We start from the raw sequence: 57,671 nt of genomic DNA, 5'->3' as shown, positions 1-57,671 counted from the left end.
TGTTCTTCCATAGCTACGTTACGCATTTGCTGCATCATTTGATCGTTTGATTTGTAGTATGCAACTACTTCACTTGGATCTTCGTACGCAGATGCAACTGATGCAATTAGCTCTTCAACTTTAGCGTCATCAACTTGGATGTCGTTTGACTTGATCACTTCACCAAGAAGTAAACCTGTCTTAACGCGAGTTACTGCTTGCTCGTGGAAAAGCTCAGCTGGTAGCTCAGGCATGTTTTGCGCGTCGCCGCCAAAACGTTGTGCCGCTTGTTGACGAAGCGCATCGATTTCTTGGTCGATAAGTGACTTAGGCACTTCAACTTCGTTAGTCTCTAAAAGACCTTTGATAGCTTGATCTTTAACGTTCGCTTTAACTGCTTGAGTAAGCTCACGAGACATGTTCTTTTTAACTTCTTCTTTAAGTGCGTCAACGCCACCTTCAGCAACACCAAACTTAGTTGCGAATTCATCGTTTAGCTCAGGAAGTTCTTGAACTTCTACTTTCTTCACAGTGATAGTGAATTGAGCAGGCTTACCTTTTAGGTTTTCAGCGTGGTACTCTTCAGGGAAAGTTACATCAGCAACAACTTCTTCGCCTGCTTTTTTACCAACGATACCGTCTTCGAAACCAGGGATCATACGACCTTGACCTAGCTCTAGAGGGAAATCTTCAGCTTTACCGCCTTCGAACTCTTCACCGTCAACAGTACCTAGGAAATCAACTGTTACACGGTCGTTTTCGCCAGCAGCTGCATCGCTTTCAGTCCAAGTAGCGTGTTGCTTACGAAGTGTTTCTAGCATGTTAGCTAGGTCTTCGTCAGTTACATCAACAACTGGCTTTTCAACAGCGATTTGCTCAAGGTCTTTTAGTTCAACTTCTGGGTAAACTTCAAAAGTTGCTTCGAATACTAGCTCTTTGCCTTCTTCTAAAGACTTAGGTGCGAACGCAGGTGCACCAGCTGGGTTTAGCTTTTCAGAAACAATTGCTTCGATGTAGTTGCGTTGCATGATATCGCCAGCAACTTCTTGACGTACAGCTGCACCGTAACGCTTAGCGATTACTTTTACTGGTACCTTACCTGGACGGAAACCATCGATACGCTGAGTTCTAGACAGTTGTTGTAAGCGTTTTTTAACTTCAGTCTCAACGTTCTCTGCAGGAACGGTGATAGTCAGACGGCGCTCAAGGCCTTGAGTCGTCTCAACAGAAACTTGCATGATTTACCTCAATCTTCATTTTTGGCGCCAATGCGCCTTCCTTAGAAACAAGTTGCACTAATTAGCTTAGTTAAAAACGCAATACGTGTATTTAACCCTATTAGACAATCTTGTTGCCTGCCCTACTGGGCGCTATGTTAAACAATAGACGCGGCATTATAACCGATTCATTGCTGTAGTCGAGCTATGAAGGTAAATAAATGGTGAATAACAGACTGACTGATTAAAAGATGACTAAAAAGAGAGAAGATAAGATGGTCGGCGATGCAGGATTTGAACCTGCGACCCCTTGGACCCAAACCAAGTGCGCTACCAAACTGCGCTAATCGCCGACAATAAATATATTTTTTGAGAAGTGGTCGGCGATGCAGGATTTGAACCTGCGACCCCTTGGACCCAAACCAAGTGCGCTACCAAACTGCGCTAATCGCCGATAAAAGAGTATGTAGATGGGGCGACTGATGGGGCTCGAACCCACGACAACCGGAATCACAATCCAGGGCTCTACCAACTGAGCTACAGCCGCCACTACATAGGGACTAAAATAAGAATGGCGCACCCTGAAGGATTCGAACCTTCGACCGACGCCTTAGAAGGGCGTTGCTCTATCCAGCTGAGCTAAGGGCGCAAACTCGAAGTAAACATCAAAAATGCTACTTTTCTTATTTTAAAAGTGGTCGGCGATGCAGGATTTGAACCTGCGACCCCTTGGACCCAAACCAAGTGCGCTACCAAACTGCGCTAATCGCCGATACCATTTTGCTATCTCCGAGAGTCCTCGTTGACAACGGGGTGCATAATAGTGATTTGACCGATTGAGGTCAAACATTTTTTTTAGAAAATATTTCAACTGCCTATTTTTACTTCAAAATGATGAATAAATAGCAAGAAATGATGAAAAACAAACAGTTTTCAGTAATTTTTACTTTGTGTATAAAAGTATATATTACTATAAAGATGATTCTTACCTTGGCGAATTAAGGCATTTCTGAGAAAATACGCACTTAGTGTTGCAATCGGTTGATTGTGACTAGATACAAAGTAACCCCATAAATACACTTTGTATGATTCGTTCAAGTTTATAACCCCAATAAGGTCAATCATGACGGCAAACATAATTGATGGAAAGGCAATCGCCAAACAAGTTCGTACTAATGTTGCACAGCGTGTTGCTGAGCGAGTAGAACAAGGTTTACGAGCGCCTGGTCTTGCAGTAGTTTTAGTAGGCCAAGATCCTGCTAGCCAAGTTTACGTAGGTTCAAAACGTAAAGCCTGTGAAGAAGTGGGTTTTGTCTCTAAATCTTACGATTTACCAGGCGACACCACAGAAACAGAACTACTTGAATTAGTAGACACGCTAAATAATGATCCAGAAGTCGATGGCATTCTGGTGCAATTACCTCTGCCAGAAGGATTAGACGCAGAAAAAGTACTTGAACGTATTACACCGCATAAAGATGTAGATGGTTTCCATCCTTACAATGTTGGTCGCCTAGCGCAACGTATGCCAGCACTTCGTCCTTGCACACCAAAAGGTATTATCACTTTGCTTGACTCAACGGGCGTGAGATACAAAGGTATGCATGCAGTTGTGGTGGGCGCTTCAAATATCGTTGGCCGTCCAATGTCACTAGAACTATTACTTGCTGGTTGTACTACGACGGTTTGCCACAAATTCACTCAAGATCTAGAAGCACATGTTCGTCGCGCTGACTTACTTGTTGTTGCAGTCGGTAAGCCTGAATTTATTCCAGGTGACTGGGTTAAAGAAGGTGCTATCGTGATCGATGTAGGTATTAACCGTTTAGAGTCAGGTAAACTAGTCGGTGATGTGCAGTACGGTATCGCTGAAGAAAAAGCGAGCTTTATCACCCCTGTTCCAGGTGGTGTTGGTCCTATGACTGTAGCAAGCTTAATTGAAAATACCCTTGAAGCTTGCGAAAAATACAACAGCTAAACGTTGTTACCCAAAAAAACGCCACTTTTTAGTGGCGTTTTTTGTTTCTGTAAACCTTATACAGGTTTCTGAGCTGGAATAGGCCCATGCTCAAGATTAACATGCGGGTTTTGACCTCGCTGCCTCAATAAATGATCCATTAAAGTAATGGCTAACATGGCTTCCGCAATTGGAATAGCACGAATACCGACACATGGGTCGTGACGGCCCTTGGTGATCATCTCTACTGACTCGTTTTGCGTATTAATACTTTGCCCCGGTATGGTAATACTCGAGGTTGGCTTTAATGCAATCGATGCGACAATATCTTGTCCTGTAGAAATACCGGCTAATACGCCTCCTGCGTGATTGCTGGTAAAACCTTCTGGTGTTAACTCATCACGATGCTCAGAGCCCTTCTGCTCTATCACATCAAAACCATCGCCAATCTCTACGCCTTTAACCGCATTAATACTCATTAATGAATGGGCTATTTCAGCATCGAGTCGGTCGAATACAGGCTCGCCTAACCCAACAGGCACATTTTTCGCGACTACTGTCACTTTCGCACCAATAGAGTCGCCCTGCTTTTTCAAATCGCGCATATATTCGTCTAGCGACTCTAATTTTGTGTCATCTGGAAAAAAGAATGGGTTTGTTTCTACCACTGACCAATCAAACTTTTCAGCTTTGATAGGACCCAATTGTGATAAACAAGCATTAACCTCAATACCATGAAATTGCTTTAGATACTTTTTAGCAATGGCACCTGCAGCAACACGGATTGCAGTTTCACGCGCTGAAGAGCGACCGCCACCACGATAATCACGGTGACCGTATTTGTGCCAATATGTGTAATCACCATGACCAGGACGAAACACTTCAGAAATTTTACTGTAATCTTTCGAACGTTGATCGGTATTTTCAATTAACAGACCAATACTAGTTCCTGTCGTTTTACCTTCAAAAACGCCCGATAAAATTTTAATTTCATCACCTTCACGCCTTTGCGTGGTATAACGGCTTTGACCTGGTTTACGTCTGTCTAGGTCGAACTGCATATCCGCTTCTGTTAACTCTAGTCCTGCGGGTACGCCATCAACAACGCCCCCCAATGCTACCCCATGGCTTTCACCAAAGGTACTGACCTTAAAAAGTTGGCCAATGCTATTACCTGCCATTATTCACCCTCATTCCAAATGACATTTAAAAAACTGATTAACAATTGAATTTAATCAGCAAAATACTCGACGAGTTGTTGTTTTGAGATCATAAACACGCCTAATCCACCATGTTCAAACTCTAACCATGTAAATGGCGCGTTTGGATATAGTGCATCCATATGTACCATAGAGTTACCTACTTCAACAAATAACAAACCGTTATCAGTTAGATGTTCCGCCGCTTCTTGCAAAATAACACGAGTCACATCTAAGCCATCTTCACCCGATGCTAAACCAAGCTCTGGTTCATGGTGGAATTCTTCTGGTAAATCAGACATATCTTCCGCATCAACATACGGCGGGTTCGCCACGATTAGGTCATACTTCTGACCCGGTACACCACTGAATACATCAGATTGGATCGCAAACACCTGCTCTTGCATCATGTGCTCAGTAATATTGATATCTGCCACTTCTAGAGCATCAAAAGAGATATCAACCGCATCTACTTGCGCATGTTCAAACGCTTTTGCCAATGCAATCGCAATACATGCAGAGCCAGTACACATATCGAGAATACGCGTTACTTTTGTAGGCTCTGTGACCCAAGGTGCAAATTGCTTTTTGATCATTTCAGCAAATGGCGAACGTGGAACAAGTACCCTCTCGTCTACATAAAAAGGCAAACCGCCAAACCAAGCCTGATTAGTCAGATATGGAACCGGCGTTCTGTCATTTACACGCGCTAAGATATAACCCATTAAATGTTGTTTTTCGCTACTGGTTAAACGCGCATTTAATAACTCTTTTGGGGTATCTAATGGCAAGTTTAAAACGGGTAAAACAAGGCTTACGGCTTCATCCCAGGCATTGTCGGTACCATGACCGTAAAACAGCCCATTATTCACAAACTGCGTCGTTGTCCAACGTAACCAGTCTTGAATCGTGAATAGTTCAGAACACGCTTCTTGCGCCAACTCATCTGTAATTTGTAACTCTGTCATACGGTACTCAATAATTTGACAATAATTCTGCTGCCATTGTAGCCGTTTTTCAGCTAGGTTTTTATGCTTTTTTTATTTAGAATGCGCCAATGAACAAAGATAAATCACACATAAGCATGCAAGACGACGACATCGACCTATTTCGTCAGTCAATTTCTGGTGCCACAAAGATAAAGCAAGATACTGTACAATTTAAACGTGATAACACCCCGTTTAAAGGCAAAGTTGTTGCTGAACAAACTAAGCAACACAAAGCAGAGTTTTATTTTTCTGACGAATATATCCCAGACATCGACACCCATGGCACAGTAAATTATGTGCGTGAAGGCGCTGATAAGTTTTTAGCCAAGCAATTACGACGTGGCGATATTGCGCCTGAGTTAATTTTAGATTTGCACGGCTTAAGTAAAGACAGCGCAAAAGAAGAGTTGGCTGCTTTGATCCATGCCTGTAAAAAACAACACCATTATTGTGCCTGTGTTGTTCATGGTATTGGTGAACATATCCTCAGACATAAAGTGCCACAGTATTTGGTTCAGCACCCAGATATTTTAGCAATGCATCAAGCTCCTCTTGAATATGGTGGCAAAGGCGCAGTGTTGATTTTAATTGATATTCCCGAATCTGATATTTACAGACGCTAATTTGCCCTTTAAAAAGTCATTTCAAACTAGATAATAGGATGTTAATTAGTTACATTAACGTCCTTATTTTGGTTAATTGAAAGTAGTACTAATCATGAATGAGCTTCTCAGTGCAGATCTCGCTATCCTGCTTGTTGAGCCCTCAGCAACGCAAAGAAAAATTATTGCAAAAGAGCTTGAATCTGAAGGCGTAACGAACATCGACTTTGCAGATACCGTAGACTCTGCAAAAAGCTTTTTAGAAAAACATAAGCCAGACCTAGTCATCTCAAGCCTACACTTAAGTGATGGCAGTGCCCTTGATATTCAACAGTATATTGCTGAAGTCCAACCCGAACAGCCAATCCCTTTTATGTTGGTTTCAAGTGAAACTCGCAAAGCCCAGCTTGAAGCGTTTAAGCAATCTGGTGTGGTGGCGATCTTGCCAAAGCCTTTCACCAAGGTGCACCTTGGCCGCGCACTCAATGCAACCTTAGACTTACTTTCTCCGCAAGAGCTAGAGCTTGAACTATACGATGTGCAAGATTTGCGTATTCTTATTGTTGATGACTCTCGACTGGCGAGAAATCACATTCGTCGTGTGCTAACTAATTTAGGTGCAAGCCGTTTTACTGAAGCTGAAGATGGTGAACAAGCGATCAACTTCTTAAATGAACAGATGTTTGACCTCATTGTCACTGACTTTAATATGCCAAATGTGAATGGCCAAGAGTTAGCTGAGCATATTCGTAACTCAGGTGAGCACTCACACATTCCTATCTTAATGGTGACATCTGAAGCCAATGACACTCACCTTGCAAACGTTGCACAGTCTGGTGTTAACGCATTATGCGACAAACCTTTTGAACCTGAAGTAGTTAAGCAGTTACTGCACTCAATTTTAGAGCAAGATTAACTAAAACTTAGTTTTTTTTACCACTTCATGTTGGTGAAAATAATCAAACATTATTTTCACCAACTTTCTATAAAAAGTTAAACCAAATAAAAACAAAGACTTAAATTATTTTTATCTATTGGCACAACCTTTGTAATAGTTATTGCGACTAACTAATCATACAAAGGAGAACGTCATGAACTCACTAGTTAAAGCAACATTAATCAGCACCGTATTATTCACAGCTTCTTCAGTACAAGCTAATGAAAACCCGATTACAGCTGAAATTAGTAATCTGATTTCAAATGCGATTAGCGCAAGTATCAAAGAAGTTAAGAAAAATACACTTGAGACAGCATCTAAAGTATTGAAGTCAGAATCTGATAAGCATGCTAAGAAAGCAGTTAAAAACGACAAGGAAGAAAACAATGGCTAATGAATTAACGCTAGTGAGTCTTTTGGCAACCCCAGTGATCAGCCTGTTTGCCGTTTATTTAAGTGTTGAACTATTCAAACGCGTTGGTCAGTTAAATTTATGGGGGTAAGTATATGACTTGCACACTTTACTCCCAAAGAACACCATTTCACTATTTTTCGCAGGCACAAAAAAGCCCGCAAAAGCGGGCTTTTAAAAACTAAGGGGCTAAATTATAGCTCGCCTTCGTTCTCAGCTAGGAATTTAGCAACACCTTCTGGGCTTGCGTCCATACCTGATTTACCTTCAGTCCAACCTGCAGGACATACTTCACCGTGCTCTTCGTGGAACGCTAGTGCGTCAACCATACGAAGCATTTCGTCGATGTTACGACCTAGAGGAAGATCGTTAACTACTTGGTGACGTACGTTACCTTCAGCGTCGATTAGGAATGAACCACGGAAAGCAACACCAGCTTCTGGGTGCTCAACGTCGTATGCTTGACAGATTTCGTGCTTAACGTCAGCAACTAAGTCGTATTTAACTGGACCAATACCACCTTCGTTTACTGGTGTGTTACGCCATGCGTTATGTGAGAATTGAGAATCGATTGAAACACCGATAACTTCAACACCACGCTTTTGGAACTCGTCGTAACGCTTGTCGAAAGCGATTAGCTCTGAAGGACAAACGAAAGTGAAGTCTAGTGGGTAAAAGAATACAACCGCTTTTTTACCTTTAATACGCTCGTGAAGGTTGTAACCATCAACGATCTCACCGTTACCTAATACTGCTGCTGCTGTAAAGTCAGGTGCCTTGCGGCCTACTAATACACCCATGGTTTTCTCCAATTAGTTAGGGTTATATCCAATGCAAAATGACAATATCAATTTGCTTTGACACTTATTATTGAGGCTAGTTATAAAAAAACAACCCCAATTAAAAATTTTCACAAGTTTATGGGGACACTGAAAAAATTGAAAATCAAATAAACCGATAGCGCTCATCTATTTTTTTGATGGATAAAACTTCAGGCATAAAAAAAGCCCCTACGGGCTTTTTTCAATCAATACAGTTTAGTCCATGATATCTGACGGCATATCACCACGGATCTGCTGCCAAATTTCACCACTTTGATGGCCGTATTTTCTTAATAAAGAAATTGAACCGTCGAAGTCGCCTTTTTCAGCCAGCGCTATAAGATCTAAATAAAATTGTTTGGCCAGTGCGCGAGTACGTGGATCTGAGAAGTAGTGACCACCAATCTTAGAGTAAAGGCCTTTGAAACCATTAAGCACCAAAACATAAATTCGGTTGTTACCTGCTAACGCTAACTGATGATGAACTTGATAGTCAAAATCTGCAAAAGCTTGAGCGTTATCTTCTAAATCTTTGCTCTTTTCAAGCGTTTCGATAACAGCCTGTGGGTTTACTTTAATTGCCGCACGCGTATAAATTGCGCTGATGTTGGTACGTGCAGATAAAAGCTGATCAGTCAGCTCCGGCATTTTATCTTCATCAAGACGCGCTAGCGTCTCAAGAATATTTAAGCCTGAAGTTTCCCAGAAGTTATTTACGCGGGTCGGTTTACCATGTTGAATCGTCAACCAGCCATCACGCGCTAAGCGCTGTAATACTTCACGTAACGTTGTGCGAGTTACGCCAATCAGCTCAGAGAGTTCTCTTTCAGCTGGTAAAATTGAACCTGGTGGAAATTCACCATTCCAAATTGATTCAACAATATATTCCTCAGCAAATCCCGCTGGGCTTTTAGCTTTAAAAATTCTCATCTAACACCGCTTTTATCTTGGCAACTGCAATTTAGTCCACTGATTGTACCAGATGCTTTGCAACTAACAAGTGGAGAAGTCGCCCTGTTTTACAATTCATTTTTTGTTCTACTGGTTAAGTAAAATTTACCAACTACCGTTAATTCTTGCAGCTTATAACCTCTGTCAGCATAATACCCACAACATAATTCAGTTTCGCAGCATTTAGGTTCACTTAACCTGAAAAATTGAACCTATTTGTAATGCAAGTTATCTGATAGCTAACTTAATATAACAATAAGAGAATCTTATGAACTGGTTGAACACCCTTCCAACTTCTAGAAAAGCGTGGGGCCTGTTGGCACTGACAGCATTTTTACTTGAAGTCACGGCTTTATATTTTCAATACGCTATGGGCTTAGAGCCTTGTATCATGTGTATTTATCAAAGAACGGCTGTGCTAGGTGTGTTTGCAGCAGGTCTTATTGGTTTTATTTCCCCAAGTAACGGTATTTTCCGTGGTATTGGCGCTACAACATGGGGCGTAAGTAGTATTTGGGGTTATATGTTGGCAAAAGAGCATTTAAATATGCAAACCACCACTGATCCATTTGCGTTCACTTGCGATATAGTTCCTAACTTCCCTGAGTTTATGCCATTACATGAGTGGATCCCGGCGTTTTTTGCCGCAACCGGTGATTGTGGCAGCATAGACTGGCAGTTTGTTGGTCTAAGCATGCCTGGTTGGATGGAAGTGATTTTCGCGTTATATGCGATCAGTTTCTTAGTTTTTTTACCTTTTATTCTTTGGTCTTTAGTAAAAAAGTAAACTTATAATGCATTTTAATCTTCGCAATATTGAGCAGTTAAAGCCTTACAAGCTTCGTGATAAGCAACAAATCATCGCCATTGCTTTGAGTCACTTAGAAGCGCCTGAAAAAGTGTTATTAGGCTGCTGTAAGCTCGCCATCTTGATGCCGTTTTTTATTTCTTTGGCTTATTTTGAAGGCTGGTATTTACTACCTCCTTTGTTGTTGGCCGGTATCTTATACCCCCTTCTCACTACGCCGCTGGAAATTGCATTTACCAAAAGCAAACTGAGTGACGCCATTGCGGAGTTTGAAAAACAAAACCAAAACTAAAAAAGGGCGATTGCGCCCTTTTTTAGTTTTTCATCTGAGCATTTAAAGCTTAAAACTTTACCTTCCCTTCTAGCTTCGCGACGATGCTTTTACCAACCCCTTTAACTGCCATTAAGGAGTTAAGGTCGTCAAAAGGTCCATTTTGCTCCCGGAAACTAACAATGGCCCTCGCCTTGCCTTTTCCGATCCCTGGCAATTTTACAAGCTCTTCGAGAGAAGCTTCATTAATATTAATTGTCTGATAAATTTCAGATTGAATTTCTGGTGACGCTTGTTGCTGTGCAGATTCTGCTAATACAGTTGGTGCAATAAACAAACTAGTGGCTAAAAGTAATGCTTTGATCATATTTCCCTCCTGGAAAATCCTTGAAATTTAATAAATGACGGGTAGAACTCCTTACCCAAATTACTCATACGAGCAATGTTAAATAAAGATGACAATGACATGAAAGTCAAACTTAATACCTATTCACATAACTAAAGTATTAATATTGACCGAATAGCTTGCAAAATAGGCCTCAAAAGATTACTGTATAAAAAAACAGTGCAATTGGGAGTGTATCATGGCTGTTGTTGTTAAGTATGTGGTAGAAAGAAATGGAGTCGAGCGCATGACCTTTACCAGCAAAAAAGAGGCTGATGCTTACGACAAAATGCTTGATGTTGCTGAGTCTTTAGAAGAGATGCTAGGTAAAGTGGATGTGCCGCTGAGTGAGCAACAAGTTGAGTCATTGGCATTAGAAATGGCGAAACAAAAAGATGACTTTATTAATGTACTTAAAGGTTCAAAACCAAGTACACCTGCAAAAAAGTCAAAGAAAGATGCTGATGTGAATGATAGCGATGCTGATGAAAATGTCACACCTATCAAACAAGCCTAACAGCACTTATTCAAGATAATAAAAAAGCCGCTCAATGAGCGGCTTTTTTGTCGCTGTCACAATATTGGCTGCGACAAAGAGAATATTTAATTACTCAAATACTTTCTCTACATCCAACACTTCAATGTTTTTCGCAGGAATGTTCAGCTTATAGCTTTCAATTTGCTTATCTTCATTGATAAGTGCCGCAGGCTTATCTGAGTTGTATTTCAGTGGTGAAACCGTTTCTTTTGCAAGACGTTTTTGCATGTCTTTGCCGTCACCTGTGATGAACACGTAATGCACATCGTCAGTTTGTAGGTTTTCACGAATAACGCGGTTCACATCTTCAACTGTCAGTGAAGCAAGTTGTTTACGAACGTATTCTACAAAACTTTCAGTGTTGTAGAACTCGCTATCAAGCGCATAACCTAGCTGGCGGTCTTGGCTTGCCACTAGCTGAGGCACAAAGTTGCTCAAGAAATTACGTGTTGCATTAAAGTCAGCTTCAGTCATGCCATCTTTAATTAGCTTGTCTAATTCAAACAAAGCAACGCGCGTTGCGAAATGCGCATCATTGTTTGAACGAAGCGGACGTAACCACACTTGGAAAATTTGCTCTGAACGGCCTAAGTTTGCATCTGGCTTAGTTTGGAACATACCACGTGGGAAGTACTCAATATACGCATAGTCACCATAGTTCATACCACGTACCTGACGAATGCGCTGATATAAGAAGCTGTTTGAGCTTCTGTGCTCACCAAAGTAAGAGCGAACTAACCAAAGTGCCGTCCAATCTTTAGAGCTACGAATAGTGTCGATTGGGAAACCAAATGATACAGCCGTTGATTTAGCATTTTTCTCAACAATCGTCGCATGACGACCTGCTAGTTTAGGTGCATCAGGAATGCTTAAACGCGCTTCATCCCCTTTCGCTAGGCTAGCTAGGTCATTCAACATTTGCGCTTTTACATCATTGTCTAAATCACCCGTAATGCCCACGTTTAGCTTAGCTTGGGTGAATTGCGATGCATAGAATGCTTTCACGTCATCTAGCGTTAACGCTTCAAGATCTGACAAATCACCTAAGTTATAACTTTCATAAGGGTGACCTTCATATAGCTTATGATAAAGCACTTCTTTACCCAGCTCTTCGTCATTTGAAGACTTCAAGCCCGCTTTAATACCATCAATTAGTTCTTTCTTAAGGCGCTTAAAGTCATCTTCTCTGAAGCCTGGGTTTAACAGTTGATCACTTACTAATGCATACCACTGCTCAGCGTTGTCTTTGTGTACACGGCCACGTAAAGAAATCATTTCTTTATCTAACTGATAGCCAAAGCTACCTGCAATTGGATAAAGTGCTTTTTGAATTTCTTTGTAGCTCTTAGTTTGTGAACCACCACGTGCGATCATAGCTGCTGTTAATGCCGCTACACCCTTTTTGCCTGCCGGATCAGCTGCTGCACCGGTGTAGAATAATAAGTTTACATCAACCAATGGTGAACTATTGGTTTTATCTAATACATTGAAATGACGCTCAACAGGCTGGCTCGCTTGTTTAGCAAGCGCTGATACTGATACTTCTTCGTCGAAACCAGAAACAGTCTCAAGTGAAGACATGGTCACTGTCGTACGGCCATTATCAACAAAGTATTTGTTTGCAATGTCACGAATGTCTTCAGCTGTAATGGCATCTGCAGACGCATATAACTGGTTGATCACTTCTGGGTCACGCTCAAAATGCATATAGCTTGCAAGCGTTGACGCAATGGCTTGTGATGAATCTAGTCCATTGATGAAGCTGTATTTAAGATTTGATTTTAATGCTGCTAACTTATCAGCATCCACCAGCTCAGTGCGTGCTTTAGCATATGTTTTTGCAATTGCATCGCGTACCGCGGCTAAATCTTCTTCTTTTTCAACTTTAACAAATACATGCAATAAACCCGGGTCTTTTGTCTCTGCGTTATAAGTAAACATTTGGCTAGCAAGCTGCTTGTCTACTACGAGTTCTTGATATAACTCTGAATTCGAAGAGAAATAAAGTTGTGAGATCAGATCAAGTGCTGCGCGATCTTTTTTAGTCGGCTGCCAAGCAGTGCCTTTGTAAGATACTAGCAACCAGTGACCCGGCATGCCTTCAAACTGTTCATGCACATATTTAGGTGCTTGTTGTTTTGGCTCTACCGGAATATCCGCTTGGTAGTCACCTTTTTTCCAATTACCCCAGTGCTTCTTAACCATATCCATGGTCTCTTGCGGGTCAACATCACCTACAATCACAAGTGAAACATATTCAGGCTTATAAAAGCGCTCAAAGAACGTCTGGCCATACGCCATTTGATCAGGCATGGCTTCAATATCTTCGAAGAAGCCCATAGTAGTGTGCTTGTAAGTGTGCTTTTCAAATGCCTCTTTACGCACAGCCGCAAGTAGTTTACGGATTGGGCTGGCATTATTTTTTAAATACTCTCCTTTAACCGTCAGTGCTTCAGTACGAAACTGCTCTTCTGAATACTTTAAGTTTTGGAAAATGTCCGCTTTGATTTCAAGTACTTTGTCTAAATGTTCTTTAGAGAAATTTAAGTGGTAGTTTGTATAGTCGTTTGTCGTGTAAGCGCGGTTATCTACCCCAGAGTTTTTCAGAATATCTGCATACACATCTTGTGGGAATTTTTCAGAGCCTTTAAACATCATGTGTTCAAAGAAATGTGCAAAGCCAGTTTTACCTGCTTCGATTTCATTTCGAGAGCCTACAGATACCGGAATTTGTAGCGATACAACATCAGGATAATCAGTTTTAACAACCATCACACGAAGACCATTTTCTAGTTCTTCTAACACATAGTCTTGTGCAAATACTTTGTTCTCAACAGACGCTGATGCAACAGTGGCATTTGTTGTATTGCTTGTCTGTGCATTGTTACTCATACAACCTGACAGCGCTAAAGTCACTGCAAGGCTAGTTGCCAAAAGTTTAAATTTCATGTGATTTCCAAATTCAGTTTTTATTTTGTCATACCATTCCTCTAAATTAAGCAATCTATTTTGAGGTAAGGAAAACTTGTCGATAACAAGGCGGAATTTTGCTATTTAGTTGTTCTAAATGAGAAATTCCCAACGAAGTTAACGTCAGTTTTAGTCTCTCAAAATGATTGAGTATTATTTAGGATTGGTATCACATATGACACCGCTTCAATTATGCAATAAATTACTGTGACTCGCTCATTTCAAAGCAAAATTTATGTAAATAAATATATCTGAGCTACGGAATTATCCCTTACGCCTCAAAAACAACATGAGAGAAATTCATAGTGTTTGAATAAGTTTCATGTGAAAAATCTATCTAGACGTCTAAATGGCTGCTATATTTACCTCATCAGCACAACCAATGGGAATGAGGACCATGGCTTTATCATTACAAGAAAAAATTTTGGACCCTAATCAAGGCGTATATTTAATTGGTACTACTCCGCCAAAGATGGGGACTGATGAAGCGCAAGTCAAAACCATTGCACAAAAGCTACTTGGCCGTTTACACGAGATTGAATATGACGGTGTTGTTATTTACGACATTCAAGATGAAAGCAGCCGAACTCAAGTTCCACGCCCTTTTCCATTCAAGCATACAGTAGATCCATGTGAATACAGCCAACTCGTTAAAGAGCTGTCACAACTTGATGTCATCACCTATAAAAGTGTGGCACAACGTGAGGCGAGCGAGTTTAATCAGTGGCTTAACAATACTAAAACTAAGCACGGCTTAAACAATCTTGTATTAGTAGGTAGCCCGTCTTCAAATGGCGAAGTTAAACTTAGCCTGCCTAAAGCATACGAAACGATTGCAGAGCACCAAGATGACTTTTTCTTAGGCGGTGTGACGATTGCTGAGCGCCATGCGAATAAGCGAAACGAACACGAGCGTTTGTTAGAAAAAACAGCACAAGGGTGTGAGTTCTTTATCTCTCAAGCAGTTTACAATGCACAGGCGACGATTGATTTAATCACCAGCTATGCTCGTAGTTGTCGCCAACAAGGACTTGAGCCTAAACGTATTATTCTTACCTTTACACCATGTGGCGGCGAGAAGACATTGCAGTTTATGGAATGGCTAGGTATTTCAGTACCAGAAGCAACTAAATGGCGCATGCTTGACTCACAAAACCCATTAAGCGAATCAATTCGTATCTGTCGTGAGAATTTAGACCTGATCATTCAAAGCTGTGCTCACTTAAATGTACCGCTTGGTTTGAATATTGAAAGTTTAACCAATCGTAGAGAAGAAATTGATGCATCGATTAATTTATATCGTTTATTAAAAGCAACGATGGAACTTAATCTTGCAGAAAAACAAATAGCCTAGATTAGACTGAAGAACATATAAATAACATCAATTCTCAGTCGCATTATCATTGATAGTGCGACTTGTCTGTGTATAATCTGTCCCTCTTTTAACAATCAAGTTTACATGGAGTGAGTAGTGCTATTCGTTTTTTTAACGTTTATAGCCGCTGGAGTATCTTTCATCTATGCGTCTAATCGACACCAATTGGCTTTAAACACCCCCATATCTAAAAAATTTAAACAGCTCGGTTATTTACTGTTAATTTCCTCAGCCGTGATCAGTCCATTTATTTTCAATGGTGCAGCAAGCGTTTTTATTTGGCTCATGCTAATTATGCTTGTGCTGATCATCATCCCCATCTCTAGTTTTTTGATTAGGAGCATTCGATGAGCCAGGCACATCAAAAAATTCAACCTCAATGGTGGGGCAAAACAGCGATAGGTGTTTTTCTTGGATTAGCGTTGAGTTATGGCATTGTGGCGTTAATTGTATGGTTTGGGCCAGACAGTATTAACACTAAACTAAGCGACCAACGCCTACTCTGGAAAACCCAATTTAATATGTGGATTGTTACGCCAATCTGGATGTTGATTGTCAGCTTTATTTATATGTTCAAAACAACCAAACAAGCATTTATCTACTTGTTGTCAGCAAACTTAATCATCTACACAATATTTTTTGGCTTAAGGAGCTTGCTATGAAAATAAGAGCCGACATTGTTCGAACATACCAAACGCTTCACACATGGACGGGGATAACAACCGGGCTGTTATTATTTATAGGCTTCTTTGCGGGTGCATTGGTTATGTTCACTGACACCATAGATCAATGGAGCACACCTCCTAGTAAGCAGTTTGCTCAAGTGAGCGATGGGCAGCATCAAGTACTGTTAAACCATGTACTTGCGAACGAAGAAAAAGCCATTAATGCCGTTACCCTTCACTATTCTGACAATCACTCTCCCATCACTTGGTATGAAGAAGGTAATGGCCGAGGAGTGAATGTAAATGAACAAGTTTGGCATGCTGGCTTCAATGAGCATGGCGAGATAAATAAAGAACTCAGTCAGGTCAATCACCTGTCGGGCTTACTCGATTACTTACATCAAACGGGCGGTATTTTTGGTGAAATAGGTCACCACTTATTTGGTGGTTATATTCTTGGCATAGCCTCATTTTTGTATTTTATTGCTTTAATTTCAGGGTTAATCTTTTTGTTACCTACTTTGGTAAAAAGCTTCTTTGCACTGAGAAAAGACAAGTCGGCAAGCCGGTTTTGGCTCGATAGTCATAATTTAATAGGCGTGAGCAGCTTACCTTTTCATATTGTGATTGCTTTTACCGTGTTCGTTTTTGCCTTCCATGACTTTTTGTATGGTGGGCTGTTTGGTGTCTATGGAGATAAAAAGCTATTTCCAGAGCCGCAAAAGTCAGAGTATCAATACAATGTTAAAGAGCTTCCAAGCCTAGATGACATCAAAGCCAAGATACAAGTTTATGCCCCCGGCTATCAAATAGAGCGCATTGCATTATCTCGTTTAAATACCACCAGCCCGAGCGCTTCAGTGAATATTACACACCCTAGAGAAATGATGCGTGGTCCTACGACCGATTTCATTTTTATGCATCCTTATACACTCGAAATCAATGCAAGTAGTATAAAAGGTGGCGATCAAGGTATTTGGGTAAGTATTGTCTCTTCCTTGTTTGCTCTGCACTTCGGCAGTTATGGCGGCACACTTGGGCAATGGGCTTATTTTGTCATGGGCTTACTCGGCGCACTGTTGTTTTATACCGGTAATTTACTGTGGATTGAAAAACGCAGAAAACAAAAACAAGCGACGCAATCTAAATCAAGCCTAGTTCTGGCTAAACTAACGGTCGGTATCGCACTAGGTTGTATTTGCGCTATCTCACTGGCATTTGCTGCCACAAAATGGCTAAGCTTGACGTCATTAAATGTGAATATTGCTTATCTGTGGCTGTACTACTCCACTTTCTTTATCGTTGTCATAGCCGCTTTTATCAAGGGCCCTTCTGTTACGGCCATTTATACACTCAAAGCCAGCGCAATAATGTGTCTAATTGTGCCACTTAACTCTTTGCTAGCGGTTTTACTACCAAACCTTGGGCTTTGGCATGCGGATAGCTTTGCTGAAATCATGCTAGAAGTGATGGCCCTCCCCTTTGCTTGGTTCTTTTATGCATGCGCAAATAAAGTTGCCAAAAGAGCATACAAGGGTGATAAAAATAGTGTTTGGTATGTATCAGAAAAAACAGCAAACACAACGAACGAAGAATTAGTCATTCATAGCTAAAAGCTAAGCGTTTAATGATCGTCAGAAAAACAAAAAAGCCATTCAAGATTGAATGGCTTTTTAATGTATTTTGTTATTAAGCGAACATACTCTTCACATCTTCAAGTGTTGATAGGTATTCATCACTGGTGAACATTTCTAAAGAGCGAATGACACTTTTGTCTTCGTACATTTTTAAAGACGCAGCCTTGTCTGACACCTGCAAGATACCTTCAGCAATAGCGCCAACACGAATAAAGTCGACATAACAGACATGCTCAGGCTTATAATTCGGGTTAGACCAGCTTTCAGCGACTTCAACAAACTCATCGGTGAAACCCCATTCACGCATGATAGAGCCTCCAATTTTACCGGCCAGCTTTTGAATGGCATGTGCTAAGAAGCTCGGATTTGCAAATACTTCAGGATGGCGCTCAGCTTCGGTTAATATGGGTAACACACCAATGTTGAACACAAGTGACGCAAGCGTAATCGTATCTTTGTTCAGTGATGTGTGTTTGTTAACACGAAGGTAAAAGTCCATACAGGTAATTGCTTGGCAGGCTACCTTTAATGTTTTCTGCCAGGCTTTGTCCATATAGGTTTTAATTAACTTGTTATTAGAAACAAACAGCTGCTCCATCGCCATAGCAGTTGCTATATTTTTAATTTGTCTAAGCCCTATTCGTGTCACAGCCTGATTTAATGTATTTACTTTTACAGAGCGCCCCATAAACGCACTGTTTGCCACCTTTATCATGCGTGCCGCGAGTGCAGGATCTTGTGAAATCACATCAGCCATTTGCATCAGATTTACTTCTGGGTCATCCGCAGCTTGTCTAACTTTCACTGCAATTTCAGGTAAGGTTGGTAACACCAAAGTGTCGTTATTAATCCTATCTATCAGGATCGTCAATAATGCATTTTCTGTAGACATAAGCTAGAGTCCCTCGAGTAACGTATGATACGCGCAAACGTATTGTCTTTTTATACCCTTATTATTTACTTAGCTGGGTATAAGGTTACAAATCTATATCAATAAATTGTTATGCTTTAAGGAAAATATAGTCACATAAAGGAGCCTTTAGCAACTTTTATCTGTCAGCAACAAAAAATTTCACACATCAAGAAACTGAGAATAATCATCAAACTAGTTAAAGTTAGCTTAAATTTATGTACTCGCCTCAGAGCGGTTGATAATTATATGAAAGTAGTTACTAACTTAGCTTGGATGCAACACACATGTCACTCTTTAACATAGCAAACTAGATAAAACGTCTTGCAGAACGTTACTGGCTGACTGCTACCACGCTTAAATTATCTAACCTTTAAATTTCTGAGTCAGAGATTGCTTTGCTATTTTTGACCCTTGCCCTGCCTTTTCAACTGTCGCCAAACTATCAAAGTCAGTGACATCTACATTTTTTCGGTATTCTCTAAAAAAATCGATTATCTTTTTAGGAAAAAGAAAATAACCACGATAACAACACTTTTTCTCAATCAAGATAACAAAAGTACGGACTGATACATACGCCACCCAAACCAATATTGGCGCAAAGAAAATCGGCAAGAGCTTAATTAGCCAAATTGACAAGCCTAAGTAGACTAAGCACTTCGCTTTTATTTTCCACAAACCTGGGAAACCATAAAACTCAAAATAGTCGAGTCGATTTAAATACCACTTGCCGATTTTAGTCCCGGTTTCATTTTGATACTTATATTCACGACTCATACTTTTACTTCTTATAGCTTTTATTAGAAGTTAGAACACCTTCTTCAGTTCAGCAATTTGCTCGTCGGTATAAGGCTTAGCTGGATGAAGCCCCCAAACTGGTTTTGGCCAAGCAACATCATTGGTAAAGCGAGCGATATGATGAACGTGAAGTTGAGGGACCATATTACCTAGCGCTGCAACATTGAGCTTATCTGGGCTAAATACCGCTCGTAATGTGCGGCTTAGCTGTGCCGACTCTTGCCAAAACTGAGCTTGTAGTGCTTCATCTAACTCAATGATTTCACTACAATCTTCAACACGGGGAACAAGAATAAACCAAGGGTACTGACTGTCGTTCATCAAGAGTACTTTACACAGTGACCAATCAGCCAGTTCAATGCAATCTCGTTGTAATTCAGGCGCTAATTCAAATGCCATAATAAAAATCCTCTTTCAATTATGTAGCTCACTTTATCCTAATACATTGCCAATGCCCATGCTTGCCGTTACCATCGCTCTACTTTTAATAACTAACAAGGTGATTTTGTGCGCATTACATTCAAATCAATGGCGCTAAGCTTACCGTTAATGGCCGCTGCAACCACAGCCGTTGCTCAACCATTAACCCTTGAGCGTATTTTTGATGATCCAGGATTGGCTGGTAAAGCCCCTGTGCAACTTAAGTTTTCTCCTGACGGCAGTCGTGTTACTTACCTACAAGGTAAGGTGGATGACTACAACCGTTATGATTTATGGGAATACAACTTAAAAGACAACACAAATCGCCTATTAGTTGACTCTCAAGCACTTTTCTCTGGTCCTGAAACCTTGTCTGACGAAGAAAAAGCGCGTCGTGAACGTCAGCGTATTTTTGGTCGTGGTATTTTAGAATACAAATGGTCAGCAGATGGTAAAGCATTACTTTTCCCACTTAATGGCGACTTGTACTACTACCAAATCGCATCTGGCAAAAGCCGTAAGCTAACTAATACTGAAGCGTTTGAGACCGATGCACGTTTCTCGCCAAAAGGCAATTTTGTTTCCTTCATTCGTGAGCAAAACCTATATGCCTTAGAGTTGAGTTCAGGTAAAGAAATTCAATTAAGCAAAGACGGTGGCGGCACCATTAAAAATGGTATGGCTGAGTTCGTAGCGCAAGAAGAAATGAGCCGTATGACGGGTTACTGGTGGTCTGGTGATGAGAGCAAGATTGCTTTCACCCGTATCGACGAAAGCCCAGTACAAGAAGCCATTCGTAATGAAATCTACGCTGACGAAGTAAAGCTATTCAACCAACGTTACCCGTTCACGGGCACACCAAACGTAGAAATTGAACTGGGTGTGGTAAAGCTAAACGACCAAAAAGTAGATTGGATTGACCTTGGCGAAGACAAAGATATTTATATTGCCCGCGCTAAGTGGTTAAAAGACAATAAAACACTCTCTTACCAATGGCAGAATCGCTCTCAGCAGAAACTTGAATTACGTTTTTACGACAGCAAACGTAAAACACAAAAAGTGGCACTGACTGAAACCAGCGATACGTGGATTAACTTGCACTTTGACCTTCGCTTCCTAAAAGACAAAAAGCATTTTGTTTGGGCCTCAGAGCGTGATGGCTTTAAGCACCTTTACTTATACCGCACAGATGGCACACTTATTCGCCAAATCACAAAAGGTGATTGGATTGTTGAAAGCATCAAGGCTATCGATGAGAAAAAAGGCATTGTTTACTTCTCTGGTCGTAAAGATACGCCTTTAGAAAGCCACCTTTACAGCGTACCGCTATTCAAAAAAGGTCATATCACCCGCATCACTCAACCTGGTAGCTTCCACCGTGTAGTTGTCGCAAAAGATGCTAAAACCTTTATCGATAAGAGCTCATCAGTAAACAAACCAAGCTCTGTCGCTTTGCGTAAAGTGAACGGTGATTTCATCACTTGGTTAGAAGAAAACAAACTTGATGAAAAGCATCCACTGACACCTTACCTAAGCAACTTAGTTGAGCCAGAGTACGGCACACTAAAAGCAGAAGACGGTCAGCTAATGCACTACCGTATCTTCAAACCTGCGAACATGGAAAAAGGTAAAAAGCACCCTGTTATGGTTAACGTTTACGGTGGTCCACACGCACAACGTGTAACTAATAGCTGGCGTAGCAAAAACTTATATTTCCAATACATGGCGCAACAAGGTTATGTGATCTTCCAATTAGATAACCGTGGTTCGTACAACCGTGGTAAAAAGTTTGAAGATCCTATCTACAAGTATCTAGGCGAAGTTGAAGTACAAGATCAGATCCGTGGCGTTGAGTTCTTACGCACACTAGATTATGTCGATGCAAACCGAATTGGTATCTATGGTCACAGTTACGGTGGTTACATGGCGCTTATGACCATGTTCAAAGCAGGCGACTACTTCCAAGCGGGTGTTTCTGGTGCACCAGTAACTGATTGGGCACTGTATGACACACACTACACTGAGCGTTATTTAGGTCACCCTGCGACCAATGCAAAAGGCTACGAAATGAGTGCGGTATTCCCGTATGCTGATGGCCTAAAAGGTCCACTGATGATCTATCACGGTATGGCCGACGACAACGTATTATTTACACATGCAACTAAGCTATTTAAGCAACTGCAAGACGATGCTAAACCATTTGAAATGATGACTTACCCAGGGTCTAAGCACAGCTTGCGTGGTAAAAAAGTACAAACACACTTACATCAGACGATCACAAACTTCTTTAATCGTCACTTCAACATGTAAAATGAGTGCTAAGCCGTGACCTTTCAGGTTGCGGCTTTTTCATCTTTTTCAGAAAATACCCAAAACTTGCTAAAAGTATAATTCCCAAGCATAGCTATTGCCGTGCCCACCAAAAAAGCCAAATAGAGTGGCGTAATCAAACTAAGGCAATAAAACACACTGATATTCACCATACCAAATAAATGACTCACCGATAGATGCCGAATAAGTTGTTTAAACCAATCTGAATCATAAGCTGCAAAAGTAAAAAGACGATTGCCCAACCAAGTTACTATTGTGGCGCACCAAAAAGCACATACCCGTGCAACCAAACTCTCTATATTCATAAAAACCAGAAGATAAAAAATCAAGAGATCGGTGACAAAACCGAGGACCCCCACCATGGCAAATTTAATAAACTGCTGACCCAAACATCTATCTCCAAAATGACAAACACCGTTAAAAACTACAAAAAGGCTGGTCTAAAAAATGTCTACAACTGAGCGACATTTTTTCGACATTCTCCTGTTTAAACTGTGCGCATTGAACAACTCGGAGTAGTCAAAATGACACCACTTTCATTGGTTAAGCTGAGCCCTTCTAGTGATACACAATCTCAAAAAGAAGTATTCATTGAACAGCAAAAAGAAGGGTCGCAAAAAAAGCCTGTTATCAGCCTCATTGTGCCTGTATTTAACGAGCAAGAAGTGCTTAAGGCATTTCACCATAGAGTATGCTCGGTGAGCGCGAGTATTAAACAATGTCGTTTTGAGCTTGTGTATATCGATGACGGCAGTCATGACGACTCTTGGCAAATTCTACAAAGCCTGACCCATCAATTCTGTGATGTTCGCTGCTTACAGCTGAGCCGAAATTTTGGCAAAGAAGCTGCCGTTACAGCAGGCCTTGAACATGCAACAGGTGATGCGGTAGTACTACTTGATGCTGATTTACAAGACCCACCTGAATTGCTCCCTGAAATGATTAAAGCTTGGCAACAAGGTGCCGACGTAGTCAATATGAAACGCGCTAGTCGTCAAGGTGAGTCTTGGTTCAAAGTGGCCAGTGCCCATACTTTTTATCGCATTCTAAACTGGGTGTCTGACAGCCCAGTTGCTGAGGATGTCGGAGATTTCAGATTATTATCTCGTAATGTCGTTGAGGCTATTAAGCAGCTCCCAGAGCGAAATCGCTACATGAAAGGTTTAATGAGCTGGCCCGGTTTTAAACAAATAACCTTAGAATTTGAACGCCCAGAACGCGCAGCTGGTACCACCAAGTGGAACTACTTTCAACTTATCAAGCTTGCTCTGTCAGGGATCACCTCGTTTAGTGTCAAACCGCTGCGCTTTGCAACTTGGATGGGGGCATTAGTGTCTTTATATGCCTTCATTTTCGCAGCTTGGGTGGTGATAAAGACACTGGTATTTGGCGAAGTCGTTCAAGGTTACCCGAGTATGATGCTTACTATGCTCGCCTTAGGTGGAGTGCAATTGCTGGCGATTGGCATTCTAGGAGAATACATTGCAAGGCTGTTTACCGAAGCAAAACAGCGACCTATCTATTTAGTCATGGCAGAGCACTATAAACCTTGTCACACTGCGGAGCATCGCCATGAGGTTTAGTCATTGCTTGTTGGTCATTACTGCCCTACTGCTATTAATTAGATTATTCACATTAGGCATTTATCCGCTGTACGATACTACAGAGGCTAGATATGCAGAGATAGCCAGATTAATGGTGCAAAGCCAAGATTGGATCACTCCTTGGTTTGATATCAATGTGCCATTTTGGGGCAAGCCACCTGCCCATACTTGGATCACAGCGCTCAGCTTTGAGATATTTGGTATCAATGAATGGAGCGCGCGCTTTGCACATTGGTTAATGGGCGCGGCAACAGTTGCATTACTTTTCGCATTTACCCAACGTATTCTAGGTCAGACTATTGCCATATATAGCAGTTTTATTTTGGTAACGTGTCTGGGCTTTTTTGTCGCCACCAGCATGGTGATGACCGATCCGGCACTCCTTTTTGCAAGTACTTTAGCCATGACCAGCTTTTGGCTCTGCTATACAGAAAAAAGCCGCCTAGCAGGCCTTGTTTTCTTCTTCGCATGTGGACTAGGTATGCTTATAAAAGGTCCTGTTGCCGTTGTTATCATAGGGATTGCTCTTCTCGTTTGGGCTATTTGGCAAAACCAGCTACTCAATGCCATCAAATCGTTACCTTGGGTGTTAGGGCTCACCGTCTTTATCGTAACTTTTGCGCCATGGTATCTACTTGCTGAGCAAAAGACGCCGGGCTTTATAAATTACTTCATTATTGGCGAGCATATTCAACGCTTTTTAGAACCAGGTTGGCAAGGTGACTTATATGGCAGTGCTCATCTAGAAACTAAAGGCACTATCTGGCTATTCTGGCTAGGTGTCGCTTGTCCGTGGTCGTTTATCTTAATCTTCAAATTACTCACCGCACCGAAACAACTAAAAGCTTTATGCAAAATAGAGCTGAATCGCTACCTGATTGCTTGGGCCATTGCACCAATGCTGTTGTTTACACTGGCGAGTAATATTTTATCTGCCTACGTGCTTCCAGGCTTACCTGCATTTGCACTATTGATGGCCATCGTGTTTTCACATGAAAAACAGCTAGCTGTTTCAAATAGACCCGTATTACAAACAACGGCTGATAAGCAGTTTTTGACTATAGGTCTAGTGTGTTTAGCACTATATAGTTTAATCATCACAGCTGTCATTAAAGGCTGGCACAGTAAGTACTCTGAAATCGAACTACTCGAAGTGATTGCGAAGCCTTGCCCTTCGGTGCCTGTTTTTTATATAGAAAAACGACCATTTTCAGCACGCTTCTACAGTTGTGGCAAAGCACAATTAATTGAGCAAGTTGCTGAACTATCAGACATACTTAATACTCAGAAAAAAAGCTATTTGGTGCTGACACATACACAAAAAAAGACACTCACTTTACCCAGCACGCATACCTGCTTAACCATTAACACGAGTCACAAAGGGGTTCTACTGACGTGCACACAGAAAAGTCGCTGAGCATTTTATTGGTCGAAGATTCTCAGCAAGTCGCTGAGACCATCTTCGACTACTTTGAAGAAGAACATTATGAATTAGACTATGCAGCCAATGGCATTATGGGGCTGCAATTGGCCTGTGCTAATCGCTATGACTGTATTATTTTAGACATCATGCTGCCTGGTCTCGACGGCATCGAAATTTGTAAACGCTTACGCGCACAAGGAAACAATACCCCAATCATCATGCTTACAGCCCGAGATACCCAACAAGACATGCTAGGTGGCTTAAATTGCGGTGCGGATGACTACATCATTAAGCCCTTTGACCTTATGCTCTTAGAAGCCAGGATCAAAGCGGTTATCAGACGCACCCAAGGCCTTGGTTTTAAAACACAATTAAATGTGGGTTCATTAATGATTGATTTAAATACTCGAACAGTCAGCCGAGCCGGTCAGTCAATCAAACTTAATCCCAGTGGCTATAAAATTTTACTAGCACTAGCGAAACAAAGCCCGAACCCAGTCACTCGAGAGGCCATTGAACACGCACTTTGGCCCGATGACGTGCCCGACCAAGATCTATTACGCAGACATATTTACCAATTGCGTAAAGCACTTGATAAACCATTCGAGCAAGACATGTTAATAACCGTACCTAAGTTTGGTTATAAGTTGATCACAGATGAAAACGCTTAAACAACAGCTTTTTAGAGCTACATGGCTCGGAGCAATTATGCTTATCTCAATTTATACATTGGTATTGAGCTCTGCCATTATGTATACCGAAAATAGAAGTAGTGAACAGAGACTCAGTATTATTGCCCCCCATCATTTTAAACAGTTTGCAACCACCGAAACACCTGAGATAGAGATAAACCCACTCCTAACACTCTACAAAGATTACTCATCTTTACCCCAAAAGATACAAGCCGCTATCTCAGAGGGTTGGACGGGTGTGCAAACTTTCCAGTTTGATGATGACAGTGAATTTAGTGTATATGCAGCCGCTGTAGATGGTCAGACATTCACCTATTATGCCGTTGAGGATGTGAACCCAATTGAGTGGAGTGATGCTGATCTATTAAAAGTTGAGGTTATTTTTGCCGGTGCTGGTGGTTTACTTTTTTTACTAGCAACTTATCTGATCCGTGTTCAAGCGGGCCGTTTAGCAAAACCGCTTCAGGATTTAGTACATCATATCAGCGATAAAAACAAAGATGATTTAGATACAGACATTGTCAATGAGAAAAGTTGCGCGGAGATCTACCACATCGAGACGGCTGTGAACCATTATCGCCAACGGATGAAACAAATGCTCCATCGAGAGCAAACCTTTACTCGCTATGTCAGCCATGAATTGCGAACACCTATGATGGCCATTAAGGGGAATGTGTCTGTGTTACAAAAGCGACATGGCGACAATAAACAATTGAAAGGCATCAATAATGCCTTAGATAACGTGAATGAATTAATTCACACCTTTTTGTGTTTGGCCAGAGAGTCAGAACTCGCACCTACCCCAATTACGCTCGATAACATGTGGGTAGAAACACTTATTGCACCCCTACAAAGTAAATGCCATGCGAATCAAGTCACTTTACATTGGCAACTTCAAGAACCTTTTGAGATAAACTGTGAAGCAATCCTGTTGCAGACGCTTGTGTATAATCTATTAGACAATGCCATAAACTGCACTTTTAATGGCGAAGTTGATTTATTCGTCAGTCAATCAGGTGTCGTCGTGATAGATTCTGGTATAGGACTTGATGAAAAGCCCAGAGGTTATGAAGGGTTTGGTGTAGGTTTACAAATCGTTGAAGATATTTGTGCAAAATACCATTGGCAATTCTCATTACAAAGTAACCCTGAACAAGGTTGTCGAGCCGAAGTAATATTTGTATAAACAAGGAGAGCGCTATGCGCGAACAAGCCCTGATAGAAGCTAAGCAGCTACTCGCCAACGCTAAGATTGCGGTGCTCTCTACTCATTCAAATACTTTGCCAGGCTTCCCGTTTGGTTCAACAGTACAGTTTTTTGCTAATACCAAGGGACAAGTCTATCTATTCATTAGCGATATAGCTCAGCACGCTAAAAACTTGTCTCATGACAACAAATTATCTCTAACGGTATTTGAGCTACAAGACTGTGATGACCCACAAATGTCGCGCTTAACTCTCGTCGCTGAGGCCACTAAATTTGATAGAGATGACAGTGAGAGTTTAATCACACAATTTGTAGAACACTTCCCAAGCAGCGAGCAATATAAAGATCTAACCGACTTTCATATTTGGGAATTATACCCAAACTTCCTCAAGATGCATGATTCAGAGCGCTGCCTTCTGTTCTAGTTCAAGGAAAAGGACGCAGTGTAATGACGAGTCCTTTCCAAGTTCTTTGACGATGAAATAGGACTGAAAGCACGCTCCCTTGGGCGAGTTTGATTGGCTTCCATACTGCGTTATCAATTTTCGATTTAGAACCACTAGACCTTCAAATCGATGCCTTGTCTGACAGCCAATCAATTCTCGCTGAACCTCGTATCTTGAGGTGGTTTGGGTATAAATATGGTAAGAGCCCGCTTTATTGCAGGCTTTGGTAAAATATTTTGGTTAGAGAAAGATGAGTGGGCTTATGGAGAATAATGAGTGTTAGGTAATATCTTCTCCAGCTTCATCCATTTCCACCCATTCAGTTTCTTCAAGAGCTGCTTTGATCCACTTTTGCAAAGCGGGGCAATCAAGTACTTGCTGCATATAGGCAGTTGCAAACTCACTAAGCTCAATACCATAAGTCTTAAAACGTAGTACCACTGGCGCATACATGGCATCCACGATAGACCACTCACCAAATAACCAGCCTCGATGTTGCTCATATTGCTCCGTGAATATTTGCTCAATACGTTGAATATCGCGCTGCGCTTGTTCGCTTAAGACAAGTTTACGCTTCGCACGGATATTCATCGGCATTTCATTACGTAAAGCGTTAAACCCTGCAAGCATTTCAGATGCAAGCGCTCTCGCTTTTGCTCTCTGACTAATTTCACTCGGCCAACCTTCCCCTGATAAATAAGTTTCGCTTATATACTCACAAATTGCGAGAGACTCCCACACAAGACTATCGCCATCTACCAAACACGGAACTTTCGCTGTAGGCGTGATATTTTTAAGCGTGCTAAAAAATTCAGGCGTTTCTAAATTGAGCTTAGTCTCTTCAAAATTAATACCTGACTTTTCTAGCATAAGCCAGGCTCTTAATGACCAAGTCGAGTAATTTTTATTGGCGATATATAGCTGCATAAATGATTTCCTTGTTAACGGCTTTGTTCTGTTTAAACGTCAATGTAAGTATTTTTATAAACCTTGACTAACTGATTATTCTTATACAACCTATAAGAAACTCGAATAGGTACTCATAATGGATATTGACGCGCTGCGCAGCTTTTTAGCTTTTATAGAAACAGGCAGTTTTACTCGCGCTGCAAAACAGGTGCATCGGACCCAAGCTGCCGTGAGTATGCAGATGAAAAAGCTGGAAGAAGATGTCGGTAAATGCCTATTTGAAAAACAAGGTCGATTATTAACCCTAAGCCAAGATGGTCGCCAGTTTAGTCACTATGCTAAGCAGCTATTGCAGCTCCATGATGAAACTTTGCAGACGATGCGTCACAGCGCGAGCAATACGCTGCTCAGACTGGGTTGCCCAGATGATTATGCCGACAACCTTTTACCTGAGCTGATTAAGCTCTTGCATGCGCAATTCTATAATTTGGACTTAAGAATAACTTGTTTGCCAAGTTTTAAAATCAAACAATTATTGGATGCGGGCGATTTAGACCTTGGGCTTATTACCCGCTCCCCCGACTCCGAAGAAGGTCAGCTCATATACCAAGACAAAGGGGTGTGGGTGTATAACCCTGAGCACACGGCTCACCTTAAATCACCTTTGCCGATTGCAGTATTTCAACCAGATTGTCGCTTTCACCAAGGTGCCATTGAAGGACTCATGAAAGCAAAAATTCCTTTTCAAGTAGTCGCGAGTTGTAGCAGCCTTGCGGCTTTACTGGGTCTGGTAAAACAAGGTGTCGCCATCGGTGCAATCGCAAATATATCTACCGCAGACTATAGCGTGTTAAGTAACGCTGAGTTACCCACTTTGCCCGGTGCTAATGTAGCTTTGATCCGCAGTCAAAGTCTGCGTAACCCTATTTCCCAAGAGATTTATGAGCAGCTAAGTCAGACTATGAGAACTTTTTCAGTAAACTAGCCATAAATATAAGCATATGATACCAATCCTCAATAATACTCAATCATTTTGAGGGACTAAAACTGACGCTAACTTCTTTGAAAATTTCTTATTTACGACTGCATGGATGCAGAAGGTAGAGCAATGCAGGAGCAATTGCCGAGAACAACTAAATAGCAAAATTTCCGCCTCGTTATCGACTCGTTTTTCTTGCCTCAAAATAGACCGCTTAATTAAGAGTATTGGAAAGAAATATCTATACATCTTATCTGACACTTTTTCACATTCTCATACATTCCGCCTACAACCGCTGACATTCCTCCAACAGACTCTAACAAGCTTGCGCTCTACTATGAGCACATCAAAACCAAACAGGAATGTTCATCATGAAAACTCGCGCACTATTATTAATGGCTTTACTATCATCAACGGCTTTAATGGGCCAAGCTCAGGCTTCTGAAGAAAAACACAAAGTTGGTATTCAACTTTCTGGTGGTGGTGCAGAATACAAAGGCTCAAGCAAAGACGGTGACGGTGTTGGTCAAGCGTATCTTTACTATAACTACCAGTTTTCACCAATGTTGGCTTTAGAAGTCGGTTTAAATGGCGGCAGTGAAGCTGATGACTGGGAATGTACTGAAGAGAACGATAATAAATTCACCTGTAAAAATAACGATAAGCCGCTGTTTAATTTAGATGCAAATAAATTAGAGTACAGTAACTTAGTGTTTGCAGGTAAGGGTGAGTACTACCTAACAAAGAACAATAGCCTATATGCTAAGTTAGGTGCGAACTTTTACGACTACGACATTAAACAAAACAGCAAAGTGCTAAATTCTGATGATGGCGTAGGCTTGTTTGCAGAACTTGGCTGGGAGTATGACTTTAATAATGGCCTCGGCATCAATGTATCTTATCAGTACATGGATATGGGTGACCTAGATACCTATACACTGGGTGTAGGTTTAAGCTATCGTTTTTAATTCAGCTCATCACCGCAAATAAAAATAAAAAAGGTTAACGCTGGTGTTAACCTTTTTTAGATAAAGTGATTTATTAATCCAAGCTATGTGCTTTTAGGACATCAAGCGGTATGTAGTCCAGAACTTTCTCATGGGTTGCATGAAGTTTTACCGGTGGCGCAACGCCTGCTTCATATGCTTCTTTCCAGCGTAATGCACATAAGCACCAGCCATCACCGGGTTTTAACCCTGGAAAACCATATTCAGGTATCGGCGTACTTAGGTCGTTGCCTCTTGAGCGTGTAAACGTTAAAAATGCTTCTGTTACAACAGCACACACAACATGAGTACCGATATCAAGATGATTTGTGTTGCAAAACCCGTCCCTCATAAACCCGGTTAACGGATCACTACAACACAGCTGTAATTCACTGCCCAATACATTCAGAGCTTTCTTCTCTGTCATGACCTTTTCACTCTTTTGATTAACCTGAGCTTTGGTTAAGAGATTTACTAACATATTGATATTGAAATGATGCGTGCATTTTCAAGTCTGCAGCCGGAGACTTTTAGCGGTAACAAGGCGAATTTACGCGTCAATAGCTGGCCTATTGCAAGTAAATTCAACGTAGTTATCGTTGAAAGTAGCCGCTGCAGATAGATTTATTATCCAGAGCTCAGGTTTATTACTTTAGAGTGTTAAAACGTAGAATTACTAAGCATCGATCAATTGCTGCTGTAATTGATGAATTTCATCACGTAACTTGGCCGCTTTTTCAAACTCTAGCTCTCTAGCATGATGCATCATTTGAGTTTCCAGTGCGCTGATCTGTTCTGCAATTTGCTTCGGATCTAGATAACCCGCTTTAGGCTCAGCGACTTTTGCAGATACAGGTGAACTTGATGACTCATCGACACTTTCACCAACATCCATCACATCTGTGATTTTCTTATTCAGTGCTGTTGGCACTATGCCATGCTTTTCATTATAAGCTTCTTGTATTGAACGACGACGCTCGGTTTCTTCAATGGCCTTTTTCATCGACTTGGTGATCACGTCACCATATAAAATTGCTTTACCATTTAAGTGACGTGCCGCTCGACCAATTGTTTGTATTAATGAGCGCGCTGAGCGTAAGAAGCCTTCTTTGTCTGCATCAAGAATTGCGACAAGAGACACTTCTGGCATATCAAGACCTTCTCGAAGTAAGTTAATGCCCACTAGCACATCAAATACGCCTTTACGTAAGTCGCGGATGATTTCCATACGCTCAACGGTATCAATGTCCGAGTGTAAATAACGCACCTTCACATCATGGTCATTTAGATAGTCGGTTAAATCTTCCGACATCCGTTTGGTTAATGTAGTTACCAAGACCCGTTCTTTCTTCTCAACACGTTTATAAATTTCAGAGAGTAAGTCGTCCACTTGTGAACCTACTGGGCGTACTTCTAATTCAGGATCAAGTAAGCCCGTCGGACGAATAACCTGCTCAGCCACGTCGCCATTTGATTTCTCTAATTCGTAATCACCGGGTGTCGCTGATACATAAATCGTCTGTGGTGAAATCGCTTCAAACTCATCGAATTTTAGCGGTCGGTTGTCCATGGCCGATGGCAAACGGAATCCGTATTCAACTAAGTTTTCTTTACGGCTTCTATCTCCTTTATACATGGCGCCCACTTGAGAGACGGTCACATGAGACTCATCGATGATCATTAACGCATCATCAGGCAAATAATCGAGTAACGTTGGAGGTGGCTCGCCTGGCGCACGGCCAGAAAGATAGCGGCTATAGTTTTCGATGCCAGAGCAATAACCAAGCTCGGTCATCATTTCAATATCGTATTGTGTACGCTGAGCAACACGTTGTTCTTCGACTAAGCGATTATCATCGAGCAGACACTTTCTTCTATCTCTTAGCTCATCTTTTATTTTTTCAATGGCATCTAAGATTTTCTCACGGGGAGTAACATAGTGGGTTTTTGGATAGATAGTTGCACGAACGATGTGTTTTTCAATGGCACCAGTAAGTGGATCAAATAAGCTCAAACGCTCGATTTCATCATCGAACATTTCAACGCGAACACCGATATCAACAGATTCAGCAGGAAAAATATCGATGACTTCACCACGAACACGATAAGTACCCCGGCTAAAATCTATGTCGTTTCGAGTATATTGCAGTTCAGCTAACTTTCGCAAGATGTCGCGTTGGTCAACTGTGTCCCCTACTTTCAGCAGTAACATCATCTGCATATAAGAATCAGGATCGCCCAGACCATAAATCGCCGACACAGACGCCACAATAATGGTATCGCGCCTTTCTAATAACGCTTTGGTTGCAGATAAACGCATTTGCTCGATGTGTTCATTTATCGATGCATCTTTTTCTATAAAGGTATCACTTGCCACCACATAAGCTTCTGGCTGATAGTAGTCATAGTATGAAACAAAGTACTCTACTGCATTTTCAGGAAAGAACTCTTTCATCTCTCCATATAGCTGTGCCGCCAAGGTTTTATTGTGAGCGAGTATAATTGTCGGGCGATTCAGGTTGCTGATTATATTCGCCATGGTAAAGGTTTTACCCGTACCCGTTGCCCCCAATAAAGTTTGGTGTGCAAGGCCCGCTTCTAAACCATCGCATAATTGCGCGATGGCCGTTGGCTGATCCCCATTTGGTGAAAATTCAGAGTGAAGTTTAAATACATCAGTCATGTTTTAATTCCTGCTCAGGCACAGATTGCATACGGTTTAAACTCGCGCAGAACCAATTGTAGGCGACAATGGCTGTGACCAAATTACCGATTGCGGCACCAATAAATAACCCTTTCAGACCTGCTAAATGCGATCCTAAATAAGCGAATGGTACGAAAAAAACAAACAATCTGATCACGCTCAGTAACAAGGCATTCATTGGTTTGTGAAGCGCATTAAATGACGAATTACTTAAGATGATCACCCCTTGAAAACCGTAGCTCAATGGCATGATATATATAAACAGTTCAATGATGCGTTGAACTTCTTTTTCAGCACCAAAAGTTTGACTAATTAAGCCCGAGCAAAGGAGTAACACGATATAAATAGCAAACTGCCAAACCATTACGAACTTTAATGTAGTTTTATAGGCTTCTGTCACACGCTGGTAATTTTGCGCCCCATAATTTTGACTGACAAAAGGCGGTAATGTCATCGACAATGCAAGCACTACTAAACTCGCGATAGATTCAATGCGGCTACCTACACCAAAAGCTGCAACCGCTTCAGGCCCATAAGTTGCGACAATCGCTGTCATAACAGCCATGGCGATAGGTGTCAGCATATTCGCGCCTGCAGCAGGAAAACCGATTTTTAAGATTTTCTTCACAGCCTGCATAACGCCCTGCTCTCCAGGGCTTACACTGAGCAGGCGCTTTTTCACAGCAAGTAAATAAAAGATAATACCTACAGCCACAGACCAAGCGATAACGCTGGCAATCGCAGCACCTTGAACACCTAGTTCAGGGAATGGGCCAATGCCAAAAATAAGAAGAGGGTCAAGGATCGCATTTATCAAACCCGCAGCACCCATAATAATACTTGGCGTTTTAGTATCACCACTGGCACGTAGTACTGAATTACCAATCATAGGTGTGATTAAGAATACGCTACCCAAGAACCAAATAGACATATAGTCATATATATGTGGCATTACTTCAGCGTGAGCACCAAGTAGTTTAAAAATCGGCTCTATCATTAAAAAGCCAAATAAAGACAACAAGAACACCATCACTGCTGATAATAAAAGTGCAATGGTGGCATCAAACTTTGCCTCTTCAACTTTATTCGCACCCAGCGCTTTGGCAATCACCGCTGACGTACCTATACCTAAACCTATTGCAAGGCTTATTACTGTAAAAGTAACAGGGAAAGTGAAACTAACAGCTGCAAGCTCTTCGGTCCCTAACATACTAATAAAGAAGGTATCGACTAAATTGAACATCATCAGCGTGATCATGCCAAATATCATGGGAATGGTCATACGTTTGAGTGTGGACGGGATGTCCCCTTCAAGGATGTCGTTAGAGACCTGAGACTGCTGCGCTGATGCCATATTAAATAGAAACCTTAAGATAAGCCCGACCAGTGGATTGAGCATTCTAGATCATCATGAAAACTAAACCCAGAGGATCGTGATCATTTATCAACAATAAATATTAATCCGACTCTGAGATCTTCGCTTTTGAGTCGTTTAAGCCAATCAATGCACTAAAAAAGCACAAAAACACCTTCAATAAGCACTTACTAACCTGTCGCTTTAGTAGCCACTGAGATTTTTTTGCACAAGTATGACGCTTATTTGACTATAAAAAATACTGCAATGAGCAAAAACCACCCAAACCAGAACAAAAAACAACAACCCCTTGTTTTTATTGGATTAAAAAAATTTAGTAAAAAGTATTGCAAAGCTCTCAAAGCCCGACATATATGGCTTTGCAATACTTTTTAAAGATTAATAAACAATGTTATCCACAGATTCTGTGGGTAAGTGTCATAAAGCTAATAAAATAAAGACTTATAGCGCGATCAAAAGATCAGAAATACATCTATGGAAAAGGATCTTTGTTTCCTTTATGTGACAGTAAAAGATCTTTAGTCACTGATGTTGATAACTTTAAAGTTATCAACAGGCGAATTAGCTATCTAAAAATATTCATTTAGCTTTTATAACCCCTTATTTTAAAAGGCCAAATAGTAATCAGTAAAAAATTCTATGCTTCAAAACCTCTCTCAGTGACTATTTTCTGCACCGCACGAATAAATGAAACAAACAATAGTCTTCGCAATCTATTGATCATGATCTTGCATAAAGAAGAAAACATCAGATCTCTTTAAAAAGTTATATTTAAGGCTTTTGAGTAAAATATGACTCATACTGCGCAAAATAAACATTTTTAATTTTATGTTTAAGCACCGCAAAGTCCCTTTTTGGATTTGCTTTACTTCCACAGAGTAAATTTGCGTTAAAAAACCAACAAATCGGATATAAAATCAGCGGATAAACGGATTTTTTAAATTTCTGTCATTTTATTTGTTGACACCTTGGCAAGGGGTCATTAATATTTCGCCCCGTTGAGAGACACGCTTCCCCCTTAGCTCAGTTGGTTAGAGCGACGGACTGTTAATCCGCAGGTCCCCCGTTCGAGTCGGGGAGGGGGAGCCAAGTTTCTTGATAATAACGATTCCCCCTTAGCTCAGTTGGTTAGAGCGACGGACTGTTAATCCGCAGGTCCCCCGTTCGAGTCGGGGAGGGGGAGCCAATCGTTATAGTGTAATTCCCCCTTAGCTCAGTTGGTTAGAGCGACGGACTGTTAATCCGCAGGTCCCCCGTTCGAGTCGGGGAGGGGGAGCCAACACTACTATCCTTCTATATTGTTCCCCCTTAGCTCAGTTGGTTAGAGCGACGGACTGTTAATCCGCAGGTCCCCCGTTCGAGTCGGGGAGGGGGAGCCAATATTCAGATTCTCATAGACTTTTCTCACACATTGCACTACCCTACTACAGTTAATTTTTTCCTTTAAAATCGCTGACTCGGCTTAATTAAATAATTAGAAATTTTGCTTACTTTGCGATAATTGTTCCTCAATTTTTATATTAGCCTGACGATAAATAACCTTATTATCTTGGCTATAAGTATGTGCTCAAAAAATTTAGGCTAGCTTAATCGCGACTAGATTATTTGTAGTTTGGAATAAAACTAAAAAGAACTGAAAGACACAATAATGGCAGGCTTTAAAAAACTTATATTTGTGCAGTTGATCTCTTGGCTTCTGTTTTCACTTGTTGGAGTATTTTTCTTTGCGACCAGCTTTGATTCAGCAGTTTCAAAAGCACAGCAAAGTGCACAAGTAATGGTGACTCAGTATATAAAAGAAAAAACCATGGCAGAGGTCACCCCTCAGCATATTCGTCAGGCTCTGGCGAATGGTAATGTATTTTCAACCTTCATTGTTAGAGATTTTAATGGTGACACAGTTTTAAACGTTAATACCCATAGTCCATTACCTTTTATCGCTGAAATTATCGAATCAAATATTAATGCTATTCGCCCGCAATTTGCTGTGAATGTGACCAAAGACATTAAAATTGAATTCATTATTAATGCACAAAGTCAGGCGCAACTTTTACAGCAAGCTGTCATCATGATGTTTCTTATCACCGCCCTACTCGCATTTATTCCTGTCTTCTATATGAAAGCAATTTATAAACGCTTAAATCGCAATGTCAGTATGACTGTGGCTGATGCGGTAGATATGTACATTACTCAAAACCAAGTGACGGACAGCATAGAAAATGACTTTAATGCAGGTAAAGTACAAGCACTAGGTGCTGAGCTTGCGCCATCTTTTAATCGTTTAGCGCATTTCTTAAAGAGTAAACAAGAAGATATTCAAAGTGCCGCACAAAGCATAAAGCAAGAAGCTTATAAGGATGTGGTAACCGGTCTGGGTAACCGCAACATGTTCGTGGAGTATTACGAGCAGCATATTGAATCAAGCAGCAAAAAATCATTTGGTACCCTTGCCATGATCCGTTGTAGTGAACTACAAGTGATCAACCAAACTCGTGGTTACCAAAAAGGCGACGAGTATATTAAATCAGTATCAGAGATTATTACCCATGTTTGTGGTACTTACACAGGCGGACAAACCTTCAGGTTAAACAGCTCTGACTTTGCGGTTATCTTGCCAAACATTCCGGCAAAAGAAGCCGAACATTTCGGTGATACATTACAAGCTAGATTCACTCAATATCAACAAAACCAAGAGCTCAGCTCAGTGGCTAACACAGGTATTGTTCCATACGAAACTGGCAAACCATTGGGTGAGATATTATCTGTGGTCGACAATGCCATGAGCATGGCCCAGAGCAAGCAAGCGAATGCGTGGCACATTCAGCGTGAATCTGATCTTATTAATAATGTTGGTGCAGGTTTTGGTAACCAAAACTGGCGTAAAGTTATCCATGATGTGATCGAAGCAAAACGCGTCAGCTTAATGATGCAAAACATTATGCCGATTGGTAAAAATGTTAAAGCCTATGCCGAAATTCAAGCGCGCTTTAAAACTGAAGATAACCAAATGCTGCCAACGGCGTCTTTCTTGGCGATGGCAGAAAAACTTGAGATGGCCATCGAAATCGATAAATTGATCATAGATACGTCGCTTGAGCTCATAAAAACCCGTAACTTCACTGAAAAGTTCTTTGGTATCAATGTAACCGCGTCAAGCGCCCACTCAGATCAATTTGTGATCTGGTTAGAGCGTCGTCTGTTAAAAGATGCCAATATTGCTTCGAAACTGATTTTTGAAGTGAGCGAGTTTGGTTTACAGCAAAATATAAAAGCCAGTAAACGCTTTATCGATATGGTTCACCGCGTTGGTGCTCGTATCACAGTAGAACGTTTTGGTGTTGGTTTAACCTCATTTAAGTTCTTCAGAGATTTAAAACCTGACTTTATCAAGATGGATGCAAGTTATACCCGTGGTCTTGAGGAAGATAAAAATAACCAATACTTTATGCGTCTGATGGTCGACCTTGCTCACCGTATTGGTGTGAGTGTGTTTGCTGAAGGGGTCGAAAACCAAGAAGAAAAGCACGTCGTCGAAACACTCTGCCTCGACGGTGTTCAGGGTTACTACATAGAGAAACCCAAAGAAATATAAGGTTATTAAACCTTACTAAAAACAGGCCCTTTCAGGGCCTTTTTTTATTTCGCTGCGTATATCCGTAAATCTTTACAAAAATACCCTTTTATCAAAACAATTCTGCCGTTTTTGTTGTGATATTCAGCGCCAAACTTGGTAAAATTAACAATCGCTAGGCACTCAATAAAAAGGCGTCAACGTTAGGGGCTATAATGACTGAATATATTCTGTTGCTGATCGGCACAGTATTAGTAAACAATTTCGTGTTAGTACAATTCTTAGGCTTATGCCCTTTCATGGGCGTATCAGGTAAGTTAGACACTGCCGTTGGTATGTCAATGGCCACTACTTTTGTACTCACGCTAGCCTCAGTAACGAGTTACCTTGTTAACGAGTATATATTGCAACCTCTCGAATTAGAGTTCTTACGCACCATGAGCTTCATACTCGTTATTGCTGTGGTGGTGCAATTTACCGAAATGGTGGTGAAGAAAACCAGCCCTACCCTATACCGTTTACTGGGTATTTTCTTACCGCTTATCACAACTAACTGTGCGGTATTAGGTGTTGCCCTGCTAAACATTAAAAATGAGCATACCTTTATGAGCTCAGCCGTATTTGGTTTTGGTGCTGCAGTTGGTTTTTCTATGGTGCTGGTCTTATTTGCCGCACTGCGTGAACGTCTTGCAGTTGCAGATGTACCAACACCGTTCAAAGGTGCGTCAATCGCCATGATCACCGCTGGCTTAATGTCTCTTGCCTTTATGGGCTTTTCTGGATTAGTGAAGTTTTAACCATGACCTTGTTTTATGCACTCATTGCGCTAGGTTCACTGGCGCTGATTTTTGGCCTTATTTTAGGTTATGCCGCGGTAAAATATCGCGTTGAAAGTAGCCCTGTTGTCGACCAAGTCGATGCCATTTTACCGCAAACACAATGTGGCCAATGTGGTTACCCGGGTTGTCGCCCTTACGCCGAAGCCATTGCTAATGGCGACGAAATTAATAAATGCCCACCGGGTGGTGATGCCACAATTAAAAAATTAGCTGATTTGATGGGCGTTGAGCCTAAACCTTTGGCTGGCGGTGAAGAAGCTGAGCCAGTTAAAACTGTGGCATATATTCGTGAAGACGAATGTATCGGCTGTACTAAATGCATTCAAGCTTGCCCGGTTGACGCCATTGTTGGTGCAACTAGACAAATGCATACCGTATTAAAAGATGAATGTACCGGTTGTGACTTATGTGTTGAGCCTTGCCCGGTTGATTGTATTGATATGATCCCTGTTGCTGAAACTAAGCAAACATGGAAATGGCAGTTAAACGCCATTAACGTCACTCAGATTGATTAGAGGTTGCCGTGGAATCGTTATTTGAACAAATAGAACGTGGAACGCTATGGCAATTTCCTGGCGGTATTCACCCACCAGAACAAAAAACATTGTCGAACCAAGCTCCTATTCGCCAACTTCCTTTACCTGATAAATTGGTTATTCCATTAAAACAGCATATTGGTGCCAATGGTCAACTGCTTGTCCATGTGGGCGATCATGTTTTAAAAGGTCAAGCACTGACAAAACCCGCTGGAAATTGGTCTTTACCTATCCATGCCGCGACTTCAGGCGTCATCACCGCCATTGAACATAGACCATCGGCACACCCGTCAGCTTTACCAGAGCCGAGCATCGTGCTTGAACCTGATGGTCAAGACACTTGGTGTGCGCTCGAACCTCTTGCTCAATACAAAGATATTTCAAAACAGCAACTGGTCGATAAAATTCATGATGCAGGCATTGCTGGTATGGGTGGTGCAGGCTTCCCAACCTATGTGAAAGCCAGCAGCCAAGCAGAGATTGACTTTTTTGTTGTCAATGGCGTTGAATGTGAACCTTATATCACTGCCGATGACATGTTAATGCGTGAACATGCCGAGCAAATCGTGCAAGGCATCGAGATCATGCAACACCTACTTGCTCCAAAATATGTTTTAGTTGGTATTGAAGATAATAAACCTGAGGCCATTGCTGCGATGCAGAAAGCCTCAGCACATAACGATAAAATCTTCGTTCGCTCAGTGCCAACCAAATACCCTTCTGGCGGTGAAAAACAACTGATCAAAGTACTGACTTCTCGCGAAGTGCCCAGTGCGGGCATTCCTGCAGATATTGGCGTATTAGTGCAAAACGTCGGTACTTTATTTGCGATAAGCGACGCTGTGCTTCGTGGCAAACCGCTCATTGAGCGTGTTGTTACTGTAACCGGTAACACCATCAAACAATCACAAAATGTTTGGGCACTGATGGGCACTGAGATTAAGCACCTACTCGATAGCCAAAAGTTTGAACCCGTTACTGCACAGCGTGTCATCATGGGTGGGCCAATGATGGGCTTCACCCTGCCAACAGTGCGTATTCCTGTGGTCAAAACCACAAACTGTATTTTGGCACCTGACAACCAAGAGCTGGCCGAGCCAAACGATGAAAAAGCTTGTATTCGCTGTAGTGCGTGTGCCGATGCTTGCCCGCAAACTTTGCTACCACAACAATTACAATGGTTTGCTAAGGGCAAAGAGTACCAAAAGCTTGAAGAATACAACCTGTTTGATTGTATTGAATGTGGTGCGTGTTCGTACGTGTGCCCGAGTGAAATTCCACTGGTGCAATATTACCGCGTTGCTAAAGCTGAGATCCGAGAACAAAAACTAGAGCAAATCAAAGCTGAGCGAGCAAAAGAGCGTTTCGAAGCCCGTAAAGAACGTTTAGAGCGAGAACAAGAAGAACGTCAAAACCGTCATAAACGTTCAGCTAGCCGTTCTACTCAATCTACACAAAGTAAAGAAAAAGTGGCTGAAGCACTTGAGCGTGTTAAGAACAAGAAGACACCAGAAAAGTCAGCAGTTGAAGCTGCAATTGCCCGCGCTAAAGCGAAAAAAGCAGCTGATGGTTCACTCGAGCCAGATAATAGTGCTGTTGCATTAGAGCGCGCTAAGCGTAAAGAGCAAGCTCGCCAATACAAGGCTGAGAAAGCCACAGATGACAGTGCCGATAAGCCTAAAGATAATAAGGCTGCTGTTGCCGCTGCCATTGCACGTGCGAAAGCGAAAAAGGCCGCGCAGCAATCTGATACAGATGATGTAAATACAGAAAAACAAGCAACTCAGACGGATGCATCGACCGATCCGCGTAAAGCCGCGGTTGCCGCCGCCATCGCTCGTGCAAAAGCAAAGAAAGCGGCACAAAATGCTGATCAAGATGAAGCGCCAACTGAAACTGAAAGCATAGAAGATCCGCGTAAAGCAGCTGTTGCTGCCGCCATTACCCGTGCAAAAGCAAAGAAAGCAGCTAAAGAGACTGAGCAAAGCGATAGCTCAGTATCTGATAGCGAGCCGGAAGATCCTCGCAAAGCTGCTGTTGCAGCTGCTATCGCCCGTGCAAAAGCGAAAAAAGCAGCGAAAGAAGCTGAGCAAAGCGATGAAGCTGTAGCTGATAGCGAGCCGGAAGATCCGCGCAAAGCTGCTGTTGCAGCTGCTATCGCCCGTGCAAAAGCGAAAAAAGCAGCGAAAGAAGCTGAGCAAAGCGATGAAGCTGTAGCTGATAGCGAGCCGGAAGATCCGCGCAAAGCTGCTGTTGCAGCCGCCATCGCTAGAGCAAAAGCGAAAAAAGCAGCGAAAGAAGCTGAGCAAAGCGATGAGACTGTAGCTGATAGCGAACCGGAAGATCCTCGTAAAGCCGCGGTTGCCGCCGCCATCGCCCGTGCTAAGGCGAAAAAAGCAGCCAAAGAGGCAGAGCTTGCGGCTAGCGAAGACAATGCCGAAGCTGATATTCAAACTGAGATAGCACAACAAAGCAGCGAGCCAGAAGATCCACGTAAAGCGGCTGTTGCAGCTGCTATTGCACGTGCTAAAGCGAAAAAAGCAGCCAAAGAGGCAGAGCTTGCGGCTAGCGAAGACAATGCCGAAGCTGATATTCAAACTGAGCAAGCCAAACAAAGCAGCGAGCCAGAAGATCCGCGTAAGGCAGCCGTTGCAGCCGCCATTGCCCGAGCAAAAGCAAAAAAAGCAGCTAAAGAGGCTGAGCTTGCGGCTAGCGAAGACAATGCCGAAGCTGATATTCAAATTGAGCAAGCCAAAGAAGATCCGCGTAAGGCAGCTGTTGCAGCCGCCATTGCCCGAGCAAAAGCAAAGAAAGCAGCTAAAGAAGCACAATTAAAGCAAGAATCAGAAGAAGGAAATGAACCGTCATGAAATTAACCATGGCTTCATCGCCCCACAATCATAGCCATAAAGCACTGAATAAATTAATGATGACAGTGATCGCTGCGTGTGTACCCGGGCTCATCGCTCAGTGCTACTTTTTTGGCTCAGCTGTTTTAATTCAAATACTCATCGCACTCATTTCTGTCAGTGCTTTTGAAGCAGCTATCATGAAGTTCCGTAATAAAGCAATTTGGCCATCATTAAGTGATGGCTCTGCTTGGCTAACTGGTGTGCTGCTGGCAATCAGTATCCCGCCTCTCGCACCTTGGTGGGTCATCGTCATCGGCTGCCTGTTTGCCATTGTGATCGTGAAACAGCTTTATGGTGGTTTAGGCTTTAATTTATTCAACCCGGCTATGGCAGGTTATGTCTTACTGCTTATTTCATTCCCGGTGCAAATGACAGCTTGGTCGCCAGTGTCTGAACTGTTAGTGACACCTGTAAGTTTTATCGATCAACTTGCTTTAATCTTCACGCAAACCACAACGTCAGGTTTAACCCTAGAGCAAGTCAGAGCGGGTGTTGATGGTATTACTATGGCAACACCACTCGATACAGTCAAAACAGCTGTTTCTCAGGACTATACAGTCACAGAAGCGATGCAAAGTGCTGTGTTTGCCGATTACGCTGGTAAAGGCTGGATGTGGGTTAACCTAGCTTATCTGGCCGGTGGTATTTTCTTACTTTGGCGCGGCATTATTAACTGGCATATCCCAGTCGCCTTCATTTTTGCATTGGCATTTTGTAGTGCAGTGGGTTATATCATTGCCCCAGGTAGCCACGCAGGCCTTGTTTTTCACCTACTCAGTGGTGCAACTATGTTAGGGGCATTCTTCATTGCCACCGATCCGGTTTCTGCTTGTACCACAGATAGAGGCCGATTAATTTTTGGTGCAGCCATTGGCGTATTGGTTTATATCATCCGTACCTACGGTGGCTATCCAGATGCTGTGGCCTTCTCTGTGTTACTCATGAATATGGCAGTACCATTGATTGATCACTACAGTCGCCCGCGCACATTTGGTCATGGAGGTGCACAATGATAGCCAAGTCTATGTATAAAAATGGCGCAATATTGTGTGCTTTTGCATTGGCAACCACGGGCAGTGTAGCTGTGGTTCAGAGCCTGACTGAAACACGGATCGCAGAGCAAGAAAAAGCACAACTGATGTCTTTGCTGTCCCAAGTTATTCCAAGTGAGCGTTACGACAACCAACTCTATCTTGACTGCGTAGAAAGTGACGCGCCAGAGCTTGGCCCTACTGGCCCGCACATTATCTATCGTGCCAGATTAAACGGTGAGCCCGCGGCTTTGCTTGTTCGTCACATCACTCCAAAAGGTTATAGCGGTAATATCGATATCTTAACTGCAGTTACAAAGCGTGGCGAAATCACCGGTGTACGTGTTACCCGTCATGAAGAAACACCCGGCCTGGGTGATAAGGTAGAGCTTTCTAGATCTGATTGGATCACCACATTTAATGGCATGCAAATCAATAGTGCAAATGATGGCCGTTTCGCAGTTAAAAAAGATGGCGGCGAGTTTGACCAATTTACTGGCGCGACCATCACGCCTAGAGCAGTGACTGGCTCAGTGGGAGAAGCCGCTTGGTACGCAACAACGCACTTTGATGCTTTATTTGCCAAAGACAACCTGTGCGCAGGAGAAACACAATGAGCGAATATAAAACCCTCATAAAAGACGGCATGTGGGCCAACAACCCAGCTATTGTTCAGCTACTTGGTTTATGCCCACTACTTGCTGTAACTAGCACCATTACCAATGCTATGGGCTTGGGGATCGCAACCCTACTGGTACTGGTTGGCTCGAATGTCACTGTGTCATTGGTACGTAATTTTGTACCAAAAGACATTCGCATTCCTGTATTTGTCATGATAATTGCCGCGTTTGTAACCATAGTGCAGCTATTAATGAACGCTTATACCTTCGGTTTATATCAAGCACTGGGGATCTTCATTCCATTAATCGTAACCAACTGTGCCATTATTGGTCGTGCTGAAGCCTACGCTTCTAAAAATACCCCGCTATTATCTGCATTCGATGGCATTATGATGGGCCTAGGGTTTATGGTGGTGCTGGTGCTATTAGGTGCAATGCGAGAGTTAATTGGCCAAGGTACCTTGTTTGATGGTGCAAACTTACTATTAGGCGATTGGGCGACAGTTCTGCGTATTGAAGTTTTTCAATTTGATAACCAATTCTTAGTGGCTATTTTACCTCCGGGTGCTTTCTTAGGTTTGGGTTTATTAATTGCCGCTAAAAATGTGATTGATGCGCAAATTAAAGCGAAAGCACAGCCTACGCAAGAAGCCGAAAAAGCGCCGAGAGCACGTGTTACTAGCTTAACTTAAACGGGTTACGAACAATGAACAAAACCAAAAGACTCGAGATCTTAACCCGTTTACGTGATGACAATCCAAATCCAGAAACGGAATTGGATTTCACCACCCCATTTGAGTTGCTTGTTGCCGTCACCTTGTCAGCACAAGCCACCGATGTGAGTGTAAATAAAGCGACGGCAAAACTATTTCCAAAAGCAAACACCCCACAAGGTATTTTGGATATTGGCTTAGAATCACTTAGAGATCACATAAAAACCATTGGTTTATATAACTCTAAAGCCAATAATGTCTATAAGATGTGTCAGATCCTCATAGATAAACACGGTGGTGAAGTACCTGAAAACCGTGAAGCATTAGAAGCCCTACCAGGTGTGGGTCGCAAAACTGCAAATGTAGTTTTAAACTGCGCGTTTGGCTGGCCAACCATTGCTGTCGACACCCATATTTATCGCGTTTCAAATCGCACCAAGTTTGCCATGGGTAAAGACGTGGTTGCCGTTGAAGAAAAGCTTGAAAAAGTCGTACCGAAAGAGTTTAAAGTCGACGTACATCACTGGCTGATTTTACACGGCCGTTATGTCTGTGTTGCCCGTAAACCGAAATGTGGTTCGTGTATTATTGAAGACTTATGTGAGTTTAAAGAGAAGACAGAAATGTAAGTCACACAAATTAATATCTAATTTGAGCTTACTTTACTGCTTATTTCAAACTTATCAGGGAGAGTTATAAAACTCCCCCATCTAAAAAGTACTATTGAAAAATTTAACTTGGCAGCGCTTTTAACTCAGTGTTGCCCTGATTGAATGGATTTAAGCTTGTGCCATAAGTTCGCCTTATCCACTTAGCTTGCTTTTCAACTAATGACGAAATATCAGGGTTTCCCGATAGTGGGTAATCTTCTGGTTTATAACGCCCCAAATTGGGTAGTTTTAACAATAAAAATCTATGTTGCCAATATCGATAATGATGTCTTTCGGTTAACTCTAACCCTTGTTCATAAATAGTTTCGAAATCTAAACTATCAGCTTTTTGTAAAAATCGGGCATAAAAATAAAGAGCTTGCACATAATAAAACTTAATATGACTTAAGTCTGGTAATGCTGATTGGTAATACTGAATTATTTTCTCATTGAGTTCATTATGTTCTAGCTCAGATGAATGCTCATGCTCGCATGAAAAAGCATACATCAACTTTTTTAAACCTCTCGTATAAGGGTTAACGCTAACCAACTTATTTATAGCTTCATAGCTCACATAGGTCTCACGAGATTTAAGATAAGTTAACTGTACCCTATTTCTATGCTCGTTTTCATGTAATTCATCTATGGAATGATTTAGTTGATTTAAATTGATTGCACCATATAAATAATCTTGTGCCTCGTAGTAACTCAAGTCAGTTTTAACAAGGTCCATTAAGGGTTCAACATTCATTGCAACTTGAACATTCGGGTGACCCAAAACGACGTACTGATATGTATTCAATTTTATGTTATGAACAATCCAATCAAGTGCATAACCTTCCATCTCATATAGGTGTGCTGCGATATTGTAAACAATTCTTTCAAGCACTCGACCTCTTTCATACTTTCCTGAAAGAGCCGATAAAGACTCAATTGTAATTAAAGATTTGAATTGCTCATAAACAGCATCAAACTCGCCATTATAATAGCGCGCGTATAGCTTAATGAGCTTCCATACCTGCCTTACCTGAAATTCATTGCTTTTTGTTATAAGCCCTTCAATATTAATTACTTCGCGGGCAGCTAAAAATTCAGAGCCTAGATTTAAATTACTTGAAAATAGACTAATTTTTTTAACCATCTCAAAGTAATCTTCTACTTCATCTTCACTTCTGATTACATTGCTCTTAGTGCCATAAGTGAGCGCGGCTATCAAATTATTAAAAAGAGATGAGAAAATAAGATTCGACTTTTTATTAGTATCACGAAGTTGGTAAATAAACTCCATAAGCTGCTGATTGTATTTAAAAGCTTGTCTGAACAATTCATGCTTGTCGTTTTCGCTCGTATGTTGTTCAAATCGAAAACGAGCAAAACGTTGAATAACCGATTGTAATGAATAAAACTCCCCGTAAGCTTCGACTAATGATTTATTTGTAAGTACAGCTATATCCTTATCACTAATCGGCTTTTTTAATTTATTTGCCTCCTCGTTTCTATCCTTACTCTTACTTTCTGTTATTAAACGTTTAAAAGTATCGAGGTCTATTCCATCTGGAAATAACGAGAAAGATTCCAATGTACGTTTCTGATGTTCCTCCAATGAACCGTAAGAATAAAGAATAGAAACATAAAGAGACTCTTGACGATTAATATTCAAATCAACTTCATCGTCAAACATTAAAGTTAGGTCTTCTTCTTTAACCTTATCAAAAAAGTCTTCTTCTAACTCTTGCTTTAACTCTTTTAAGCTTTTACCCGCAGGCATACCATCACAAATTAACTTAATGGCTAACGGGTTATTATTTAGTAGTGGTTCTAGAATTTTTCTGCGCGCAAACTCTTGATCTTTATCACTGCGATAACCGTTTTTAGTTAGGCGATTAAATAATGCTAATGCTTCTTCAGATTCCATTTGCCTAAATGGCAACACATCTTCCCACTCTGTATTAATGCTTTCTCTTGTGGTCACCAACACATTTGCGTACATTAGTGTTTGTGATAACAAAAACCTAACTTGTTCTACCTCTTGCTTGTTTTGGCTTTTATCCGATGGCTTTAAATACAATAAACTTTCTAAGTTATCAAAAATCAGTAAACGCTCTCGCTGATCATGATGTTTTGCTAAGTGGTCAAATAAATCATCAGCAGCACGTAAGTTAAAGGCACTGCCGATGTGTATTTCAAGCTGATTACTACTTGAGATATGTTCACAATCAATAAAATTAACACCTGCAGCAAAATGCCCGCGATTCGCTAATTCCAATGCCACTTTTTTAGCTATCGTGGTTTTGCCTAAGCCACCACTGCCTTTAATTGTTAATAACCTTTGCTTGCTGGCTGCTTTAGCAAGCTTTTGGCTGATATCCGCTAAATCAGATAAACGCCCAGTAAAACCTTGCAATTCACTTGCATTAATATCTCTAGGCAATAATGGTTGATACTTATGCCAATACTGTCGGTTTTCTGGTTTCAGAGATTCTAATAACTCACCGCTAATTTGCACAGATTGAACATCACTTTTATCAATGAAGTGTTTAACATCCGGCTTTTTAAATAGCTGATGCGCTAATTTATCAAGAGGTTTAAGAGCTTTGCCTTGTTGGTTTAGCAGAGGTAAAACCAGTAATGGAAACTTAACTTGACCTAGTTCCTGCTCATTCAATAGCTTATCTGTGATCAACACTGTTAATTTAGTATTAATTGGTAAGCTACTTTCTAGTTCATCAATTGCTAAGTAATCACTACAAGCGTTGTCGTTTTCAATCAACAACCCACTACTCGTTGTTTTGGCTAATAAAAATAAAATAGAATAATCATCAGCCTCCATTAAGTTACTTTCATTAAAAGCTTGTTGCGAAATAGGATATTTAAACTTTTTAAGTTTTGCGATGATATCCGAATCATCTATTGGTTTATCTAAAGGTGATGCTGTAAATAGACCAATTTTATCGTGCTTATTTGGTTCTTCGTTAAGTGGTTGAATTGCTTCTTCTGGTTGCTGCTCTTGTTGATTTTTGCATTCAACCAATTGATGCACAGCGTCTATTAACGGTTGGCCAAAGTCACTAAAAGTAATTGTATCAACTGGGATACCTGTCAATTTAGCATCAATTGCATGCTTATCACTTTCTTTTACCAGCGCATAATGTGGACCAGTATTTCCATCAAACAATTCATTTTGTTTTGCAATTTCAGCTAGCAACTCCGCATCATCAAGTGAACAACCAATAAAAAGAATAATCTTGTTGCTTAACAGCTCTTTGAACTTGGTAAGCGCAGCCAGATAGTGTTCTTCAGCATCTTCTTGGTATAACCGTTTATATGATTCTGGAGTAAGAACCATATGCTTAGGATTTTCGATTTTACCATGCAAATGCCAAAGCATTTCTTTGCTATTCACTCTGGTAAACCCAGCTAACTGGCCATGGTTAGCATTATCAAAAACACATAAATTGGCAGGCTCTTCATGAGCCCATTCTAGAACTTTATCGTAGTTTAAAGTAACAACTCTGTTACTTAATTGCCAAATGGCCTTAGGTAAAGCTTTGCAACTATCATCTAATTGTTTGAAATCAACATCAAACTGAGAATTTAGAAATTCCACCCAACGACGGTCGGATAACTGTTTTTGAGCAACTTTAGCCGCGTCTTGATACATACCAGTTTCGACTTGCAAATCGACCATTTTAGAATACGCATCTAGATTTTCTTCTTTTAACTTATCAGCAGCCCTTTTGAGTAGCTCAGGCCATGATGGAAAGACCCTATCTCCATTATTCTTATTGATGGACATAGAAACACCAGCACCAATTAAAGGAATAACGTCATTGCTAGCTAAGTCTTCTTTTAAGGATTGGGGAATTAAAAGTTCTGCCATGAAAAAATCCATATTATCTTATTGCGTTAGGCACTATGCCACTGAAAAGCAAAGAAATTCAAGTTTTATAATACTATCAACCTGACAACTACCTTGCTTATCTTTCGGCTGGCCAACCATTGCTGTCGACACCCATATATATCGCGTTTCAAATCGCACCAAGTTTGCCATGGGCAAAGACGTGGTTGCCGTTGAAGAAAAGCTTGAAAAAGTGGTACCAAAAGAGTTTAAAGTCGACGTACATCACTGGCTGATTTTACACGGCCGTTATGTCTGTGTTGCCCGTAAACCAAAGTGCGGCTCATGTATTATTGAAGATTTGTGTGAGTTTAAAGAAAAAACAGATTAGATGAGTAGAGCCATGGAGTTTGGCTCTACTCAAGAAAATGTTATAAAGGCGCACACGACTTTTAATGATAAGTTCTATGTATATCCCCTGAGCGACTTACCTTATCACTTATCATTACCTTACCTTGCTTCACGTCATAACTTGAAAAGGCATTAACCTTCATTTTTGTTAAACTTTTCTCACTATTAATAGACACTTTATGTAAGTATTCACTCTCACCTTCTGCATTCATATAATAAAGGTGTTGGTTATCTATTTTGGCCCAGTAGAACTCATTAGGTAAAGTCAAAGGGGTCGGCTCAATTTGATGGCCATCACTAGCGGTATTTAAGCTCACTTGATACAAGCGGTGACTCCCTCTCTCAATGAGGTAAACATTTCCCTTTTGCGAATTATCAGATAACCCATAAGCCCACTCCCCTTGCGGTAAAGAGATACGCTCTCCTGCTAGATTGCGAATATGCAGATTAGGTTTGGCATGTTTAACCGCCGTAATTGCAACCATATTATTTGAAAGCCAATCTACGGCGATCACAGGTACATCACTGGTAAAAATAGCTGTTTCTTCCGAAAGAACATCGAGCGGTTGTTGAGACTTCAGCCTATGGAGTGGGAGCGCGAAGACATCGTTGTCGATGACGAGTAAAACGTGTTTATCATCGGGTGAAATCGCCATATTACTTAGGGCATAAGATGACCTAAACTGAGTTAATATCTTTGATTGTGCTCGATGACTGTCTGCAAAGTAGATCTGCATTTCACCACTGCGATTTGAAGTAAATAAGTAATCATCACTTTGATGAAACAAGGCCGGGTATGAATCAAACACAGCCGAATTATGCAGCGAACGTGTTGTATTATCTGATAGTAACCTCAAATTATAGTCATCTTGCTCTGTGCTAAACAGTAGAGAATGCCCATCGGCTATGCGGTTTAATCGCTTAGAAAGCCGCTCTGAAACATTAACCACAACTCGACTGTTGTCACCATCAAAGTCACTTTGCATAATCGTCTGCATAGACGAAGAAGAATAATAAAAGATTTGCTCGGAGTCATGTGCCCAAATTGCTTCATAAACAGGCCTATCAAATTGCTTGCCAGCTGTGACTTGGTGATTTAGCAAGTTGAATGACAAAAGCTGAGTTTTATGGTCACTCCCAGTGCTCATAACCAATAGTTTCTCGCCATCTGGTGACACATCTAAGTGGTGATATCCCCACCCTTTTGGTGCAGGTTGATTCAGTAGAACATGTTCGTTTTTATTAAGGTCATAAGCATATATATGGTTAGGCCAGAAGTTTTCAGGCTGAGCAGTATAATAAATTACGTTTTTCTGAGCGTGATAAGCGATGTCTTTGACTCTTTTATCATGGCAGTTAAATAACATCGTTTCATCAGCGACACTAAAACCCTCACCTTGCTGATAATTCAAGCGGGCTTTATAAACATCACACCGCCCCTGACCTTTGTCTAAATAAATTAAGTCACTACGCGTATCTTGCTCAGTAACAGCAATGATTTCGCTGATAGGATGAGGCAGAGATACTCGATTTACAGACGCGGTATGTATATTTTTAACCCATAGCTCAACATCATCAGACACATTACGTGCTCTTAAATAAAACAAGTGGTTTTGATCAGGGTGCATACGTGGAGAAAATTCTATTCCCTGCTCTCTCGTTAATGCCACTGAATAAGCAAGCTTGTCATTGTCACTTTGCTTAAACACAAACCAAACAGCAGTAAGTAAAAACAAACCCAGAAAGATAACTTGGAGCTGACGATACAGATTAAAGTTAGCCGCTTCATTATCTTGCCTATCATTAACCCTTGATTCTTCATTAACCGGTGAAGGTTTATACTCAGAAATAGTGCAAATAAATCGGTAGCCTCGCTTTGGCACTGTTTGTATATATTTTGGCTGTTTTGGGTCGTCATTAAGGGCTTTACGCAGATTACCAACTAACTTATTAATCGCATTATCTGTCACTAAGGTATTAGCCCATACCGTTTCGAGCAGCGTTTGTCTTGAAATTAACTGTTCTGGATGGGTGAGAAAAAACTCTAAAAGCGCAATGAGTTTGGGCTCGATTTCTACTTGCGTGTTTTGTGTTGTGAGCAAACGTTGCTGCTGACTGTCAAAAATAAAATCGCCAAACTTAAGCATAAACAATTGTAATAAATAGATAAAAATTAATATTTCAGCACTTTATCACAGTATCTAACAGGTACAAAAAACAAACTTCATAACAATCATCGAGCAAAAACTGATTGCCTTGCAACGATTAATCCTCTTTTCATCCCTTTTTTTCCTGCAAATTTCATTACTTTCGATGTTTTTCCGAGCAACTTAAATACCAGTTAATTAGTACAGCTAAAGGAATTAAAATGAAGAAAGTTATCGTCTTTATATTTACTCTATGTTTTATATTTAATTTAAGTGCTTATGCATCCGAACGGGGCACCACGATAGAAGATGGGCTCTATTCCTCTATTTTATCTGAGCAACGCGGGCTATTAATTCACTTACCCAATGCTTATCACCTAAATAAGTCGCAAACTTACCCAGTTTTATATTTGACGGATGGGCTAAGAAACTTTAAACATGCCGCTGGTACTTTAGATCTACTGACTCAGTCTGATCATGCTAAAGAAATGATCATCGTCGCCATTAAGAATACGCATAGAACACGCGATTTCACGCCAACTTACGATGAAAGTTATAGCCAGTGGGGTGTATCTGGTGGGGCTGATAACTTCTTGGACTTTATAGAAAAAGAGCTTATTCCTCATATCAATAAACGCTACCGTAGCAATGGCTTTAAGGTGTTATCAGGCCACTCGCTCGGTGGACTGCTATCAATTTATGCATTACAAACCCGACCTCAGTTATTCCAAGCGCATTTTGCTTTTAGTCCGAGCCTTTGGTGGCACAAAGGGAAAGTGTTAAAACAAGCTCACACTTTTTATAAACAAAAGAAAAACCTAAATAACTATTTATATTTAAACCTCGCTGATGAGACAGGCCATATGTTGAACTCTTTTGAGCAATATCGTGAATTACTAGGTAATCAAACACGTCTAGGCTTTGATTATGATTTAGAGTTTATAAAAGAAGAAAATCACAGTACATCAGCAATGGTGGGACAGAACAGAGCCTATGTTGAGTTGTTTGAACAATTTAAATGCTCACCGGATTTTGCTGCGAAAGGATTAACAGGAATTGATGCTTGCTATGCTCAACTTTCTAAGCAATATGGGGTCAATTTAAAACCTGATTATCTTGCTTACAGATACGCTGCCGAAAAGGCCATTACAGACAAACGCTACACCGATGCCATTGAAATATACACACAACTTATAAGTACTTACCCTACTCGCACTGATGCTTATTTCAGACTCGCCTATTTGTATGAAGGTAAGGGAGAAAACACTCTAGCTATACAGACCTTAGACAAGGCGCTCAAAATAAGCTTGAAAGAAAATGTAGAGAACAACAAAATTAAGACTTTCAGAGCCTATATTATGGCAAAGCTGCCAGAGCAAACGTGCGAAACAGCAAAAATGTATGTAGAAAACGGCAAAACAAAATGCGCTTTGTAGATTAGAGGGAGCTTGCTCCCTCTAATTATTTTCTAAGAGTGATTTACGATATACTGAGGGGCTTTGGCCAACTATTTTTTTAAATGCTGTATTGAATGTCGATTTAGAATTAAAACCAACTTCAAAGGCTATAATTGTGACTTGCTTTGTGGTTTCGATTAGCGCCGTTTTTGCAGCTTCAACCCTGAAACTGTTCACAAACTGAAAGAAATTTGTATTTAAGTGCTGAGATAGAGTTTCTGATATATGATTTTCAGACTCGCTTATTTCTTCTGATAAACGTTTTAAAGAAAGTGACTCATCTAAAAACAGCTGTTCACTTTGCATAGCATGCCTGAGCTTTTGCGTAATATTTTGCATTTTTTCATCACTCAATAAAGCCGTCCGTGTGCCTTGTGCTCTAGGTACGCCTTTGTCGACATGACTGAGTACTTTTTGACTTAATGCTTTTTGTATAAACACAGCTAAAGCAATGACCTCTAAAGTAGGCAGCAATTTTCCTGTACCAAACCAACGCCAACCTAAAGCATTAAGCGTAAATTCTATCGCAAACATGCACCATACAGCTCCCCAAATCACCAATATAGGTTTAAACCAATCTACAGAGCGCTGCTCAATATCAGAAAAACGTTCCATAAGTTGCTGGTTATGTGCTCTATGAAGTTGAAACGCCAGCAATAAAAAGTAAGCGGTATAAATGATAAACAGAGTCGTCACGATTGAGCAGGTTAATATTGAAATTCGCCATAACTCAGGGTCCCGTGTGGCTGGGTTTGCCAAAGCGAGCTTCTCAGCAGGCGTAATCATGAATAAGAATGGCAGCATAACGATGACTACCAGTACAGGGCCCGATAAAGCCATCAGCCAATACTTTTTATCTATTTTCTTATCAGCAGACATCGTCGCATGAGCGTAAAAGAACAGCGCTGGGCCCATTAAGATTCTAAAGGGAAACTGTAACCCTGCTAATTCAGGGGCGTACACATAGGCACCCGAATAAATAAACAGCTCACCGGCTAAGTGGATAACAAGGAGTAGAAGTAAGCCTTTTAAAAATAAATTTTGCCTTTCTTTGCCACGATTGAACAAATCTAACAGGGCAATAAAAGCCATCCCTATCATGCAAGAGTACAAAACTGTCGGAAATACATTAACCATTCACGTATTCAATAAATTATTAAAATAAGCGTTCTAACTATATATCTAACTCTTTCTACAGTCCAACACCTATCCACCTGATACTATTGCTAATTTTATTTTATATCTCGAAATTTTTATATCTTTTTAAGTAAAAATAACCCGTTATCAAACTATTTCTCACTCAAAAAGAATGCATTAATTTCTATTATTTCGTTCAAATAGGCCCATCAAGACGCACAACTTTTACTTTTTCGGCAATCTTATTCGCATCAAAAATAACTAATTAGAGCGACCTATGAAAATCTTTGAATGGCATGATAAAAGACAGCATTTATTATCCTTGTTATGGATATTTATCACCGTCAATTACATTTACTGTGATGTTTTCACTCTACATCTTGCACCTTACTTGGAAGCTTTTTTAGCTGGGCAGGTTGGCAGTATAAGCATAACAGAAGAGTTCTTATTGATATTTGCCTTCATTATGCAAATTCCCATGATCATGATTCTACTATCAAGGATGCTGGCTTTTACGTTAAATAAATACGCCAACCTTCTTGCCGGAATAATTACAACATCAATACAAGCTTTTACCGTCACCATGGGTGGCAGTCTTCATTACCTATTTTTTAGTTTCTTTGAGATCTGTGCTGGGATTTTCATTATCTATCTCGCTGCAACTTGGAAGAAAAACGAACTTGCCTCTTTAAAAAGGAACGCAGAATGAATACACAATATAAAAATCAGCAATTTTACGCCCGAGTAGCAGGCCTTTCGTACATTGTTTTTACCCTTGCCGGTATTTTGGATAACTTTATTTTAAGCTCGACCCTCGCCTCTAGTGAACAATTCTTAAGCCATGGCGTTTTTGCCAACGAGCAACAATTTCGCTGGGGTATATTCTCAGAAATAGTGATGTTTGCAGCTGTAACAACCGCCTCTATGGGTTTTTACCTTGCTTTAAAGCCCATCAATAAATCACTTATGCAAACTGCACTTTGTTTCCGGTTAGTTGAAATCATCATAGGTAGTTTTGTCGTCACAGTGAGTATGTCTATGTTGGCTCTGTCTAATAAAGCTTATTTACTGAATGTATTTGACGCCGAACAAATACGTCATATCATCGTCATTGCTTCAAGCTTTAGACAACCTGCGAGTGAATATAGTTGGATATTTATGGGCGTGGCCGGGATCATAACCTTCTATCTATTTTTTAAAACCAGTTACATCCCCAAAGCTTGGTCAGTGTGGGGCATGATCACTTACAGCAGTTTAATCATTTACCCTGTTGCCAAGCTATTGATTGCCAACTTGCCAAGAGAGGCAATGTTTGTGATGTTTCCAGGTGCATTATTTGAGCTAGGTGTTGGTTGTTGGCTACTTGTAAAGGGGTTAGACTTTTCAGCCTATAAACCTGAGCTACCTGCCAAAAGTGAGTCGTCAATTTCTGCAGAGGCATAAATAGAGGAATACAAAGAGAGGCTGATTAAAGCTGGCTCAGCCTCTTCATTAAGGTGAGTTATCGTATAAATTTATTGATAAACTGATCAACCAACGCAGATTGTGCATTGAGAGATTCTTGGGTCTTAGACATAGTAGAGATGGTTTTATCCGAACTCTGCATCGAATCATTGGCTAATTGCGAGATATGTACGGCGTTGTTATTAAGCTCATTTGATACGCCTGACATCTGCTCGGTGGCCGTAGCTATTTGATAGCTTAAGCCAGAAATATCATTCACGATGGCATTAATACTTTCTAAGCTTGCTTGCGTACCTTCAGCTTGAGAAACGCATTCAGTCGATTTATTCACGCCATTTTGGATAGCTTGTACAGCTTGCTCTGCACGTCCTCTTAAGTTTGCAATAATAGTATCGATTTCTTTGGTAGATTCTTGAGTACGTTGAGCAAGCGCTCTTACTTCGTCAGCTACCACTGCAAACCCTCTTCCTTGCTCGCCAGCACGAGCAGCTTCGATCGCGGCATTAAGTGCCAATAGATTGGTTTGCTCTGAAATACCTCTGATCACATCCACTACACTGCCTATATTTACAGTTTGCGCATTTAATTCTTCAATATCAGTTTGCGTTTGTGACAACTCCTCAGCCAACGCATAGTTATTTTGCATATTTTCATTAACCGCTTCGTTGCCTATTTTTACTGACTCTAAAGCAGCTTCAGAGCGCTCTGCAGCATTGTTAGTATTGCTTGCAACTTCTGAGATTGTCGCGGTCATTTCATTGATTGCAGTTGCAAGGGCATCTGTCTGTGCTTGTTGACTATTTAATAATTCAGCACTGTGATTGCATTCATTCACCGTCTCATTGGCTTGTTCGGTTACCGTTGCACTGGCGTCTTTGACTCGACCTAACACCGCTCTCAGCTCTGACTCTCTTGCAATTAATGCCAGCTCAATTGCAGCAATATCGTTTACTTTACCTAAATAAATCTTTTGCATTAACGGATTATCATAAACTTGTTTCGCTTTTTCACTAAGCGCTCTTATTGGTGCTAATTGCCTATGTGTAAAAACTAAAATAGCGACTAAAAGTACTGTCTCTAAAATATAGTTCCAAGGCGTAGGTAATGAAGTAAACATCATGGTCAGTAAATAAAATGCAACTATGATTGCCATCATTTGGGCGGGTAATGACCAAGATGCTGCTGTGAGTTTTTCTGCAGAACTACCAGAATTAAGCTTTTGATAAATTTTCTCAGCACGATTAACAACAGCTCTATCTGGTTTGGTTCTCACCGATTGATACTCAACGATTTTACCTGAGGTATCTTTTATTGGTGTAACAAAGGCATTCACCCAGTAGTGATCACCATTTTTACAGCGGTTTTTAACCATTCCCATCCAAGATTGCCCACTACTAATATAATCCCAAAGATTTTTAAAAGCAGCTTTTGGCATGCTCGGGTGGCGAACAATATTATGCGGTTTATTTTCTAGTTCGTGCAGCTCAAATCCAGCGACTTCGCAAAACTGCTTATTCGCATATTTAATTTGGCCTTTGGTATTGGTTGTAGATAACAGATTGTAATGATTGGGGTAATCATACTCTCTGTTGGTCACTTGATTTCTTCCTTTAGTCATCATCGTTCACACTTATTAAAAAAGATATGATAGTTTTTTCGTAGAAAATCGCGAAAGCCTTTTCGCTGCAAAAAATTGATCAAGATCAATTTGGGGTACTGAAGTAATAAAATATAGACGATCTAAGAATAGATAGATAATTTATTAAAATTTAATTCAGAGAAAAAAGAGATGATTTAATAGGGGTTTTTTATAAATAAAGTGAGAAGAGTGGCGTCCCCTAGGGGATT

48 protein-coding genes, 9 tRNA genes and 1 pseudogene (1 of these 58 running past the window's edge) are annotated in these 57,671 nt (G+C 41.0%); 34 read left to right on the top strand and 24 right to left on the bottom strand.

The window, feature by feature from the left end:
* The 6 genes from tig to C1E24_RS18635 all read right to left on the bottom strand — a co-directional run.
* A protein-coding gene (tig, locus tag C1E24_RS18660; protein WP_138484079.1) for a trigger factor crosses the window boundary here: on the bottom strand, positions 1–1,217 show its 5' portion. 88 nt of this gene lie to the left of the window's left edge; only the first 1,217 of its 1,305 coding nucleotides appear in the window; the start codon lies at positions 1,215–1,217; its stop codon lies off the left edge, out of view.
* 255 nt (positions 1,218–1,472) lie between these two features.
* Positions 1,473–1,549 (bottom strand) — tRNA-Pro (locus tag C1E24_RS18655).
* Between the two features lie 24 nt (positions 1,550–1,573).
* Positions 1,574–1,650 (bottom strand) — tRNA-Pro (locus tag C1E24_RS18650).
* A gap of 17 nt (positions 1,651–1,667) precedes the next feature.
* Positions 1,668–1,743 (bottom strand) — tRNA-His (locus tag C1E24_RS18645).
* 25 nt (positions 1,744–1,768) lie between these two features.
* Positions 1,769–1,845 (bottom strand) — tRNA-Arg (locus C1E24_RS18640).
* Between the two features lie 46 nt (positions 1,846–1,891).
* A tRNA-Pro gene (locus C1E24_RS18635) sits at positions 1,892–1,968 on the bottom strand.
* Positions 1,969–2,319: 351 nt separating this feature from the next.
* On the opposite strand from C1E24_RS18635, the gene folD reads away from it, so the two are divergent.
* Positions 2,320–3,174, top strand: coding sequence for a bifunctional methylenetetrahydrofolate dehydrogenase/methenyltetrahydrofolate cyclohydrolase FolD (gene folD, locus C1E24_RS18630; protein WP_058030727.1), 855 nt, complete (start codon positions 2,320–2,322; stop codon positions 3,172–3,174).
* Positions 3,175–3,230: 56 nt separating this feature from the next.
* On the opposite strand, the gene aroC is transcribed toward folD, so the two are convergent.
* Together aroC and prmB are read right to left on the bottom strand one after the other, a co-directional pair.
* Positions 3,231–4,334 (bottom strand): chorismate synthase, encoded by a 1,104-nt coding sequence (gene aroC, locus C1E24_RS18625; RefSeq protein WP_138484077.1) that lies wholly within the window; start codon positions 4,332–4,334, stop codon positions 3,231–3,233.
* 50 nt (positions 4,335–4,384) lie between these two features.
* Positions 4,385–5,320, bottom strand: a complete 936-nt coding sequence (prmB, locus tag C1E24_RS18620) for a 50S ribosomal protein L3 N(5)-glutamine methyltransferase (protein ID WP_138484075.1) — start codon at positions 5,318–5,320, stop codon at positions 4,385–4,387.
* An 89-nt stretch (positions 5,321–5,409) separates the two neighbouring features.
* Between prmB and smrB the strand changes: the two genes are divergently transcribed.
* From smrB to C1E24_RS18605, 3 genes are all read left to right on the top strand, one after another.
* On the top strand, positions 5,410–5,964 hold the full coding sequence (gene smrB / locus C1E24_RS18615; RefSeq protein WP_138484073.1) for an endonuclease SmrB: 555 nt from the start codon (positions 5,410–5,412) through the stop codon (positions 5,962–5,964).
* A gap of 94 nt (positions 5,965–6,058) precedes the next feature.
* A complete protein-coding gene (locus tag C1E24_RS18610) occupies positions 6,059–6,859 on the top strand; it encodes a response regulator transcription factor (RefSeq protein WP_138484071.1) in 801 nt (266 codons plus the stop codon).
* Positions 6,860–7,034: 175 nt separating this feature from the next.
* A complete protein-coding gene (locus tag C1E24_RS18605; protein ID WP_138484069.1) occupies positions 7,035–7,274 on the top strand; it encodes a hypothetical protein in 240 nt (79 codons plus the stop codon).
* 212 nt (positions 7,275–7,486) lie between these two features.
* Here C1E24_RS18605 and C1E24_RS18600 read toward each other — a convergent pair whose 3' ends face one another.
* Together C1E24_RS18600 and fadR are read right to left on the bottom strand one after the other, a co-directional pair.
* On the bottom strand, positions 7,487–8,092 hold the full coding sequence (locus C1E24_RS18600) for a peroxiredoxin C (protein WP_130255311.1): 606 nt from the start codon (positions 8,090–8,092) through the stop codon (positions 7,487–7,489).
* 237 nt (positions 8,093–8,329) lie between these two features.
* Positions 8,330–9,043 carry a fatty acid metabolism transcriptional regulator FadR gene (gene fadR, locus C1E24_RS18595; RefSeq protein WP_138484067.1) on the bottom strand — a complete coding sequence of 238 codons (714 nt, stop codon included), beginning with the start codon at positions 9,041–9,043 and terminating at the stop codon, positions 8,330–8,332.
* Positions 9,044–9,332: 289 nt separating this feature from the next.
* On the opposite strand from fadR, the gene dsbB reads away from it, so the two are divergent.
* Positions 9,333–9,851: a disulfide bond formation protein DsbB gene (gene dsbB / locus C1E24_RS18590; RefSeq protein WP_138484065.1), complete on the top strand. Its 519-nt coding sequence runs from the start codon at positions 9,333–9,335 to the stop codon at positions 9,849–9,851.
* Positions 9,852–9,858: 7 nt separating this feature from the next.
* Positions 9,859–10,164, top strand: coding sequence for a DUF6170 family protein (locus tag C1E24_RS18585; RefSeq protein ID WP_138484063.1), 306 nt, complete (start codon positions 9,859–9,861; stop codon positions 10,162–10,164).
* 49 nt (positions 10,165–10,213) lie between these two features.
* Here the strand turns inward: C1E24_RS18585 and C1E24_RS18580 are convergent, their stop codons facing one another.
* The gene (locus tag C1E24_RS18580) at positions 10,214–10,510 is read right to left on the bottom strand and encodes a ComEA family DNA-binding protein (RefSeq protein ID WP_138484061.1); all 297 of its coding nucleotides are present in this window, start codon (positions 10,508–10,510) and stop codon (positions 10,214–10,216) included.
* Positions 10,511–10,727: 217 nt separating this feature from the next.
* Between C1E24_RS18580 and C1E24_RS18575 the strand changes: the two genes are divergently transcribed.
* Positions 10,728–11,045, top strand: a complete 318-nt coding sequence (locus C1E24_RS18575) for a YebG family protein (RefSeq protein WP_138484059.1) — start codon at positions 10,728–10,730, stop codon at positions 11,043–11,045.
* Between the two features lie 90 nt (positions 11,046–11,135).
* On the opposite strand, the gene C1E24_RS18570 is transcribed toward C1E24_RS18575, so the two are convergent.
* On the bottom strand, positions 11,136–14,015 hold the full coding sequence (locus C1E24_RS18570) for a M16 family metallopeptidase (protein ID WP_138484057.1): 2,880 nt from the start codon (positions 14,013–14,015) through the stop codon (positions 11,136–11,138).
* Between the two features lie 418 nt (positions 14,016–14,433).
* Between C1E24_RS18570 and C1E24_RS18565 the strand changes: the two genes are divergently transcribed.
* The 3 genes from C1E24_RS18565 (at position 14,434) to C1E24_RS18555 (ending at position 17,689) form a co-directional block, all read left to right on the top strand.
* Entirely contained in the window at positions 14,434–15,390 is a 957-nt protein-coding gene (locus C1E24_RS18565; RefSeq protein WP_138484056.1) for a methylenetetrahydrofolate reductase, read from the top strand.
* 368 nt (positions 15,391–15,758) lie between these two features.
* Complete coding sequence (locus C1E24_RS18560) at positions 15,759–16,073, top strand: hypothetical protein (RefSeq protein WP_138484054.1); 315 nt, start codon at positions 15,759–15,761, stop codon at positions 16,071–16,073.
* On the top strand, positions 16,070–17,689 hold the full coding sequence (locus C1E24_RS18555; protein WP_138484052.1) for a PepSY-associated TM helix domain-containing protein: 1,620 nt from the start codon (positions 16,070–16,072) through the stop codon (positions 17,687–17,689). Before C1E24_RS18560 ends, C1E24_RS18555 begins: the two co-directional genes overlap by 4 nt.
* Before the next feature lie 76 nt (positions 17,690–17,765).
* Here C1E24_RS18555 and C1E24_RS18550 read toward each other — a convergent pair whose 3' ends face one another.
* The 3 genes from C1E24_RS18550 to C1E24_RS18540 all read right to left on the bottom strand — a co-directional run bounded on the left by C1E24_RS18550 (position 17,766) and on the right by C1E24_RS18540 (position 19,820).
* Entirely contained in the window at positions 17,766–18,605 is an 840-nt protein-coding gene (locus C1E24_RS18550; protein ID WP_138484050.1) for an HDOD domain-containing protein, read from the bottom strand.
* A gap of 384 nt (positions 18,606–18,989) precedes the next feature.
* Positions 18,990–19,400 (bottom strand): hypothetical protein, encoded by a 411-nt coding sequence (locus C1E24_RS18545; protein ID WP_138484048.1) that lies wholly within the window; start codon positions 19,398–19,400, stop codon positions 18,990–18,992.
* Between the two features lie 30 nt (positions 19,401–19,430).
* Positions 19,431–19,820 (bottom strand): HIT domain-containing protein, encoded by a 390-nt coding sequence (locus tag C1E24_RS18540; RefSeq protein ID WP_138484046.1) that lies wholly within the window; start codon positions 19,818–19,820, stop codon positions 19,431–19,433.
* Positions 19,821–19,949: 129 nt separating this feature from the next.
* On the opposite strand from C1E24_RS18540, the gene C1E24_RS18535 reads away from it, so the two are divergent.
* Positions 19,950–22,151, top strand: a complete 2,202-nt coding sequence (locus tag C1E24_RS18535) for a S9 family peptidase (protein WP_138484123.1) — start codon at positions 19,950–19,952, stop codon at positions 22,149–22,151.
* A 23-nt stretch (positions 22,152–22,174) separates the two neighbouring features.
* Here C1E24_RS18535 and C1E24_RS18530 read toward each other — a convergent pair whose 3' ends face one another.
* Positions 22,175–22,561: a GtrA family protein gene (locus C1E24_RS18530; RefSeq protein ID WP_138484044.1), complete on the bottom strand. Its 387-nt coding sequence runs from the start codon at positions 22,559–22,561 to the stop codon at positions 22,175–22,177.
* Between the two features lie 135 nt (positions 22,562–22,696).
* On the opposite strand from C1E24_RS18530, the gene C1E24_RS18525 reads away from it, so the two are divergent.
* From C1E24_RS18525 to C1E24_RS18505, 5 genes are read left to right on the top strand one after another with little or no spacing between them, the layout of a single operon-like run.
* The gene (locus C1E24_RS18525) at positions 22,697–23,755 is read left to right on the top strand and encodes a glycosyltransferase family 2 protein (RefSeq protein WP_138484042.1); all 1,059 of its coding nucleotides are present in this window, start codon (positions 22,697–22,699) and stop codon (positions 23,753–23,755) included.
* Positions 23,745–25,193 carry an ArnT family glycosyltransferase gene (locus tag C1E24_RS18520; protein ID WP_138484040.1) on the top strand — a complete coding sequence of 483 codons (1,449 nt, stop codon included), beginning with the start codon at positions 23,745–23,747 and terminating at the stop codon, positions 25,191–25,193. The genes C1E24_RS18525 and C1E24_RS18520 overlap by 11 nt, the downstream gene beginning before the upstream one ends.
* Complete coding sequence (locus C1E24_RS18515; protein WP_431188338.1) at positions 25,172–25,870, top strand: response regulator transcription factor; 699 nt, start codon at positions 25,172–25,174, stop codon at positions 25,868–25,870. Before C1E24_RS18520 ends, C1E24_RS18515 begins: the two co-directional genes overlap by 22 nt.
* Before the next feature lie 37 nt (positions 25,871–25,907).
* Complete coding sequence (locus C1E24_RS18510) at positions 25,908–27,077, top strand: sensor histidine kinase (protein ID WP_171040934.1); 1,170 nt, start codon at positions 25,908–25,910, stop codon at positions 27,075–27,077.
* A 14-nt stretch (positions 27,078–27,091) separates the two neighbouring features.
* Positions 27,092–27,523, top strand: coding sequence for a pyridoxamine 5'-phosphate oxidase family protein (locus C1E24_RS18505; RefSeq protein ID WP_138484036.1), 432 nt, complete (start codon positions 27,092–27,094; stop codon positions 27,521–27,523).
* Positions 27,524–27,823: 300 nt separating this feature from the next.
* On the opposite strand, the gene C1E24_RS18500 is transcribed toward C1E24_RS18505, so the two are convergent.
* Positions 27,824–28,471, bottom strand: a complete 648-nt coding sequence (locus C1E24_RS18500; RefSeq protein ID WP_138484035.1) for a glutathione S-transferase family protein — start codon at positions 28,469–28,471, stop codon at positions 27,824–27,826.
* Positions 28,472–28,589: 118 nt separating this feature from the next.
* Between C1E24_RS18500 and C1E24_RS18495 the strand changes: the two genes are divergently transcribed.
* Both C1E24_RS18495 and C1E24_RS18490 read left to right on the top strand, forming a co-directional pair.
* Complete coding sequence (locus C1E24_RS18495; RefSeq protein ID WP_138484033.1) at positions 28,590–29,438, top strand: LysR substrate-binding domain-containing protein; 849 nt, start codon at positions 28,590–28,592, stop codon at positions 29,436–29,438.
* Between the two features lie 365 nt (positions 29,439–29,803).
* A complete protein-coding gene (locus C1E24_RS18490; RefSeq protein ID WP_138484031.1) occupies positions 29,804–30,400 on the top strand; it encodes a porin family protein in 597 nt (198 codons plus the stop codon).
* Between the two features lie 73 nt (positions 30,401–30,473).
* Here C1E24_RS18490 and C1E24_RS18485 read toward each other — a convergent pair whose 3' ends face one another.
* The 3 genes from C1E24_RS18485 to C1E24_RS18475 form a co-directional block, all read right to left on the bottom strand.
* Positions 30,474–30,845 carry a DUF2237 family protein gene (locus tag C1E24_RS18485; RefSeq protein ID WP_138484029.1) on the bottom strand — a complete coding sequence of 124 codons (372 nt, stop codon included), beginning with the start codon at positions 30,843–30,845 and terminating at the stop codon, positions 30,474–30,476.
* 249 nt (positions 30,846–31,094) lie between these two features.
* A complete protein-coding gene (gene uvrB, locus C1E24_RS18480; RefSeq protein ID WP_138484027.1) occupies positions 31,095–33,101 on the bottom strand; it encodes an excinuclease ABC subunit UvrB in 2,007 nt (668 codons plus the stop codon).
* Complete coding sequence (locus C1E24_RS18475; protein ID WP_138484025.1) at positions 33,094–34,476, bottom strand: MATE family efflux transporter; 1,383 nt, start codon at positions 34,474–34,476, stop codon at positions 33,094–33,096. Before C1E24_RS18475 ends, uvrB begins: the two co-directional genes overlap by 8 nt.
* A 1,033-nt stretch (positions 34,477–35,509) precedes the next feature.
* On the opposite strand from C1E24_RS18475, the gene C1E24_RS18470 reads away from it, so the two are divergent.
* From C1E24_RS18470 to nth, 12 genes are all read left to right on the top strand, one after another.
* Positions 35,510–35,586 (top strand) — tRNA-Asn (locus C1E24_RS18470).
* A 20-nt stretch (positions 35,587–35,606) separates the two neighbouring features.
* Positions 35,607–35,683, top strand: a tRNA-Asn gene (locus C1E24_RS18465).
* A gap of 16 nt (positions 35,684–35,699) precedes the next feature.
* Positions 35,700–35,776 (top strand) — tRNA-Asn (locus tag C1E24_RS18460).
* Positions 35,777–35,799: 23 nt separating this feature from the next.
* Positions 35,800–35,876, top strand: a tRNA-Asn gene (locus tag C1E24_RS18455).
* A gap of 269 nt (positions 35,877–36,145) precedes the next feature.
* Complete coding sequence (locus tag C1E24_RS18450; protein ID WP_138484023.1) at positions 36,146–38,089, top strand: EAL domain-containing protein; 1,944 nt, start codon at positions 36,146–36,148, stop codon at positions 38,087–38,089.
* A 194-nt stretch (positions 38,090–38,283) separates the two neighbouring features.
* Positions 38,284–38,865: an electron transport complex subunit RsxA gene (gene rsxA / locus C1E24_RS18445; RefSeq protein WP_058030771.1), complete on the top strand. Its 582-nt coding sequence runs from the start codon at positions 38,284–38,286 to the stop codon at positions 38,863–38,865.
* Between the two features lie 2 nt (positions 38,866–38,867).
* Positions 38,868–39,422, top strand: a complete 555-nt coding sequence (rsxB, locus tag C1E24_RS18440; protein ID WP_058030772.1) for an electron transport complex subunit RsxB — start codon at positions 38,868–38,870, stop codon at positions 39,420–39,422.
* 8 nt (positions 39,423–39,430) lie between these two features.
* Positions 39,431–42,313, top strand: a complete 2,883-nt coding sequence (gene rsxC / locus C1E24_RS18435) for an electron transport complex subunit RsxC (RefSeq protein WP_138484022.1) — start codon at positions 39,431–39,433, stop codon at positions 42,311–42,313.
* Positions 42,310–43,368: an electron transport complex subunit RsxD gene (rsxD, locus tag C1E24_RS18430; RefSeq protein ID WP_138484020.1), complete on the top strand. Its 1,059-nt coding sequence runs from the start codon at positions 42,310–42,312 to the stop codon at positions 43,366–43,368. The genes rsxC and rsxD overlap by 4 nt, the downstream gene beginning before the upstream one ends.
* The gene (gene rsxG / locus C1E24_RS18425; protein ID WP_138484019.1) at positions 43,365–44,003 is read left to right on the top strand and encodes an electron transport complex subunit RsxG; all 639 of its coding nucleotides are present in this window, start codon (positions 43,365–43,367) and stop codon (positions 44,001–44,003) included. Before rsxD ends, rsxG begins: the two co-directional genes overlap by 4 nt.
* Complete coding sequence (locus C1E24_RS18420; protein WP_058030776.1) at positions 44,000–44,698, top strand: electron transport complex subunit E; 699 nt, start codon at positions 44,000–44,002, stop codon at positions 44,696–44,698. Before rsxG ends, C1E24_RS18420 begins: the two co-directional genes overlap by 4 nt.
* 14 nt (positions 44,699–44,712) lie before the next feature.
* Complete coding sequence (gene nth / locus C1E24_RS18415; RefSeq protein ID WP_138484017.1) at positions 44,713–45,348, top strand: endonuclease III; 636 nt, start codon at positions 44,713–44,715, stop codon at positions 45,346–45,348.
* A 103-nt stretch (positions 45,349–45,451) separates the two neighbouring features.
* Here nth and C1E24_RS18410 read toward each other — a convergent pair whose 3' ends face one another.
* Positions 45,452–49,249 carry an SIR2 family protein gene (locus tag C1E24_RS18410; RefSeq protein ID WP_138484015.1) on the bottom strand — a complete coding sequence of 1,266 codons (3,798 nt, stop codon included), beginning with the start codon at positions 49,247–49,249 and terminating at the stop codon, positions 45,452–45,454.
* Positions 49,250–49,349: 100 nt separating this feature from the next.
* On the opposite strand from C1E24_RS18410, the pseudogene C1E24_RS18405 reads away from it, so the two are divergent.
* Positions 49,350–49,598: pseudogene (locus tag C1E24_RS18405) on the top strand (endonuclease III); the annotation flags it as partial.
* Positions 49,599–49,659: 61 nt separating this feature from the next.
* Here the strand turns inward: C1E24_RS18405 and C1E24_RS18400 are convergent.
* The gene (locus C1E24_RS18400; protein WP_138484013.1) at positions 49,660–51,765 is read right to left on the bottom strand and encodes a winged helix-turn-helix domain-containing protein; all 2,106 of its coding nucleotides are present in this window, start codon (positions 51,763–51,765) and stop codon (positions 49,660–49,662) included.
* Between the two features lie 221 nt (positions 51,766–51,986).
* On the opposite strand from C1E24_RS18400, the gene C1E24_RS18395 reads away from it, so the two are divergent.
* Positions 51,987–53,201 (top strand): alpha/beta hydrolase-fold protein, encoded by a 1,215-nt coding sequence (locus C1E24_RS18395; RefSeq protein ID WP_138484011.1) that lies wholly within the window; start codon positions 51,987–51,989, stop codon positions 53,199–53,201.
* Positions 53,202–53,222: 21 nt separating this feature from the next.
* On the opposite strand, the gene C1E24_RS18390 is transcribed toward C1E24_RS18395, so the two are convergent.
* A complete protein-coding gene (locus tag C1E24_RS18390) occupies positions 53,223–54,314 on the bottom strand; it encodes a helix-turn-helix domain-containing protein (RefSeq protein ID WP_240722054.1) in 1,092 nt (363 codons plus the stop codon).
* Between the two features lie 322 nt (positions 54,315–54,636).
* On the opposite strand from C1E24_RS18390, the gene C1E24_RS18385 reads away from it, so the two are divergent.
* Together C1E24_RS18385 and C1E24_RS18380 are read left to right on the top strand one after the other, a co-directional pair.
* A complete protein-coding gene (locus C1E24_RS18385; RefSeq protein WP_206078142.1) occupies positions 54,637–55,068 on the top strand; it encodes a DUF6326 family protein in 432 nt (143 codons plus the stop codon).
* A complete protein-coding gene (locus C1E24_RS18380) occupies positions 55,065–55,802 on the top strand; it encodes a DUF4386 domain-containing protein (RefSeq protein WP_138484008.1) in 738 nt (245 codons plus the stop codon). The genes C1E24_RS18385 and C1E24_RS18380 overlap by 4 nt, the downstream gene beginning before the upstream one ends.
* Before the next feature lie 58 nt (positions 55,803–55,860).
* Here C1E24_RS18380 and C1E24_RS18375 read toward each other — a convergent pair whose 3' ends face one another.
* A complete protein-coding gene (locus tag C1E24_RS18375; protein ID WP_240722053.1) occupies positions 55,861–57,444 on the bottom strand; it encodes a methyl-accepting chemotaxis protein in 1,584 nt (527 codons plus the stop codon).
* Between the last annotated feature and the right edge of the window lie 227 nt (positions 57,445–57,671).

The organism is Pseudoalteromonas phenolica (assembly GCF_005876835.1).
GTDB lineage: Bacteria > Pseudomonadota > Gammaproteobacteria > Enterobacterales > Alteromonadaceae > Pseudoalteromonas > Pseudoalteromonas phenolica_B.
The sequence above is the reverse complement of the archived record's forward strand: the minus strand, read 5'-3'. Positions and strand labels throughout refer to the sequence as shown.

What these genes read in the sequence shown, in the direction of transcription:
- C1E24_RS18490 (WP_138484031.1), top strand. Translation starts at nt 29,804, where the DNA reads ATGAAAACTCGCGCACTATTATTAATGGCTTTACTATCATCAACGGCT.
- C1E24_RS18540 (WP_138484046.1), bottom strand. Translation starts at nt 19,820, where the DNA reads ATGGCATTTGAATTAGCGCCTGAATTACAACGAGATTGCATTGAACTG.
- C1E24_RS18525 (WP_138484042.1), top strand. Translation starts at nt 22,697, where the DNA reads ATGACACCACTTTCATTGGTTAAGCTGAGCCCTTCTAGTGATACACAA.
- folD (WP_058030727.1), top strand. Translation starts at nt 2,320, where the DNA reads ATGACGGCAAACATAATTGATGGAAAGGCAATCGCCAAACAAGTTCGT.
- uvrB (WP_138484027.1), bottom strand. Translation starts at nt 33,101, where the DNA reads ATGACTGATGTATTTAAACTTCACTCTGAATTTTCACCAAATGGGGAT.
- C1E24_RS18610 (WP_138484071.1), top strand. Translation starts at nt 6,059, where the DNA reads ATGAATGAGCTTCTCAGTGCAGATCTCGCTATCCTGCTTGTTGAGCCC.
- C1E24_RS18395 (WP_138484011.1), top strand. Translation starts at nt 51,987, where the DNA reads ATGAAGAAAGTTATCGTCTTTATATTTACTCTATGTTTTATATTTAAT.
- C1E24_RS18545 (WP_138484048.1), bottom strand. Translation starts at nt 19,400, where the DNA reads ATGAGTCGTGAATATAAGTATCAAAATGAAACCGGGACTAAAATCGGC.
- C1E24_RS18505 (WP_138484036.1), top strand. Translation starts at nt 27,092, where the DNA reads ATGCGCGAACAAGCCCTGATAGAAGCTAAGCAGCTACTCGCCAACGCT.
- smrB (WP_138484073.1), top strand. Translation starts at nt 5,410, where the DNA reads ATGAACAAAGATAAATCACACATAAGCATGCAAGACGACGACATCGAC.
- C1E24_RS18400 (WP_138484013.1), bottom strand. Translation starts at nt 51,765, where the DNA reads ATGCTTAAGTTTGGCGATTTTATTTTTGACAGTCAGCAGCAACGTTTG.
- C1E24_RS18570 (WP_138484057.1), bottom strand. Translation starts at nt 14,015, where the DNA reads ATGAAATTTAAACTTTTGGCAACTAGCCTTGCAGTGACTTTAGCGCTG.
- nth (WP_138484017.1), top strand. Translation starts at nt 44,713, where the DNA reads ATGAACAAAACCAAAAGACTCGAGATCTTAACCCGTTTACGTGATGAC.
- C1E24_RS18385 (WP_206078142.1), top strand. Translation starts at nt 54,637, where the DNA reads ATGAAAATCTTTGAATGGCATGATAAAAGACAGCATTTATTATCCTTG.
- C1E24_RS18420 (WP_058030776.1), top strand. Translation starts at nt 44,000, where the DNA reads ATGAGCGAATATAAAACCCTCATAAAAGACGGCATGTGGGCCAACAAC.
- C1E24_RS18375 (WP_240722053.1), bottom strand. Translation starts at nt 57,444, where the DNA reads ATGATGACTAAAGGAAGAAATCAAGTGACCAACAGAGAGTATGATTAC.
- rsxA (WP_058030771.1), top strand. Translation starts at nt 38,284, where the DNA reads ATGACTGAATATATTCTGTTGCTGATCGGCACAGTATTAGTAAACAAT.
- C1E24_RS18475 (WP_138484025.1), bottom strand. Translation starts at nt 34,476, where the DNA reads ATGGCATCAGCGCAGCAGTCTCAGGTCTCTAACGACATCCTTGAAGGG.
- C1E24_RS18380 (WP_138484008.1), top strand. Translation starts at nt 55,065, where the DNA reads ATGAATACACAATATAAAAATCAGCAATTTTACGCCCGAGTAGCAGGC.
- C1E24_RS18535 (WP_138484123.1), top strand. Translation starts at nt 19,950, where the DNA reads ATGGCGCTAAGCTTACCGTTAATGGCCGCTGCAACCACAGCCGTTGCT.
- C1E24_RS18485 (WP_138484029.1), bottom strand. Translation starts at nt 30,845, where the DNA reads ATGACAGAGAAGAAAGCTCTGAATGTATTGGGCAGTGAATTACAGCTG.
- C1E24_RS18520 (WP_138484040.1), top strand. Translation starts at nt 23,745, where the DNA reads ATGAGGTTTAGTCATTGCTTGTTGGTCATTACTGCCCTACTGCTATTA.
- fadR (WP_138484067.1), bottom strand. Translation starts at nt 9,043, where the DNA reads ATGAGAATTTTTAAAGCTAAAAGCCCAGCGGGATTTGCTGAGGAATAT.
- C1E24_RS18560 (WP_138484054.1), top strand. Translation starts at nt 15,759, where the DNA reads ATGAGCCAGGCACATCAAAAAATTCAACCTCAATGGTGGGGCAAAACA.
- C1E24_RS18550 (WP_138484050.1), bottom strand. Translation starts at nt 18,605, where the DNA reads ATGTCTACAGAAAATGCATTATTGACGATCCTGATAGATAGGATTAAT.
- C1E24_RS18600 (WP_130255311.1), bottom strand. Translation starts at nt 8,092, where the DNA reads ATGGGTGTATTAGTAGGCCGCAAGGCACCTGACTTTACAGCAGCAGCA.
- C1E24_RS18510 (WP_171040934.1), top strand. Translation starts at nt 25,908, where the DNA reads ATGCTTATCTCAATTTATACATTGGTATTGAGCTCTGCCATTATGTAT.
- C1E24_RS18555 (WP_138484052.1), top strand. Translation starts at nt 16,070, where the DNA reads ATGAAAATAAGAGCCGACATTGTTCGAACATACCAAACGCTTCACACA.
- C1E24_RS18495 (WP_138484033.1), top strand. Translation starts at nt 28,590, where the DNA reads ATGGATATTGACGCGCTGCGCAGCTTTTTAGCTTTTATAGAAACAGGC.
- rsxB (WP_058030772.1), top strand. Translation starts at nt 38,868, where the DNA reads ATGACCTTGTTTTATGCACTCATTGCGCTAGGTTCACTGGCGCTGATT.
- rsxD (WP_138484020.1), top strand. Translation starts at nt 42,310, where the DNA reads ATGAAATTAACCATGGCTTCATCGCCCCACAATCATAGCCATAAAGCA.
- C1E24_RS18575 (WP_138484059.1), top strand. Translation starts at nt 10,728, where the DNA reads ATGGCTGTTGTTGTTAAGTATGTGGTAGAAAGAAATGGAGTCGAGCGC.
- C1E24_RS18500 (WP_138484035.1), bottom strand. Translation starts at nt 28,471, where the DNA reads ATGCAGCTATATATCGCCAATAAAAATTACTCGACTTGGTCATTAAGA.
- aroC (WP_138484077.1), bottom strand. Translation starts at nt 4,334, where the DNA reads ATGGCAGGTAATAGCATTGGCCAACTTTTTAAGGTCAGTACCTTTGGT.
- C1E24_RS18410 (WP_138484015.1), bottom strand. Translation starts at nt 49,249, where the DNA reads ATGGCAGAACTTTTAATTCCCCAATCCTTAAAAGAAGACTTAGCTAGC.
- rsxG (WP_138484019.1), top strand. Translation starts at nt 43,365, where the DNA reads ATGATAGCCAAGTCTATGTATAAAAATGGCGCAATATTGTGTGCTTTT.
- C1E24_RS18390 (WP_240722054.1), bottom strand. Translation starts at nt 54,314, where the DNA reads ATGGCTTTTATTGCCCTGTTAGATTTGTTCAATCGTGGCAAAGAAAGG.
- C1E24_RS18585 (WP_138484063.1), top strand. Translation starts at nt 9,859, where the DNA reads ATGCATTTTAATCTTCGCAATATTGAGCAGTTAAAGCCTTACAAGCTT.
- C1E24_RS18450 (WP_138484023.1), top strand. Translation starts at nt 36,146, where the DNA reads ATGGCAGGCTTTAAAAAACTTATATTTGTGCAGTTGATCTCTTGGCTT.
- C1E24_RS18605 (WP_138484069.1), top strand. Translation starts at nt 7,035, where the DNA reads ATGAACTCACTAGTTAAAGCAACATTAATCAGCACCGTATTATTCACA.
- prmB (WP_138484075.1), bottom strand. Translation starts at nt 5,320, where the DNA reads ATGACAGAGTTACAAATTACAGATGAGTTGGCGCAAGAAGCGTGTTCT.
- dsbB (WP_138484065.1), top strand. Translation starts at nt 9,333, where the DNA reads ATGAACTGGTTGAACACCCTTCCAACTTCTAGAAAAGCGTGGGGCCTG.
- C1E24_RS18565 (WP_138484056.1), top strand. Translation starts at nt 14,434, where the DNA reads ATGGCTTTATCATTACAAGAAAAAATTTTGGACCCTAATCAAGGCGTA.
- C1E24_RS18580 (WP_138484061.1), bottom strand. Translation starts at nt 10,510, where the DNA reads ATGATCAAAGCATTACTTTTAGCCACTAGTTTGTTTATTGCACCAACT.